Consider the following 57,671-nt stretch of genomic DNA (forward strand, 5'->3'; position numbering starts at 1 on the left):
CTTCGACTTTATACAGTCGGAGTAGCACATTTATGAGCGTAGTCTTGCCGCTGCCTGTGCGGCCTACTATGGCCAGCGTCTCTCCCCGTTTTACCGAGATGTTTATATCGGTCAGTGCCGGAGGTAGATTTGGTTCGTATCTAAACGTTAAGTCTTTGTATTCTATGTCCCCATATATTTCATCTATGTCTGCAGGGTTGTCGTCGTATATCTCCGGACGTTCATTCATTATAACATTTACGCGCTTCATGGATGCGGTACCGCGTTGCGCCATATTTACCACCCAACCTATTGCTATAACCGGCCATATGAGCATGCCCAGATAGGCATTAAACGATACGAATTGCCCCATGGTTATTTCGCCGTTTATCACCATCATGCCGCCATAATACAATACTATTATGAAGCTCAAAGCAGATAAAAACTGCATGAGCGGTTCCATAATGCCCCATACCTTTACCATGCGCATATTCATATCCATATTGTGCTTATTTGCTTTGGCAAATTTCTTAAGCTCGGCTTTTTCCTGTACGAAAGCCTTAATCACGCGTATGCCGGTGAAATTCTCTTCTACGGTGTCGGTCAAATTTGAGAATGCTCGCTGAACCTCTTCAAAACGCTCGCGTATGAAGCGACCGGCTATCAGTACCGAGGCAGCCATAAGCGGGAAGGGGATCAACGCCAGCATGCTCAAACGCCAGTCTATGGTGGCAAATACCACTATGAGGGAGGCTATGATCATGAACAGCGAATCGGTGGCCATCACTATGCCTTGGCCTACGAACATGCGTATGGCATTTATATCATTGCTGGCATGAGCCATGAGATCACCGGTTTTGTGCATATTATAATATCTGGGCGACAGCGTCGTAAGGTGGGCAAAAAACCTGTCCCTGAGCTCCTTTTCGAGCAAACGCGAACCGCCTACTATAAGCAAACGCCATATGTAACGCAGTATCATTATAGCCACAGCTATGATCACTATTATTATGGCATACCAACCAAGCGTGGCATAGGTCATATTATTCTGTTGTAAGCCGTCAGTTATTAATCCCAATAAGCGTGGCATGACCAGTTGCAGTATATCCACGGCTAACAGGCATAAAATACCGCCTATATATCGTCCTTTGTATTTGGAGAAAAACCAGTTGAGTGTTCTAAATTCCCCCATAAAATACCCCTTTGCGATTATTTCATAATGTCGAAAGATATTATATCATGGCTACCGGCAATATACAATGGTGTATAAGGGGTACTTGAATTAATTCTATAAAAAAGCCGGCATGTGCCGGCTTTTTTATAGATATGATGTTACCTATAAGGTATGCATATGCGCTGTCCTATCTGGAGATTATTTGGGTTAACTCCAGGATTAGCTGCTATTATAGAGTCAACGCTTACTCCAAATTGTTTGGACAACTTATAGAAGGTGTCGCCTTGCCGTATAATATATGGGAAACCATTAGGGCATTCGGGTACCGGTTTTATCGGTATGCATATAACCTGCCCTATTTGCAGATTATCAGGATTTATACCGGGATTGGCGGCGATGATAGAATCAACGCTTATGCCGAAACGCTGTGCTAACCTATACAAGGTATCGCCCTGCCGTATAACATACAATATGCCGTTGGGGCATTGCGGTACCGGTGTACCTGCCGGTATGCATATTTGCTGGCCTATCTGCAAATTATCGGGGTTTATACCGGGATTGGCGCGCAATATAGCGTCCATGCTTACGTTAAAACGCAATGACAGACGGTATATAGTATCACCAGGCTGTATAGTGTAAATAAAGCCGCCAGGACATACCTGAGACTCTGCCTCGTAGTTCTCATTTTCATCCATAGGATGACCCCCTTATTTTTAGATATTCTTCGCATATACTGCATTATATGAAGTAGTGTATAAAAGTGTTAACATGCACTAACCCAACGCGGCGATCTTAGAGATGCTATGAATTGAAGATGGAAAATTGTCTTGACAATATTAGGTTTATTAAGATATTATAAAAGCAATGAAATAAAGTAAACGTAGCATTAAAGGCATATTTACAGCGAAAGTAGGAGGGGCTATAATGTTAAACGTCATATTTGGAGAGACAGGGTCTGGGAAAACGAAAAAGATGATCGATATGGCTAACAAGGCTGCAGAAAGTTGCAAGGGAGATATCGTTTTTATCGACGACGGTAAAAGATACATGTATGATTTAATCCATCAAGTTCGGTTCATCGATGCCAGCGAATTCAAACTAGATGATCCGCGAGTATTATATGGCTTTCTATGCGGCATCATAGCACGCGATTTCGATATAGACATGATTTTCATCGACGATTTCCTGAAATTAGTGAATATGGAACTTGACGAATTGGATGAATTTTTTTCGAGTCTGGACCAATTATCCGAAAGAATAGGCGTTCGTATTGTAGCCGATGTAAGCGCTTCTCCTCAAAATATTCCTGCTTTTTTGAACAAATACCTTATAATTGAAGAATAGCGATAGGGCGTTTAATGGCAAAAGCGGCGTATAAAGTTGATGGGGCGGCGACAGAAGTCGCATTGCGGACGAGGATCCGGAGTAAAAGAAGAAAGAATATAATTTTTGTCGCGGCGGCTATTTTTGCGCTCATTTTATTGGTTTTGGCATTTTGGCAGGGCATTATTGTCCGACATTATACCGAAAAGAGTGATAAATTGACGGCGCCTATACGCATGATGGTACTTTCTGATCTTCACAGTACAATTTATGGCAAGGATCAGAAAGATTTAATTGAGATTATTCATAGTCAGGCACCGGATGTGATTTTCCTCGTCGGTGACATTGCCGACGATCGTGTGCCGCATGATGGAACAAAACAGCTTATTGCGCGGATCGGTAAAGAATACCCTTGTTATTATGTTTCTGGTAATCATGAGTACTGGTCGGGAGAGATCGGTACTATTAAAGGCATGATGCGTGCTTCAGGGATTATGGTGCTGGAGGGAGACAGTAAAGTCATTGAAATTAACGGCCAATCTTTACGTATATGCGGTGTGGATGATCCTGATGGGTTTCTGCCACCTTATAAAGAATCCGGGGCTGTAAGACCGGCACATTGGAGCGATCAGTTGGAAGCTTGTGATAAATATACCAAGGATGATATTTATACCATATTATTATCGCACCGGCCAGAGAAAGTTAACGATTACAATAAATGCAGATTTGATCTGATTTTGTGTGGACACGCTCATGGAGGGCAGGTAAGGATACCAGGAATATTGAACGGGTTATACGCGCCGAATCAAGGATTTTTCCCTAAATATGTGGGAGGATATTACAAGCTTGAGAATTCGACTATGATTGTCAGCCGTGGGCTTGTAAAGAATGACATTCCGCGCATCTTTAATCCGCCGGAGATAGTGATTATTGATGTGAAACCTACTCACCCTTTATAATATAATGGAGTATATGTTTGGTTTCTGAGACTTGGTCAAAGAGAGGTGGCAAAATGGATAAAGGCAGAAGAATATGGGCAATTATAGTAAGCATATTTATGATCGCAAATATTTTGATGATGATGTCGATGAAAGGACGGATAAATGACCTGCATAATGAGATTGACAGGATGAATGCCGGATTAACCGATGAGATTAGGCGTACTAATCAGGATGTGAATAATTTAAGAAACGATCTGATAAGTAAAATCGAAAAAAGCGAGAGCCTTTTGGCATCTTTTGAAACAGAAGTAGAATACAAAAACGGCCAGATTTTATATACAATTGACTTTGTGCCGAAAGAGAAACGCAATGATGAAATAATATTTCTATCCATTGAAGATGAAAAGAAAGAGATTGTTTCTACCAATGGCTCGAGTTATACCGCGACTCTCGCGCTTATGAAACATCAGAGCGAGCTTGCTCCTATTATTTCCTTCGAATCGCCGACAGGCATACGGCAAGAAGCCTTACCGAGAGAAAATTTAAATGAATTGTTTTCACTGGGCTATGATAGCAGCTTAGAAAATGAAGGTGGTTCTGCTGAGGAGGATAAGAAAATACTTAAACTGACCGTGTATACTCGAGATGTAAAGGCTAGTTCCTTGTTGAGCGGAACGCCTACAGCTACGGCTGTAATTGAAGACGCTTCTACAAATGCCGAGATAGCCCGTAAGAAAATGCAATTTGAAGAAGCCGGTGCAGCGCTTGAGAAAGAGAAAACCAAAGCCGTTTCTTTTACCGCGGATTTGAGTGAATACGGCGAAAAAGGAGGTCCATATGCTGTGTGGGTAGAAATTGAAACAGAAAATGGTATTTTTTATCGCGAGCAAGTGGCTTCTTTTTATGGTGAATATAATGTGAAAAAAGAGCGTGTGGCCGAGTTTGCAGTAGGAACAGGCGTATTATATCCAGTTTGGTAGCGTTATATTTGCAATATATGTTTATTAAGACAACAAAAAGCCCCTCTTAAGTTAACGCATGTCGGTTGCCGAAACGAGGAGCTCTTTGTTGCAGTTATGTAGCTTTTTAAGAGTCTATCGATATACTTTTATTGCATATTGAACTTGAGGGATAGGCCGCCCCAAAATATCCATGCTATGATGATCAGCCTGAAAGCCTCTCAAAAGGTTATTTCCCTTATAATGAACTACATCGCCAATAAATTGGCTATCGACCATTTGTTTTCGTGATCGCCGCCGCCGAAACCGGCACTATATTGTTTATTGGGAAGTTATATGATGTGAGCTAATTTATATATTCTTTAATAGCGGCGATAAATTCTCGGATATCGCCAAGCTCTGTTGTAATAATATCATAAAGCTCTTCATCACTGATAATGCCATACATATGAACGAGGCGATTCCTATAACCGGCCATTTGTACCAATTTTTCGCTTAATGCTGTATCTACAACGCCTATATCTTCTAAGCCTTTTGCTATTGCTTTATATTCTGCAGCCATATCCATTCTGCCGCTTTTAGCTAGGATATGTCGTCCTATATCGAATATAGCCTCAAGCGATCGGCGCAAAAAACTTTCTGTTGCCGCAGCGTTTCTTTTATCTGACATGAAGGCGTTTTTTGGGAGTGATGCTAAGCTCCTCAGCGCATCGAGATAATTGTCCAATAGCACTAATCTGTCTTTTATCAACGTTTTATTTATCAAATGTTTATCGCCACCTTAATATTTTTCCAACACTTCTTCGTTGTATTTATCGAGAGTGTATTTAAAATCCGCAGCTCGTTGTAAGATTCTTATCTCATAGTCGTCTTTGAACTGTTCTGAAACGCTGTATATACATATTCCCTTTAACGCCTCAACCTGAAAGACAGAGTGATTTTCTTGTAAGAATGACAAATCAAGTTTATAAGGAAAGAAAATATCTTCCAATTCATTATAAATTTGTGCATATAATTTATGCCGCATAGGTATGCGATCAATAGGTGACAAAAATACCACTCCTACGTCTATATCGGCCAGCGGATCATCTATTATCGCTTTTTGTCCTTTGAGCAATTTTAAAGCATTTTCCTGCTGTGAACCGAACAAATATACCAGAGCGATATTATATTTCTTGCATATATCTGTAAACCTTTGCATTTTACCACCTATGTTTTTAATTTGCTTTTATCGCTTTCATTATACTCTTTAACAGCTATTTTTATCAAGATGAATTTTTAAATTATACCAGCTTGAAGTCTATAACAATATCTTATACCAGCTAGATGTACATACAATGAGCCATGATTTGCCAAAAAGTTTTCCGAGAAGTAATAGTTTATGGATCATGCATATACGAACCCTTCCATTATTCATAAAGCTCATATGCGATTCAATAAATGTGCGAATTTTGCAATTTTTCATATTCCATATTGCATAATATGCATATTTATTATAAAATAAAATCATTGTGGTACGGTCCACAAAATAATACGACAAGGGAGTCGATTGTATATATGGAGAAACTTAATCCTTTCGAGATAGCGCAAGAACAACTGGATACTTGTGCTAAGATTCTCAATCTGGATCAGGCTACGCATGAGCTTCTGAGAAGGCCTATGCGCGAGATATGGGTATCATTGCCGGTACGCATGGACGATGGCTCTACGAAGGTGTTTCAGGGCTTCAGGGTTCAGTACAACGATGCAAAAGGCCCAACCAAAGGCGGAATACGATTCCATCCGCAGGAAACGATAGATACTGTCAGAGCGCTTGCTGCCTGGATGACATGGAAATGCTCACTCCTCGATTTACCGCTTGGAGGAGGCAAAGGCGGTGTAATATGCAATCCCAAAGAAATGTCTCAGGGAGAGCTTGAGCGTTTAAGCCGCGCCTACATACGAGCTATTCATCCGTTTATAGGGCCGGACAAAGATATACCCGCTCCAGATGTGTATACCAATCCGCAGATAATGGCATGGATGGCCGATGAATATTCTAAGGCGTGTGGCAAAAATCAGTTTGGTGTAGTGACCGGCAAACCTTTAGCTGTTGGCGGATCGGCTGGCAGAGGTGATGCTACGGCACGGGGCGGATTATATACAGTAAGAGAGGCGGCTAAAGCATTAGGCATAGATTTAAAAGGAGCCAGAGTGGCTATACAGGGCTTCGGTAATGCAGGTTATTATGCTGCGGTGCTGGCGCAATCGATGCTCGGCTGCAAAATTGTAGCTGTAAGCGATAGCAGAGGCGGAATATTCAATGAGCAAGGCATCGATCCGGAGGAGGCCAAGGCTCATAAGGGTAAAACCGGTTCGGTAGTTGAGCTGGCAGGAACAAGCTCCATTACCAATGAAGCGTTATTGGAGCTGGACGTAGATATATTGATTCCGGCGGCTTTGGAAAATGTTATAACCGAAAGAAATGCTGCTAATGTCAAGGCAAAGATTGTTGCCGAGCTGGCTAATGGACCTACTACACCTGAAGCCGACGACATACTCTATAAAAATGGTGTGCATGTTATCCCTGATTTTCTGTGCAATGCAGGTGGGGTGACGGTATCGTATTTTGAAATGGTGCAAAACTTCTACATGTATTATTGGGACGAAGCTGAAGTACATGAGCGCCTGGATAAAAAAATGACCGTTGCATATAAGTCGGTGTTCGATACCTCAAAACAATACGAAATAAACATGCGTCAAGCTGCTTATGTAGTAGCAGTAAAGCGGGTGGCGGAGGCCATGAAACTTCGCGGCTGGGTATAACTGTTCAGTAAAATGCCGTATATGCCATCAAAACATATACGGCATTTTATTATCAAAATTTATATACTATCAATTTTTGCCGCAATTCTGTGGCCAATTTATTGAGATTTCTGGAGGAATCTAATATCTTATTGACCGCTTCCTGCTGTTCTTCAGTATTTGCGGCTACCTCCTGGCTGGCTGCAGCGGCCTGCTCAGTTACCGCCGATATACTCTCCATGGTTGATATCACGTCGTTTTTACTCTGTTCTATAGCCGCGATGGAATGAGTTATATGGTCTATGCGTTCAACTATGGTCTCAATACCTTGGGCTATGGACTTGAACGTGCTGCTGGCATGAATGACTGCGTCGTTTTGAGCTTCCATAACGGACGTCACATCGTTCATCATACGGCTGGCTTTGGCGGTTTCATCGGCTATATCGCTTACCACATCATTGATGCTTTCGGCTGCTTGGCGACTTTCATCCGCCAGCTTTCGCACCTCGTCGGCCACCACTGCAAAACCGCGTCCGGCATCGCCTGCACGAGCGGCCTCTATGGCCGCGTTTAATGCCAATAGATTGGTTTGCTCGGCTATGTCGTTTATAGTATTTACGAAGTCGGTTATATTTTTCATCTTGTCAGTGAAGGATGTTATGATGCCCATTACGTTGGATGATGCCTTATTGCTCTGTCTATTTTTATCCTGCAGTACTTGCATGGCTTCTATACCCTGCTGATTAAGGGACATCATATTGCCGGTATGCTCCGAGATAGTTCGGGAGTTATCATACAAAGTATTTATCTGCTCGGAAAGGCCGTTTATCATCTGCACGCCTCTTTCTGCCTCGGCAGCCTGCTCTGATGCCCCTCTGGCTATCTCATTTACTGTGGCGGTTATCTCATTGACTGATTCTGTTACTCTTTCGGCATTTTTGACCATCATATCGGAAGATTCCACCAAGCGGTGTGACATGTCGCTTAATCCGCTCAGTATGGTCCTTAACTCGGAAATCATCGCTGTAAAGCTGGTCGATATAGATTCCATGCCTCCGAATTCTTCATCAGAAAGCGATTGGGAAAAATCCTTATTTTTGACGCGATTCATAAGGTATGTAATGGTATCTATACGCTTGTCTACGTCACTTTTTAGTGCATATATTGCGATTTCGGATATTAGGGCGGCAAATATCGCGAAGAGCAATGCGTTTACAAAGCTCATACCGAATAACATGAATAGGATGGCCAATATTATAGATGCTGCTATAGGGAACTGCATGATATTTCTGGTGATTATGCCTTTCAATTTGGTTACAAACTGTTCCATTATGTTCCTCCTCATCGATATAAATTCATATAATATTTCGACGAATTCTGCGCATTACTTTAGAAATGAATCGTTGCAGGAATTCGCTAATAACTTGCAGCATGGCGAGCGCGAAGCTATTGCATATATATGCGATGCATAGCTGTATAGCGCTTAAACAAGATGAATATTTCGAATAGAGTTAATAATGCCCAATGAGGCGATTTAGCCTATAATGAATTTTTTTATAAAAAATATGCATATTGCTATTGACATCGCTATATATATTGTATAGAATATATACATATTAAATCGGAAATTGAGGAGGAATATAAATGCCAATAGACAGACCGGGATACAAAAGGGATAAGATATACACGGTAGATACCACCTTAAGGGACGGAGAACAGACAGCGGGTGTGGTGTTTGCCAATACTGAAAAACTGGAAATAGCCAAGATGCTAGACGAACTTGGAGTTGATCAATTGGAGGTCGGCATCCCTACTATGGGCGGCGATGAAGAAGAGGCTATAAGGGCTATTGTAAAGGCTAACCTGAAGGCTAGCATAATGGCATGGAACCGTGCTGTGGTAGCCGATGTGCAGCATTCCATCGATTGCGGTGTGGATGCTGTGGCTATATCCATTTCGACATCGGATATACACATACAGTATAAACTGCAAAAGAGCAGGGAATGGGTGCTGGAGAGCATGGTCAAGGCTGTGGAATTCGCCAAGAAAAACGGCGTTTACGTTTCAGTCAATGCTGAGGATGCCTCGCGCACCGATGACGAGTTTTTGGCCACCTTTGCCAGGACGGCCAAAGAGGCTGGTGCTGATAGATTGCGTTTTTGTGATACCATGGGTATATTGGATCCATTTATGACATATGACAAGATAACCACGCTGCTGAATAATGTGGATATCGATATAGAAATGCATACACATAATGACTTCGGCATGGCCACCGCCAATGCCTTAGCGGGCCTTAAAGCCGGTGCTAATTACGTCGGCGTTACGGTAAATGGATTAGGCGAAAGGGCTGGCAATGCAGCGCTGGAAGAGGTTATTATGGCTATAAAATACGTATGGGGTTACAAGGTCGATGTGGATACTAAAAAATTCAAAGCGCTGTCAGAATATGTAGCTAAAGCATCGGGCCGGGAGCTGCCCATATGGAAGGCTATAGTGGGTTCTAATATGTTTGCCCACGAGGCGGGAATACATGCCGATGGCGTAATCAAAAACCCGCGCACGTATGAGGTTTTTAATCCCGAAGAGGTGGGCCTCGAGCGTCAGATAGTTATAGGCAAGCATTCCGGCACGGCGGCTATAAAGAATAAATTTAAGGAATACGGCATACAACTCGACGAAAAAGATGCAAACGCCTTGCTGGTGAAGGTCAGAGCACTCTCGGTAGAGTTAAAAAGGCCTCTGTTCGATAAAGAGTTGGTTTCGTTGTACGAAGAATATATGAAGGAAAAACAAAGCGCTTAAAGCCGGGTTTAAAACCCCGGTTTTTTTTGATATAATTGATAAAACAAAAGATTTTTGGGAGGAGAATGAATGGGCAAAAATCTGGTACAGAAGATAGTGGCCTCACATTTAGTCAAAGGCGATATGGCAGCAGGACAGGAGATAGCCATACGCATAGATCAGACGCTTACGCAGGATTCCACAGGTACCATGGCATATCTCCAGTTTGAAGCCATGGGTGTTCCTAGGGTTAAAACCAAATTTTCTATAGCATATGTAGATCATAATATGTTACAGACGGGCTTTGAAAATGCTGACGACCATCGTTATATTCAAACGGTGGCGGCCAAACACGGTGTTTACTTCTCGCGACCGGGCAACGGCATATGCCATCAGGTTCATCTCGAGCGTTTCGGCAAGCCCGGATGGACGCTTTTGGGTTCGGACAGCCATACGCCGACCGGCGGCGGCATAGGTATGCTGGCTATAGGTGCAGGCGGTTTGGATGTAGCCGTGGCCATGGCCGGAGGCCCTTATTATTTGACCATGCCTAAGGTATGCCATGTAGTATTAAAAGGCCAATTACAGCCGTGGGTATCGGCTAAAGATATCATATTGGAGCTGTTAAGGCAGTTTACCGTTAAGGGTGGAGTAGGCAAAGTCATGGAGTATGGGGGGGAAGGCGTATCCTCTCTGTCAGTACCAGAGCGCGCTACTATAGCTAATATGGGTGCTGAGCTGGGAGCTACCACCTCTATTTTCCCCAGCGATGAACGTACATTAGAATTCTTAAAGGCACAGGGCAGGCAGGACGATTGGGTAGCTTTGGCAGCCGATAGCGATGCCATATACGACGAAGAAATTATTATAGATTTAGATAAATTAGAGCCCATGATAGCCCGGCCTCATAGTCCGGACAACGTGGTAAAAGTCAAGGACATAGAGGGCATGCCGGTTGATCAGGTAGCCATAGGCAGTTGTACCAATTCATCGTATGCCGACATGATGAAAGTGGCAGCTATACTCAAAGGTAAAACAGTGCATCCTGATGTTAGCCTGGTCATATCTCCGGGTTCAAGACAGGTATATACCATGCTCGCACAAAACGGTGCTTTAGCGGATATGGTGGCAGCCGGCGCACGCATATTGGAATCAGCATGTGGGCCGTGCATAGGCATGGGTCAGTCTCCCGCTACAGATGCTGTGTCGATACGCACGTTTAACCGCAATTTTTACGGCCGCAGCGGTACGCCCAGCGCTAAAGTATACTTGGCCAGTCCTGAGGTGGCGGCGGCAACGGCTATAAACGGCGTATTGACAGATCCGCGTTCTCTTGGGCAACCGGTGACAGTTGATCTGCCAGATCGGTTTTTTATAAACGACAATATGGTACAACCGCCGGCAGAGAATCCTGACGATGCGCAAGTGATAAGAGGGCCTAATATAAAGCCGTTCCCAATAAACAAGCCTATGCCGGATATTATAGAAGGTAAGGTGTTGCTGAAAATGGGCGATAATATCACTACTGATCATATAATGCCATCCAATGCTAAATTATTGCCATATAGATCGAATATACCGTACCTTTCCGATTATTGCCTGACGCCGGTGGATCCAGAGTTTCCTGCTAGGGCTAAGGCGAATGGGGGCGGCATACTTGTGGCCGGCGTAAACTACGGACAAGGCTCCAGCCGCGAACATGCGGCTTTAGTGCCGCTATATCTCGGAATAAAGGCTGTTATAGCGAAATCTTTTGCCCGCATACATGCATCCAATCTCATAAACTCTGGTATATTGCCGCTTGTATTCGTGGAGCAAGCCGATTATGATACCATAGAGCAAGGCGATGAACTGGTTATAGAGAACGCGCCGGCGCAAGTGAGATCAGGCGATATACTGATCGTGGATAACCGTAGTAAAGGCCTGCGATATCGTGTCGCCTTAGCCGTATCGCCGCGATTTAAAGAGATATTGTTGGCAGGTGGATTGCTTAATTATACCAAAAAAGGAGGAGAAGCGAGCGATGTATAATGTGACATTAATACCGGGAGACGGCATAGGACCGGAGGTGGCTTATGCGGCAAGAGATGTTGTGGATGCCACGGGCGTATCAATAAAATGGGATGTAGTGGAGGCCGGTGAGGCTGTTATGAAAGATTACGGGACACCGCTGCCCGATTATGTGCTGGACTCGATACGGCATAACAAGGTAGCGCTGAAAGGCCCCATAACCACACCGGTCGGTACAGGTTTCAGAAGCGTGAATGTTGCTTTGAGGAAAGAATTGGATTTATATGCTAATTTGCGTCCGTGTATTTCATTCAAGGGCGTTAAAACTCATTACGAAGATGTGCCGATAGATCTCGTTATAGTAAGGGAGAATACAGAGGACCTTTATGCCGGTATCGAGCATATGGTGGGCAAGCATGCTGCCGAGAGCATAAAGATCATAACGCGTGAGGCATCGGAGCGTATAGTTCGCTTTGCTTTTGAATATGCTGTAAGAGAAGGTCGTAAAAAGGTTACAGCTGTGCATAAAGCCAATATCATGAAATTGACCGATGGGTTATTCCTGGAATGTGCGCAGAAGGTAGCGCAGGACTATCCGCAGATAGAGTTCGATAATATGATAGTGGATGCCATGAGCATGAAACTCGTTCAATCACCGGAAAACTATGATGTATTGGTTATGCCAAATTTATACGGCGATATATTGTCCGATCTGTGTGCCGGCCTGGTAGGGGGGCTTGGTATAGCACCGGGCGCCAATATAGGTGATGATGCCGCAGTATTCGAGCCTATACATGGAAGCGCTCCGAAACGTGCCGGACTCAATATGGCTAATCCAACAGCTACCATATTGTCGGCTGCTTTGATGCTCAGGCATTTAGGTGAGGATGAGGCTGCTGATAGAGTGGTTAAGGGGGTGGCTGAGGTTATAGCCGAGGGCAAAGAGGTGACCTATGATTTGGGCGGCAACACGGGGACAAAAGAATATGCACAAGCAGTTATAAGACACATGAAGTAAAGTATGAATTTTCTTTGCCTACGTGCAATGGTACTTGAATAGTCACAAAGGGCTACAGAATAAGTATTTTCTGTGGCCTTTTTTGTTGCAGACAAGCATATTCTAATATATAATATATACAACTCATAATATACTTTTAATATTTTGGCAATGATTTAGTAATAATTTTGATTTATAATTAAGCATATGGTTGTAATGTTGAATGATAGAGGTGAAAACATGAATATAAATATAAATTGGAAAAAAGCGTTCTGGCTTGTGCTGGATGTTTTATTTATTAATCTGGGTATAATAGCGGCTTTTTGGGCACGTTTCGGATGGCTGCAAGTAAGCGACGTGTATATAAACACATATATGCGCGTAATGCCGGTGTATACTATCATAATGCTGGCTGTATTTTACGTTTTCGGATTGTATGATAGTCTGTGGAGATATGCCAGTGTGGACGATATGGTATCCATAACTTTAGCTACGGGACTGGGTACGGCGATAAATATGGCTGGTTTATATCTCATAACGATACGTTTTCCGCGCAGCATTTATCTTTTGAGCTGGTTATTTACATTGTTACTGGTAGGCTCAAGCCGTTTGATATTTAGAGGTGTTGCATTTTATAGGCCCATATTATCGAGAGAGCCCAAACAGCAAAACAAGGTGCTCATAGTGGGTGCCGGCGAGGCTGGTGCCATGGTTATAAAAGAGCTAAAAAAGCATCGCGAGTTAGGAATGGTGCCGGTAGCCATAATAGATGATGATGATAATAAACAGCATGGCAGGCTACATGGCGTTCCCGTATTAGGGAGACGCGAGGATATTGCGGAAATAGCAAGAGAGCTTCATATAGATCAGATTATAATAGCTATACCATCAGCTAGTAGAGACGAATTGAGATCCATATTGGATGAATGTAAGAAGACAAGATGCCGTTTAAAAATAATGCCAGGCGTTTATGAGGTTATAAACGGTGATGTTACTATAAATCAAATACGCGATGTGAAAGTAGAGGATTTGCTGGGCAGAGCGCCTGTCGAGCTTGATACGCAGTCTATAGCGGGTTATCTTACCAATGCTGTAGTGTTGATAACCGGAGGCGGGGGTTCTATAGGTTCGGAGCTATGCCGGCAGATAGCTAGGTTTAATCCGAAACAACTGCTGATCTTTGACATATATGAAAATGGGGCTTATGATGTTCAGAATGAGCTTAAAATACATTATCCATCGTTGGATTTAAAAGTTTTGATAGGCTCTATAAGGGACAGGGCCAGATTGGATAGCATATTTGAACAATATAAACCGGATGTGGTATTTCATGCAGCTGCTCACAAGCATGTACCGCTTATGGAAGAAAACCCTACGGAAGCTATCAAAAATAATGTATTCGGCACATTGAATGTAGCTGAGATGGCCGATAAACACGGTGCTAAGCGATTTGTGCTTATATCCACCGATAAAGCTGTCAACCCTACCAACGTTATGGGTGCTACAAAGCGCGTAGCTGAAATGCTGATACAGGCCATGGCCAAGCACAGCAATACAATATTTGCCGCGGTGCGGTTCGGAAATGTATTGGGTAGCAATGGCAGCGTTATACCGTTATTTAAAAGACAGATAGCCGAAGGTGGGCCCGTTACGGTTACGCACCCCGATATAACGCGCTATTTCATGACCATACCGGAGGCCGCGCAGCTCGTTATACAGGCAGGCGCCATGGCTCATGGCGGAGAGATATTTGTACTGGATATGGGTCAACCGGTAAAGATACTGGATTTGGCTCGTGATCTTATAAAGTTATCGGGGCTGGAGCCTGACAAGGATATAAAAATCGAATTCACCGGATTAAGGCCGGGGGAAAAGTTATATGAAGAATTGCTTATGGCAGAAGAGGGTTTACAGGCTACAAAGCATAAAAAAATCTATATAGCTCAGCCGGCTGATTATGATATAAGACTGCTGAAGGAAGAACTGGAAAAACTAAGGTTTATATTGTTGGGCAATGGTGATGAAATAGTGGATTTCCTCGGTAAGCTTGTTCCTACTTATAGAAGAGCGGCTAATAATTAGTTTAATAAGAATAAACGGGGGAAGGTTTAGCATTTTGAAAAAGAAGATTATAATATCGACGATAACTATAGTAATCTTGTTGATAGGAGGCATGGCAGCAGGATTCTATTATGAGATAAAAAATAATCCCCAGAATGTGTTTGAACAGCCATCTAATCAATCGTCCGGTATAGTAAAAGCCCGAAATGAGCAGAACGACGGCACAGTGCAAATGCCAACCGGGAAGATCAATATTGCATTGCTCGGATTGGACAAAAACGCTGGACGAATAGAAGAATATGGTGATTCGTTCCGCACCGATACTATAATGGTATTTGCTATAGATTTCGATGCCAAGAAGATCGATGTGATATCTATTCCCAGGGATAGCTATGTCAAGATAGCGGGTAAGACGTATATGGATAAAATAAACTCAGCCTTTCTGCATGGCGGGGGCTTCGATGGTGACGGGTTCAATACTACGCTCAATACTATAAGCTCCGTGTTGGGTAATGTGCCTGTAAATTATTACGTTGCTATGGACATGGATGTGGTTATATCTCTGGTAGATGCTATAGGAGGGGTCTATTACGATGTGGAAAAAGATGTGAGGGACGGCAATGGTCGTTTGCTGTTAAAAGCCGGATATCAAAAGTTGAATGGAAAGGCTTTTTTATACTATGTGAGAGATCGTCATTCCACGCCGGGCGGCGATATAGATCGCGTTAAGCGCCAGCAAAAGATACTCATGGCATTGTTCGATCAAATGAAATCGCTCAAACAATTGGCTAACTTACCTGATATATACAACAGTTTTAAAGACAAAATGTATACTAATTTGAATATTACTCAAGTAGCAGCATTGGCCATGTTTGCATCCGATTTGGATTTAAATAACGTCAATACCCATTTGATGCCGGGCGATTATTTGGATATGAACGGAATAAGTTACTGGGGCATAGATGAGAACAAAAGAGTGGCCATGTTAAAACAAGTTTTCGGTATAGATGTTGAACCCAATATGCGCTATGACATATATGTTATAAAGAACCAGTACCAAAGTACTATTAAAGAAAATAATGATTCGAATGAAAGTAGTAATGCATCCGATGACTCTGATAAGCCGTCAAAGCCATCGAAACCATCATCGGGTCAAGACGAATCGCCTGGTATGCAGCAGCCGTCCGATGAAGGTCCTGCTAAAGAACCACCTGTCGAGCAGCCACAGTCGAATGACAATGAAGTTGAAGAACCACCTGTTGAGCAACCACAGCCCAATAACAATGGGGTTGAAGAATTGCCTGATGAGCAACCACAGTCGGATGATGCTCAATCTGAGTCCAATTGAAATCCTCACTCTTGCAAATGCTGTACCGCGGTAGTATAATAGCTGCTGTAATGCTTTACTGTTAATAAGCTTGAGGAGATAGAAAATGCCTACAATAAAGGACGTAGCAAAGTTAGCCGGCGTATCGACGGCTACCGTATCGAGGGTGCTTAACGGAGAAAATGTAAAGGAAGAAAACCGCAGGCGAGTGGAAGAAGCCGTCAAACGATTGAATTATTCGACAAATACGTTGGCACGTGCATTAAAAACAAACAAAACGATGACAGTAGGCGTAATTGTACCCGATCTATCCAATGTATTTTTTACTACTATAGCCAAAGGTATAGAGAAAGCCCTGCATCCATATGGTTATAGCATCATGGTGTGTGACAGCGATGAAAGCATTGAGGGCGAAAGGGAGAAAATAGCCTTCCTTAAAGATAAGTTTGTAGATGGCATAATCATAATACCGGTAGGAGATCAACAACTATACCTTAAACGGCTTCAAGACGACGGCACACCAATAGTGTTAGTGGACAGGCTTATCGAAGATATACAGGCGGATGCTATATTGGTGGATAATATAAACGGTGCCTACGATGCTGTTGAACACCTGATAGTGAATGGTCACCGGCGCATAGGGCTTATAAGTGGTCCCCAGCATATATTTGTTGGTAAAGAACGTTTAATAGGGTATGAAAGGGCTTATACCGATTATCAGTTGAGTATTGATCCCAAAATCATTAGATACGGTGATTTGCATATAGAAAGCGGATATAAATTGATGAATGAATTGCTGGATCTACCTTCACCACCTACAGCGATATTTGCAGCCAACTACTATATGTCGATAGGAGCGATAATGGCTGCCAATGAGCGTCACATAAATATACCAGAAGAACTATCGTTTATAGGTTTTGATGATATGGAATTGACAAGAGTTATAAAGCCACCCCTTACAGTTGTAGTTCAGCCTATGGATAAAATGGGTCAAGCTGCAGCGGAGTTGATATATAAGAGAATGATGGGGGACAATAGCGGCCCGTTTCCTACTATATTGCGCTTGAAAACTCAATTGATAAAAAGGGAGTCGGTTAAAAAAATAAACTGATATAGGCAAAAACTATTGGAAAATCAATATGGATAGTGGTATTATATAAGAGATAAATTTAAAAAAGCAAGGGGGATTACAGTTAGTATGAGCCAGGACAAAAAGGTGGGTATAGGCATAATAGGCGCAGGCAATATAGCGCAGAATTGTCACATACCGTCTTACCTGAAACAGGAAGATGTTGAATTGGTGGCGATATGCGATATAAATGAAGCCCGTGCCAAAGAGGCTGCGGAGAGATTTGGCTTTAAGCATTATTACGCCGATTTCAATGATATGCTAAAGCTGAAAGAAATCGACGCTGTTTCAGTGTGTACATGGAATAACGCCCATGCTGCGGCAGCCATAGCGGCAGCTAATGCCGGTAAGGATATATTATGCGAGAAACCCATGGCTATGAATGTAGAGCAGGCCGAGGCGATGATTAAAGCAGCAAGGGAGAACAACGTCATATTTATGATGGGTTTTACCAACCGTTATCGTGCTGACAGCAAGCTGCTGAAAGAGTACATAGATAATGGCCGCTTAGGCGATATCTATTTTGCAAGGGCCGGATGGCTGCGCCGCAGAGGTACGCCGCTGGGTTGGTTTACTGATGTGGAGAAGTCCGGCGGTGGGCCGCTTATAGATATAGGCGTTCATGTGATAGATCTTACATGGTACTTTATGGGCAAACCCAGACCAGTTAGCGTAGTCGCCTCGACATATGCCAAGTTCGGCGATTATAAGACTAAGGGGGTAGGCCGCTGGGTGGCACTGGATCATGATAATCCGGTCTATAATACAGAGGATGCGGCGGCCGGCTTTATAAAATTCGATAATGGTGCCAGCCTGTCATTCGAGGTAAGTTGGGCAATAAACGGCAAGGATACCGGCATATATAGTCAGATATTCGGTACTAAAGCCGGCGCTAACCTAGATCCGTTGACTATATACGGGGAGGAAGACGATTATTTAGTCGATAAATACCCGACATTTAGTAAAGAAAATAATTTTGATAATGAAATAAGGCATTTCCTCGATTGCGTAAAATCGGGAGCGGAGCCGATATCTCCGGCTGAGGACGGCCTGGCGGTGCAAAGAATGTTGAACGGCATTTATGCTTCGGCTCAAACGGGCAAGGAAATACTTCTGTAAACTGTTATATAGTTATATCTATGAGCCTCCCTTTGCCAAAAAGGGAGGTTTGCCTTTATGGGGGTGAAATTATGGCATATCAAATAATAGACATAACGCGGCCTATAGCCGAAGGTATGGTAGTATGGCCCGGGGACCCTGATGTGGCCATCGATGAGCTTTCATCTTTGGCTCGCGGTGACAATAACAATGTATCGGCTATATATATGAGCATGCATACCGGCACTCATGTCGATGTACCGCTGCACTTTATAGCGGGGGGAAAGGATACTGCCGAAGTGGATTTGAACCGCTTTATAGGACGGGCCAAGGTTTTTGACATAGGCATGCATAAGGTCATAAGCGCCGATGTATTGGACGGTCTGTGCATAGGTTCAAACGATATAGTCCTTTTTAAAACGATGAATGGACGACTATGGGATATGCCGGCTTTTGAACCGGATTTTGTGTATTTATCCGAAGACGCGGCGTGGTGGCTGATACGTAAGGGTATCAAAGCGGTGGGGATAGATTACCTATCAGTAGAGGGCTTTCATCATGAAGGGGCGCCGGTGCATCACATATTGCTCAACCATGAAGTGGGCATAATAGAAGGCCTGGATTTAAGAGCAGTGGAAAGCGGAGTGTATTATTTGATATGTCTTCCGTTGAAAATAGTTAAAGGCAACGGCAGCCCGGTTAGAGCTGTGCTGTTGTGCGATACCGAAGGACAGGAGCGTAATATTTAGTGGCATTATATGCGATGGCAGATATACATTTGGCGCTGAGCGTCAATAAGCCTATGGATATATTCGGTAAGCAATGGGAAAATTATATAGACCGTATAGCGGATAACTGGATGGCGACTATAACGGACAACGACTGTATTATAATAGCAGGCGATATATCATGGGCTATCCATATAGAAGAATTGGATAAAGACTTCGAATTTTTAAATCAATTGCCTGGGCAAAAGGTTTTTGTGAAGGGAAATCATGATTATTGGTGGAATTCCATGTCTAAACTAAAGAAATATGTTGAAACACATGGGTTCCGTAATATGGTTTTTTTGCACAATAATGCTTATATGTACAAAGACATTGTCATATGCGGTAGCCGGGGTTGGGCGCTGCCTGGGGATCCCGGATTTACCGCGGAGGATGAAAGGGTGTATCGGCGCGAACTCATGCGTCTCCGGCTTTCGCTTGAGCAAGGAGCTAAGTTGAAAGGCAGCGAGATATTGGTGGCCATGCATTATCCGCCGGCCACCATAATAAACCCTTATTCCGGATTTATAGACATCATGAATGAGTATGGTGTGAAGCGTTGCGTTTATGGACATCTCCACGATTCTGGTAAGCGTATAGCCATAAACGGTAGGCATGAGGGCATAGATATGTACCTTACGGCATCTGAATACCTGCAATTTATACCGTTGAAACTGGAGGATTAAAACATGGAGAATTATATAACCGATATATCGCTGGCACCTAGAGGTCACGATAAAATCAACTGGGTAAAGATGTATATGCCGCTGCTGCGCGATATAGAACAGGAATTTACCGATACAAAACCATTTGAAGGCATAAATATAGCACTGTCCATACACTTGGAAGCAAAGACGGCCTACCTGTGCAAGGTATTGGCCGCTGGAGGCGCCAATATGGGCATAAGCGGCAGCAATCCGTTGTCTACGCAGGACGATGTGGCAGCAGCACTTGTCGAGGACGGCTTGTTTGTAGCGGCTCATCACGGTGCAACTCAGCAACAGTATATGGAGGATTTAAACCATATACTGGATATAGAGCCCGACATAATCATAGATGATGGCGGTGATCTGGTGCATCTGCTACACTCAGAACGCAGCAGCTTGCAAAAACGCGTGATAGGAGGTTGCGAGGAAACCACTACCGGTGTGCTGCGTCTTAAAGCGAGAGAAAAAGAGGGTACGCTGGCCTTCCCGATGATAGCAGTAAACAATGCCTACTGCAAATACCTCTTCGATAACAGGTATGGTACAGGCCAGTCGGTATGGGACGGCATAATGCGCACCACCAACCTTATAGTGGCTGGCAAGAACGTAGTAGTGGCTGGTTACGGCTGGTGCGGTAAAGGCGTGGCCAATAAGGCCAAAGGCTTGGGCGCAAATGTAATAGTATGCGAGGTAGATCCTATAAAGGCCATAGAGGCTGTTATGGACGGCTTCCGCGTGATGACCATGGATGAGGCTGCATCGATAGGTGATATATTTATTACGGTGACTGGGTGCAAGGATGTCATACGCGGCGAGCACTTCCAACTCATGAAGAGCGGCGTGTTGCTGGCCAATGCCGGGCATTTCGATGTCGAGATAAATATACCCGATCTCAAAGCGGTAGCGGTGGAGGAGAAGGAGCTTCGACATAATATAACGGGTTACAGAACGGCTGACGGTCGTTGGATCAATCTCTTGGCGCAGGGCCGTCTGGTCAATCTGGCCTCCGGTGACGGCCACCCAGCCGAGATCATGGATATGAGCTTTGCGCTTCAAGCGCTGTCGGCCCAATATTTGGTAGGGCATAAAGGGCAGATGGATAAGCGCGTATACGATGTGCCTGCTGAGATAGATCAACTGGTTGCCAAAAAGAAATTGGCGTCGCTCGGCATAACCATAGATAGCCTGAGCGATGAACAGCGCGCTTATTTGGAGAGCAGCGAATGAATATGCTTATAAAGAACGTATCGGCGGTTACCATGGATGAGCAGCATCCTGTGATAAAGGATGCTTTTATAGAGATAAGAGGCGATAGGATAGAGCGTATAGGTGAGTCGAATGAGATGCCTGATGACTGTCAGGTTATAGATGGACATGGCCGCATAGCTATGCCGGGGTTGATCAATTGCCATACTCATGTAGGCATGACGCTGTTTCGCGGTTATGCCGATGACATGCCGCTTATGCGGTGGCTAAATGATAAGATATGGCCGCTCGAGGACAAGCTTACGCCCGAGATGGTGTACAATGCTTCGATGCTGGGTATACTGGAGATGATAAAGGCTGGTGTTACAGCCTTCGCCGATATGTACTTCTTTATGGATAAAACGGCTCAGGCAGTGCTGGATAGCGGCGTGCGTGCCGTATTGGCCCGTGGGCTACAGGATGGCGATAAAGGCGATACCCGCCTTGAGGAGAACCGCAGACTTTATATGGATTGGAATGATGCCGGCGCCGGCCGCATAAGTATAATGGTGGGGCCGCATGCGGTATACACATGTAATCCTGAATATCTTGAAAAAGTGGCTGACCTGGCTGCCGAACTTCACACCGGAGTGCATATGCACTTATCCGAGACGCAGCAGGAGGTGGACGACTGTATAGCGGCTTACGGTTGCTCGCCTATAGAGCTCGCCCATAGGGCGGGCCTTACGATGTTTCCTATGATAGCGGCACATTGCGTTTATCCGGTGGGCGATGATATAGCCTTGTTGAAAGCTGATAATATGAACGTTGCCTATAACCCGGTGAGCAATATGAAACTGGGTAGCGGCTTTTGCCCGGTTGACCAGTATATAAATCAGGGAATAAGGGTTGGACTGGGCACCGACAGCGCTGCCAGCAATAATAATCTTAGCATATTTAAGGAAATGCATGCCGCGGCGTTTATAGAAAAGGGGAGGCTGAAAGATCCTGTTGCCATGCCAGTGTGGCAGGTTTTAAAGTCAGCTACTGCAGATGGCGCTGCGGCATTGGGAATAGATAAGGCGGGCGTATTAAAGCCTGGCATGAAGGCCGATGTCATATTGCTCGATGTCGACGGACCGCATGCTCACCCGTTATACGACCCTGTGTCGCACATAGTGTATTCGGCCAAGGATACCGATGTGGATACCGTCATAATAGACGGTCGGGTAGTAATGGAACATAAAGAAGTTAAAACCATTGATGAAGAAAGGCTTTATCATGATGTAGAGAGGCTGGTGAGTGATTTTGAATATTGATGAACTAGTACAATCGTATAAAGATGAAATGATAACCTTACTAAGCGAACTTGTGCGCATAAAAAGCGTATACGATGAGCCGAGGGCTGGCAGGCCGTTTGGGAACGGCGTATATGAGGCCTTGCAGTATATGCTGAATGCAGGGCGGCGTTTGGGCTTTGAAGCAAAAGATGTAGACGGATACGCAGGGCACCTGCAGTACGGTGATGGCGATCATCCATTCGGCATACTGGTACATCTGGATGTAGTGCCCGAAGGCGATGGTTGGACTAAGCCACCATTTGAAGCTACCATGGAGGATGGCGCTATATATGGCCGGGGTACATCTGACGATAAAGGGCCGGCTGTGGCTGCGCTTTTCGCAATGCGCGCCATTAAAGAGGCAGGCGTAAAGCTCGTACGGCCGGTGCGTTTGGTGTTGGGCTGCAATGAAGAAAATGATTGGAAATGTGTAGAATATTATGCCCGCCATGAACACATGCCTGAAGAAGGCTTTGCTCCCGATGCTATGTATCCTGTGGTGAACCGAGAGAAGGGCCTGCTGTCATTGGCACTGAGCGCCGAATTTGCCAGCCTGGCATCGGATGAAATAACGTTGGAAAGTATAACCGGTGGAAGTCGGGTCAATATGGTACCGGGCAGTTGCCGATGTATAATCAAGGCATCGGCTGATAAACAGGGGTTTATAAGAGAGAGCTTGAGCAAATTCCCATATAAGGATGAGTTTTCCATGTCGTTAAGCATTGACCAGCGGGGCGGCGGGTGCATTATAGAATCCCATGGGAGAATGGCACACGGCAGTCATCCGGAAGAGGGCAAAAACGCCATAGCCGCCATGCTCCTGTTTTTGAAACAAGCGGGCATAGCCAACCCTTTTATCGCTTTCATCGGCGATGCTATAGGGATGGATTATAGTGGGAATGGCTTGGGTATAAAGATATCCGATGAATTATCCGGGCCTTTGACTCTGAATCTTGGTCTGATAAACGGTTCGCAAAATAGCGGCCGAGCTGACATAGATATACGCTATCCCATAACAGTCAGGCTCAACGATATATTATCGGCTATAAGGGCTAAAGCTGAACCAGAGGGTATAGGGGTTAAAATATTGAACCATAAGGAACCCCATTACGTACCCGAAGATTTACCTTTGGTGCAAAAGCTGCTTAAGGCCTACAGCGACGTTACGGGCCAGAAGGGGTACACCCTGTCCATGGGCGGCGCCACGTATGCTCGGGCTATGGCTAAAGGTGTGGCATTCGGCGCGGTGTTTCCGGGCGGTCCGGATATGGCGCATCAGGCCGATGAACATATAATGCTCGATGACCTGGTGAAAAATGCTTTGGTGTATGCGCATGCCATATGCGAGATGTGCGCCGGCAGATGATGATCTTGGTACATTAGAAGATTACAAAAAAGGCCCGGCTGGGGAGAACTTAGCCGGGCTTAAAGTTTGAAAGGGGTCCTCAATTTCATTGAGCGATCAGTATTATAACTATTATCGTAAGCACAGCACCTGTTACGCTGAAAAATGCTGTTACCTTCTCTCTTTCCTCAGAAGTTAACCTGTACCTATCTATAGGCTCAAACGGCCGTTTTTTATGAAACACTTTGCGCAGCCCACTAAGCAAGCTCATAAATCGCACTCCAATATTTTCATTATTTCGACAATATTAGTATACCATGAACTTCATAGATTAGAAATAGGTCAAATATACTATTTAATATGATATTATGTGACATTTTGTTACATATATTTTCCTATATCTTTATGTAAATTTCTATGATATAATAAATATATCGGGCATACATATTTACCAAAGGGGGTATGTATGTGAGGTACAAAAAGAATATTTTAGTATTAATCGCAATGATACTGTGTGCAGTGCTTGCGGTCGCGTTTTGCTTTTTCCCCGGCAAAGTTAAAGTGACTTTTTATCCGCTTATTAAAGCGGTGGGCGGCGCAATGGTTTATGATGAGAATGAGGGTTACGGCTCTATAAGATGGAATAATTTTATAATAGAATATCCGAAAGATAAGCGCGATGTTGCGTATATGGTTTTGGATTCGCTGAAAAGCGATAGCCGGCGGGTATACGATTTTTTCTCGTACCGTCCTTCTAAACCGGTAGAAATAGTAATATACGATAATGCTGATGACATGCGCGATGCGCTGCATATATCCAGAAACCGTACGGTGGAGGGAGCTTATTATATGGGTAAGATAACGATATTATCGCCGTATGCATGGCCTGATGCTCCAAAAACGGATATAGAAGGGTATTTTAGGGCTTCCAGTCCTGTGGTGCATGAGATTACTCATATGGTTGTAGATGAGATGACGCGCGGCAATGTACCTGTATGGTTGACCGAGGGTATAGCCACGTATATGGAGTACCGTATAATGGGTTACGATTGGACGGCTGGTATAGCTGTAAAAGAGCCATACAGCATCGAACAGCTTACAAAAAATTTTGATAAACTTGATGAATATCAGGCGTATAGGCAATCATTCCTGATAGTTAAGGATATGGTCGATAGATACGGCGATAAATATATAGTGAGCATATTGGATTTTATGGGCCACGGTAAAGAAATAGGTGCAAAATTGTTATATAAATGATATAATTGCACTGGTTGTTTATTATGCGAATTTCGGGGGTAAACTTTGAGATATGGATAAGTTGCTTATATACGGCAGTAAGCCGTTAAAAGGCGAGGTTTGTGTCAGCGGATGTAAAAATTCAGCGGTGGCTGTAATACCGGCTGCTATTTTGGCTGACAGCCCATCGACGATTGAAAACCTGCCTTATATAGATGATGTTTTAGTATTAAAGGATATATTGACGGCTATGGGAGCGAAAGCCGAGCTTACTGGCCATGGCAGTATGTATATAGATCCAGCGGGCGTTAACACATTCGTTACTCCAATGGAATTAGCTCGCCGTATGCGAGCATCGTATTATCTGCTCGGCGTTTTGTTAGCTAAATTTGGACGAGCAGAGGTGGCGTTTCCAGGCGGCTGCGATATAGGGGTACGCCCTATAGACCAGCATATAAAGGGATTAGAAGCGTTGGGCGCTAAGGTTTCTATAGAACACGGTTTTATAAAGGCGTATACAGAGGGACTTAAAGGTGCGGAGATATATCTTGACGTAGTAAGTGTCGGTGCTACCATAAATATAATGCTGGCTGCGTCGATGGCCGATGGCGTAACTGAGATAGTCAATGCGGCTAAGGAGCCTCATGTAGTGGATACGGCTAATTTTTTGAATGCTATGGGAGCGAATATAAAGGGTGCAGGTACCGATGTGGTGAAGATTAAAGGCGTTAAGGCGCTTAGAGGCTGCCGCCATAATATCGTGCCCGACCAAATAGAAGCCGGAACTTTTATGATAGCCGCTGCCGCGACGTATGGCGATGTAGTTATAAAGAATGTGATACCGGTTCATTTGGAATCGGTGTCGGCAAAGCTGAGCGAGATGGGTATAGAAGTATCGGCGGGAGATGACTTCGTGCATGTCAAAAGCAATGGCAGGCCAAAGCACACTACCGTTAAGACGTTGCCCTATCCTGGATTTCCGACCGATTTGCAACAGCCCATGTCAGCGCTATTGTCTGTAGCCGATGGCACAAGTATTATAACGGAAAATATATGGGAGAGTCGCTACAAACATATAGAGGAGATCAAACGCATGGGTGCTAAGATCAAAATAGAGGATAGGGTGGCTATAATAGATGGCGTCGATAAATTGACGGGTGCTCCTGTTACTGCTACCGATCTTAGAGCTGGTGCGGCTCTGGTTGTTGCAGGGCTTATGGCTGAGGGCGTTACTGAAATAAACAATGTAAAATATATAGACAGGGGTTATGAAAATATAGATAAGAAATTAATAAGCTTGGGAGCGGACATAAAGCGTATATCTATATGATGATATGGCGCTAGTTTGTACATAGACTTGTACTATAAAATGGCATATTTATTGAAAAGAATGATACGCCAGGCATCAATTCCCAGGGTATCATTCTTTCTTACTATCCTATATACACAGGAGAATTGCTGTTATCCATTAATGCGCTTTCGGAGTATACGCTTATATTTTCCAAAGCCTTTCCGGCTCCAAGGACGACACATGATACTGGATCGGATGCTACATAGACCGGTATGCCCGTCTGCTCCTGTATTAGCTTATCCATGCCGGTTAGCAAAGCACCGCCGCCTGTCATTATGATACCTCTTTCGCTTATATCGGCTGACAGCTCAGGCGGTGTCCGTTCAAAAACCGAATGTATGGCCTCTACTATGATATCGGCCGGTTCTCTAAGTGCTTCTACCATTTCATCCGTTGTAACGTTTACCACTTTGGGCAAGCCCGATATAAGGTTGCGGCCGCATACCTCCATCGATTTTTGTTCTTTGGGAGGATATATGGCACCTATGGTTATTTTCAGATCTTCTGCTGTTTTCTCGCCGATCAATATATTGTATTTGCGCCTCATGTAACGTATAATAGCGTCGTCGAATTTGTCCCCGGCCACCTTTATAGAATCGCTTACCACTGCCCCGCCAAGCGATATAACCGCTATATCGGTGGTACCACCGCCTATATCCACTACCATGCTGCCATTTGGCAACGATATGTCGATGCCCGCTCCTATAGCCGCAGCTATGGGTTCTTCCATAAGATAGGTCTTATTGGCACCGGCATCATACGAAGCGTCCAATACGGCTTTTTGTTCCACCTGCGTTATGCCGGTGGGTATGCATATTATTATTCGAGGCCTGCTCAACCGTACATATTTGGATACCTTGCGTATAAAATATTTTAACATTTTTTGCGTGGTGTCATAGTCCGATATAACGCCTTCTCTCAGCGGCCGTGTAGCTACTATATTGCCTGGTGTGCGCCCCAGCATAAGCTTGGCTTCACTGCCTACGGCCAGCACCTGGTTGTTATTCTTATTTATGGCTACTACTGATGGCTCTTTAAGAACTATGCCTTTACCTTTGACATATACGAGTACCGATGAAGTTCCTAAATCAATGGCCATATCATGAATTCCGAACATGGCTACTCTCCTTCTTCTGTGTATTACCCGATTTCTTTATTACATTATATCATATAATATATCATTTTCTTAAAATATTTTCATATTTTTTTGGCTATGTACTTGAGTTTTGTTGCACGTCCTCCGCGTATGTGCCTTTCTGCTTTGTTTTTATCTACGATCTTTTTTACCTGATTGTATAATATGGGGTTTATCTTCGGTAGTCTTTCCGACATATCCTTATGTACTGTGCTTTTGCTTACCTTAAAGACCTTTGCGGCTTCCCTGACAGTGGCCTTGTGTTTTATTATATACTGAGCCGTTGCGACTACCCTTTCTTCGATATACTCCTTCAAAGCTTTTAACCCCCTCTAAGGCAAAACCATTATATTCTTTATAATTAATATGCTGTAAAAAGAAAGGATAGAATAAAAATAGAGGAAATACCGAGAGCATTTCCTCTATTTCATATATTTCTTAGGATCCACCGGCTTATCGTTTGCGATAACCTCGAAATGGAGGTGGGGAGCATCGGCTATTTCAAATGCCGCGGTGTTACCCACGCCGCTGATAGTCTGGCCTGCTTCTACCTTTTGCCCGACTTTAACCATATCGCCCGTAGAGAGATTACCATATCTGGTCTTTATGCCGTTGCCATGATCTATTGTTATTACGATGCCGAGTTTATCGTCCTTGGTTATACTTTCCACTTTGCCAGTGGCAGCAGCCTTAACCTCAGTACCGGTGGCAGCGGTTATATCTATGCCATCGTGTGTACTCCATTGCTCGAGGGTATTTGAGTACACCAGGTGATCTTTGGCATATTCTACGCTTATCTGACCAGGTACCGGTGTTATCAGCTTTATGCTGGCGGTTGCATTGGATGTTGCAGCAGACGCCGCTTTGGCGGTTTTTACTATATTTGCTGTTTTGGCCGGTGCTGCCGGCGATTCCTCTTTTGTTTGTTGGCCTGTTTCCTTGTCATTGACATCCTCTACCTTGAGTTCGACTTTTGCGTCGTCTACTACCGAATCGGTCGGAGCTGAGGGCTGCGCTTCTTTTGCAGGCTCGCTCAGCGACAGTTGTTCGGGATTGGGCAAAAAGTTGTTATCGGATGTTATTATAGCTGTAGCAGCTATAATGGCTATACAGGCGAATAAAACGATGTAAAAGCCCTGTTTATCCAGAAAATGGACTATTTTATCTTTTGCGAATGTATTTTTAAACCATGTGCCTATTCGTTTCATTTTATATTCGGATACCTCCTAATATTGTAATATAAAGCTACATTCGCTATATATTCTCCCATTTTATGCAATGTTTATACACGAATATTGCTCGTATAAAGTTTTATGCGCAGAATGCCGAATAAAAAATCAAGTGTAAGATTTGGAGGAAAACGAGATGCTTCGCGGTTTATATAATGCAACTACTGCTATGCAGGTGGAAACTGCGCGTCTGAATGCCATAGCCAATAATATAGCTAATGCAGAGACGACTGGATATAAAAAGGATAAAATGGTGTCACAAAGCTTCCCCGACGTGCTTGTGGCCAGAATAGGGAATAAAGCCGGCGCTGTAATAAGGCCGTTTGATATCATCGGCTCTATAAATCATGGTGTACATGTGGATCAGGTAAAGACCGACTGGTTCCAAGGGCCTTTGCAGCAGACCGATAATACGACTGATTTGGCGTTAACAGGGAACGGCTTTTTTGTACTCAGGGTAGGCCAGAACGATTATCGGTATACCCGGGATGGTGCTTTTGCTGTAGATGCAGATGGTTATTTGGTTAATCAAAATGGATATCGGGTTCAGGGGTATGATAATCAGAACGAATTTGTGGATATACTTGTAGGCAATGAGCGTTTCAGCGTGGATCCGGCGGGTAATATATATACCGACCAGCGGCAGTATGCGGGTACAATAGCCGTAGAGGATTTTGATAATAGAGATGATGCTTTGGAAAAGGCCGGCGATAATCTCTATGTTGTCTATGACCCTGAACAATATCAATCTCACCCTGTAGGCACCGGTATAAAACAGGGGCATATAGAAGTGTCCAATGTCGATATAAACAAAGAGATAACCGATATGATGGAGGTATACCGCCATTATGAATCAGCTCAGCGTATCGTGTCCATGCTGGATCAGACGCTGGACAAAACAGTAAACGAGGTGGGAAGGGTATGATACAGGCGTTATGGACGGCAGGAGCCGGCCTTATAAGTCAGCAGTATAATGTGGATACTATAGCCAACAATATCGCTAATGTCGATACAACAGCATTCAAGCGAAATACGGCGCATATCGAGGATATGCCCTATGTGTATAAGCTGAATCCAGCCATCCGTCAAGCCGATAATGAGGGCCTGTTGCCGCATATGGGTACGGGTGCCAGGGTAGTATCTTCGCCTAAATATTTTGCGCAGGGACCTATGCAGCAGACCGAGCGCAATCTGGATCTGGGCATAGACGGTACGGCGTTTTTTGCTGTGACCGACGGCCAGGGAAATGTGTTTTATACGAGGGACGGCAATTTTAAGCTTACAGAGACTGAGGGTGAGGATGGACGGATCCACAGCTATATAACCACAGCAAATGGCTATTGGTTGCTGGATACGGAAGGTGCTCGCATAGAGATTCCGGCAGGTACGATAGAGGGCGATATATCCATAGATCCTTCCGGAGCGGTGATGGTCGAGGGAGCGCACATAGCAGATATCGCGTTGGTAGAGTTTACAAACCCGCAGGCGCTGGAAACACGCGGCGATAATCTTTATGCTGTAACAGATAACGTCGGCCCGAATTATTTGACCGACGGGGATTCCAAGGTAAGACAGGGATTTCTTGAAGCATCTAATGTGGATATAGCCGATGAAATGGCGCGCATGATACGCGCACAGCGCGCATATCAGCTAAATGCCAGAGTGTTGCAGACCGCTGATGAGATGATAGGGCTGGCCAACAGCATAAGGCGCTAGAGCTCCATGTAATTGAAAGGCGCTTTGAGTTCATAGAGTGCTTGTATGTCCCTTTGATGGCAGGTTAAAAACAAGACCTGCCTTTTTTGTGCCAGCTGGCTTATATGAGCTAGAATCCTTTTTAACCTTATATCATCGTATTCCGAGAATGCATCGTCTATTATGATGGGTAGCGGCTTGTTATTCGACAACATATCGGCTATAGCCAACCTTACTGCTATATAAAGCTGGTCTATAGTGCCGGCACTCAATTGCTCCATCGGTACCAGCTTACCCGTATCGGGATCAATTACCTTTATATCTAGCTCGGAAGATACTTTTAGTGCTGAATAGCGGCCATCGGTTATATAGCTGGCTAAAGAGGCGGCGGATCGATCCAAATACGGCGCAAAATCGCGTTGTATATCGGCCGATAGCTCTGTTATAACGTCTATGGCCTTTTGAACGGCCTGCTTTTTTAATGACATTGCATCGATATCATTCTGGATACTCTGTATATCCTCATCTATGGCTGCTAAGGGTCTTATACCGGCTAATGAGGCGTCTATAGAAGCCTCCAATGCCGTTAACTCCACTTCTTTATCGTGTATAGCCTGTTGCATCAACCGTTCATATTCGGCATCAAGGCGCTCTATATCGTGTGTCAGGTTATCGAGTTGACGCATCATCGATATAACATGGGATGTATCCGATGCTCCTATTTTCGAAAGGATTTCGTGCTTTTGCTCTTCCAGTATTCCGCAACGGTTAAGCAACTGTCGACGCTGTTGCTCGATTGCCAGGCTGTGCTGCTCAATGGTGCTTTTTAGCCGACGTATCTTGCTGTTGTCGCGTAAAAACAGCCATATTATAGGTATTGCGGCTATTATCAAAGGCGGTAGGGCTACCGAGGCCGCTACGATCGCCGCCATGAGCATTATATAAAGTGTTCGGCGCTTTTTTATATTGTGCAGGTCGTTGTCCGAAACGGCGGGTTGACTGCGGCCGTATTGAGCCAATTCGATCCTCATGTTCTCCAATTGCCTGTCCAACGACATCAGTTGCTCTAATGGGTCGCCGTTGTTTTGCTTTATATATTCGGCGAGTGTATTCATTCGGTTAAGTTCATATTCTAGTTTTGTTCTATTCTGCCTGTTGGATAGTATGGCGGCATTATCGCTCATCCGGCCGCCGCGCATGGCTGCTATTTCTTTTCTGAGGTCATGCGCTTTGGCTATGCTCTCTCGCATATCATCCATGCACTTTTGTGCCATGGTTTTCTCAGCCTCAAGCTGCCGCAGCTTTTGCGCGGCTTTGGCCCATGGGCGTGTCGGCGCGTTATCCGACCCAATATCATCCAATATGTTATTCAAGCATGATAATGCTTTGTTGACAGACACATCCTGTTGGCCAGATTGCATCATATTGATCCATGCGTCGGATACCTCTTTGGCCATTGTTTTGGATGAAAAGGCGTTGCGCTGATCTATGCTTATGGTATTGGTAAAGGCTGTGGCATTTAACCCCCAATGCCGTATTATCGCATCGGGTTCACGCGTACCGGGGAGTATAGCACAGGTAGCGCAGATATCTTCTCCAGTGGTAGCATCGTATATGTTTACTCTATCATTGGCAAAGTCCCGTTCTATACGGTAAACTCTACTGTCGGTTTCATATTCTATAGCGCCTGTGTATGAAGAACCAAGCCATGGCCTATAGCGCTGTCTACTGTCGGTAAAAGAGCGCCTGCGGGCATCGGCTTTTTTAAATCCATACAGCATGCCTTCTATAAAACTGCGTATAGTCGACTTGCCAGCCTCATTGGCACCATATATGACATTAAGACCGGGCTTTAATTCTATAATATTGTCTTTGAATTTGCCGAAGTTTGAAATGTAAAGCTTTCTTATAATCATAACGTCAGCCTATATCATAAAGTGAAATCTTTCCATAAAGCGCCTGCCTTTTATGTAACTGCGCCGGGCAAGGCGATAGAGCTTTTGTGTTTGCTTTTTCCACAATAGCTCTTTCTGCAAGCTATCAGCTATGGAATATAGGTACATATACCGCGACATTATATTGTCCCAATCATATTGGATAGCTGCAGCACGAGCATTTTGAGCCATGCTTTGCATTAATTGCTCATTCTTTATCATTGTTTCTACAGCATCAGCGAAGGCCACGGGGCTCCAATGGTTGCACAGCATGCCTGTAAAACCATTTTGTATGATATCCATACAACCGCTGCCTTTAGCGCCTATAACAGGCAATCCTGCCGACATGGCCTCGAGCGCTACATTGCCGAAGGTTTCTATATACGATGGGAATATGAATATATCGCTGGAGGCGTATGCTATGGAAAGCTGGGGGGTTCTCATATATCCTGTAAAGCATACGTTTTCAGGTGCGTGACGTGCCAGTTTATCCTTTATAGGCCCGTCCCCCACCATTATCAGCCTTATATTTTGCTCATAGCCGCGTGAATTCAATATATTCATCGTATCTATCAATACCGACAGGTTTTTATCTTTGGACATCCTGCCTACGTATAAAAGCGCCATTTTACCGTTAACTCCCATTTTGCTGCGCCAATTATCATCGCGGTAGACGGGATTGAACTGTTGTATATCAACGCCATTTGGAAATACCAGCGCATTATTTATTCCATGTTTGTCCAATTGAGCCTTGGAAGCCGATGAGGGACAGCATACCGTTTTGCATCTGCTGTAGAACCATCTCAGATATTGCCATATCACTGAATCGGCTATAGGTATCTTATAGGATTTTATCTGCTCAGCATAGTTGGTGTTATATGTAGCTACTACCGGTATGGGGTGTTCCATCGCGTATATAAGGCCGCATATGCCCATCGAAAATGGCGTCATTATATGTATTACGTCCGGTTTATATATATCCAGTTGCTTTTTTATTGTGGAGTAATTGGGCAAGGCGAAACGCGACTCTGGATAAAATACGAAGCGAAAACTGGACAGCCTTTGTATATTGTCCTCATCCTTGCAATAGCCCTTATACTCCGGAGCAAAGACCATATAGTCTATATTATTTTGGTTGAAATAATTTATCATTTGGCCTAAAACGGCGCTTACACCGTTTATTTGGGGCAGAAAGCTGTCTGTAAACAGGGCTATTTTCATAAATAAAGCACCTCCGCTCTATTTTCGACTATCTATTCTTCTAATTCATGACAATATATAGCATATCATAAAAAAACCAAAAAATCCAGCTAACTTAAAATAAATCTTCGATTCATAATATAGTAAGTTTAGCACATGCAATGATATAAAGCCTACACCCGCTACAGGCTTAATATATATGCTGAGCGGGCTTTTGAAGCGTAGGACCACAGCAATCTGTGATTGCGTAGTGGTCCAGCTTCACAGCCGTAGCGAGGCATATATATTAAGCCGTGTCTACACTTCGCTAAGTTTCACCGGATATCCTCCACAAAATCGCCTTGAGTCTAATCGTTACCGTCGCCTATACATAATGGTACCTGAACAGTCACTTGATTTTGTAACATTAATGGTCTTGTAATAGCACCTGTAACCCCATGTATAAGGCCTGGCGCAATACTTGCTGTTGCTCGCCTTCAGCGGCATTCAGCTTATCTTCCATGTGCTCTATGAATTGCCCTATTATATCATCCCTATGCTGCTCTTTTATATACTCGAGGTCGTAATCAGGAACGGTCTGATCTACCACAGATATGCTGAAATATTGTTCCCTCAAATCTTCTATTATATCAGCTATGCTTTGTTTGAGCTGTGGATCTAATCTGCCAGTGAGAGTGAACGTATATAGATTGAAAGAGCGGTTTTGCGGGCTGTCCGAGTCCAGTATGCGTTTTGCCACGTCCTCACTGGTTTGAGCGCCATCCAATGATATCGTCACGTTTATATAACGCCTTTTAGCTATCGGTATCAGCTCTATACAGGCAGCGTTTTTATTAAGATGGCCGGATATAATGCCATGGTATCCAATCTCACTGCTGTCCAATGGCTCTATACTGCCTGCGTATGCCGCTAAGATATCGGTAGTAGAGCTGGCGGCATCCAAAGGCTGTATACGGCCGCTTGCATGGAAGGCATACGGCCTGTGTATATGCCCCAAGGCTACGTAATCCATACGCCATCCTATCATTTGTTGCATGGCTATGGGCAAATACGGCGATGAGGAGGACTGCATCAAAGCGTCGCCATGTATAACGGCTACATTGATCCTCGATGTATCTACCCCGCCAACGTCGATGTAATTGCCGTATATCTCGGGCCTGTCCCACCCGAATCCATATACCGATATAGGTATGTCGGGCAGGTCTATGCGCTCGATATACGGGGTTGTGAATATATGTACGTTGGAAGGCCACAGCCAATTTATATAAAAGGACTTGCTGTGCACATAATCGTGATTGCCCGGCGATATAAATATGTGTGTCTCGGCGGTGCTGGCAAATGAACGGCTTATATCGGTTATTATCGGCCGGGTGATATACTCATTTTCAAAAAGATCGCCTGTTATAAATAATAGCGGTATATGCCGATCTTTCGCCATTTTCAATACGGCCTTAAGTGCATCTATGATATCCTGGCGTCGTTGACGGGCGATGAACGAAGGCAAACCCTTAAACGGCGTGGCTATGTGCAGGTCGCCTATTTGCATAAACGGTATTTGCATCAAGCCACCTCCCGGTACAAAGGCAAATAGAAGGCAAAGGTAGTGCTTTGATTCGGCTGGCTTTTTACAGTTATATCAGAGCCATGGGCGGTCAATATGCCGCGCGCGATGGTTAATCCTAAGCCGGTACCCTTTCGGTTGTGTTCTCCTTTATAGAACTTATCGAATATATGTGGCAGATCGTCTGGCGATATGCCGCGGCCAGTGTCGCTTACCTGTATAAAGGCCTTACCATCGTGTTTTTCAGCCGATACGATGATGCGGCCATGCGTCGGCGTATGGTTTATGGCGTTTTGTATGAGATTATAGAGTACCTGTTCTATGCGGCCTTCATCGGCATGTACGATTATATTATCATCAGCAGAGGCTGTCAGCTCTATCTGATTTTTAGCTGCCGCAGCTTCAAATCGCCGGCAGATCTCATGTATGCATCGACTTATGCTAAAAGGATGAGGATTTATGGACAGCGACCCTGATTCCAACTGCGACAGATCCAACAGGTCGCTGACCAATTTTTGCAGTCTGGCGGTCTCATCGAGGATGATATCCACATACTGCTTTTGTTGCTCCGTATCTTTGACCACGCCATCCTTTAAGGCCTCGCTATATCCGCGGATCAATGATAAGGGCGTGCGCAGCTCGTGCGATACATTGGCGATGAGATCGCGGCGCATTTGATCCAACTTAGCCAGTTCCGATGACATATAGTTTATGGCCGAGGCTAACTGTCCCAGTTCATCCTCGCCTTTTATATTTACTTTTTTGCTGAAATGGCCGGCGGCTATATCCAAAGTTGCGTTTCTCATTGCGGTGAGAGGACGCGATATATAGTTGGAAAGCCATAATGCAAATAGCATAGCTATGAGCATGAGTATCACGGCCAGCCAAAGCGTACGCATGTTTATAACCGATACGACGCTGAGCAGGGTTTCGGCCGGTACGTGCATGACCACTGCGCCCGCGATCTGTTGTTCTATCAATATCGGCGTAGCGGCCACTATATTTTCGGTATAGCGCATAGGCATATTGCTCTTGTATACGACGGTATTTCCGGATAATAATTGTGAATAATCTCGACGCGACAACATGGCGGGGTTATGCCCCCGTCCGTTCATCATGCCCACCATGCTGCCTGATTGGCCTTGTACAAGATCGTCGCGGCTCAATATGGTTATGCCAGCGTTTAAAAAACGCGAGATCATGCTCACCTGTTGCTCGACCTCATCGGAGTTTTGGGCTGATTCTATCATCGATGCCAATTGTTGGGCGTTTGCGGCCATTTGTTGAGCCTGCTGATCGAAATAAAAGCCTTGCATTAGCTGCCACTGAAATACCATGAATACGGCAAAGACCAATATTATAAGCAGTGATATAGCGCTCCATAACCTCATATAAAGCGTTTTAAACCGAATCATCGAATTTGTATCCCACTCCCCATACGGTAACTATATAACGGCCATAATTGCCTAGCTTGCTGCGCAGGTTTTTGACATGCGCGTCTACTGTACGCGAATCACCATAAAAATCATATCCCCATACATGATGTAGCAATTGTTCGCGTGAGAACACTTGTCCGGGATGGGAGGCTAGGAAAAAGAGAAGATCGAATTCTTTTGGCGTAAGAATGATGTCTTCGTCGTTTATGGTTACCCGACGCGATAATGGTTCTATTGATAAACTTTCATATTTGATCACGCGGTCCTGCGCATTTGCGTTGCCGCGGCTGCGTTTTAGCAGAGCTTTTACACGGGCCACTAGTTCTTTGGGGCTGAATGGCTTTACCACATAGTCGTCCACACCAAGATCGAAGCCGAAGAGTTTATCGTTTTCTTCGCCGCGGGCTGTAAGCATTATAATGGGTACTTGAGAGCCTTGCCTTATCTGGCGACATACCGTCCATCCGTCTACATTAGGCAGCATTACGTCGAGTATCACAAGGTCCATCGGATACTTCTCAAAGAGATCAAGGGCTTGTTGCCCATCATAAGCATCTACCACCTCAAATCCTTCGTTTTGCATATAAAGGTGCAACAATTGCCGCATCCTTTCTTCATCCTCTACCACCATTATTCTAAAACCGGCCATATCAGACTCCTCACTAGTTTGATCGTAATTATTATAGCATAGCCTATATAAAATAGGTAGCACCAAATGCGTATTTTTTACGTTTTATTCACAATTCCATAAAACTTTCTTCATGCATATACGTTAATATATAATTGAAAACAGAAACGGGAGGTGAAAGTGATGAACAAAAAGATATTTATGATAGTAGCCGTAATAGCAGTGCTCATAGTGGCGGCGGCCACTGCGTTGGCAGCCGATGAACAGCCGGAAGTGCAGCAACCTGCGCAAAGTGCTGATGCTCAGCTTACGCCGCAGCAACAGCAGGAGATAGATGCGCTATATGAGCAGATGCAAGATATACGCAACAAGATTATTGACAAATACGCTGAATACGGCACTATAACCGATGCTCAGGCTGAACAGGCCAAGGCCAACAGCGAGATTATGATAGAGCGCATGAAAGAGCGAGCGGCTGAAGGCTTTGCAGGTTGTGGCGCAGGCTACGGAATGAGGGCTGGTAGAGGCCGCGGTGCCGGTTTTGGCAACAATGCGAGTGCGGTACAATAACAAAATAGCCGGGCATTTACCCGGCTATTTTGCTGTCATCTTGATGGCGATAGCATCATCGGGCTTTTGTTCTCCCGGCAATAGGGCAGCTATAATACCGGTATAACTTACGCCGTGGCGCATATGAAAGGCTATAGCCGATGCTATCTGGCGCGGTATATATGCTATATCAGAGCCATAATCGGTATATATATGCACTGCATTGGGGTCATGAATGTTATTAGGCTCGGCTTCGAATACGACAGGTTGACCGACGTCAAGGTATTTCATTGCACTGAAACGCCCGTCGTGGCTCAAGCCGGCTGGATGAATATAGAATTCACATCCTGATGTTCCATAGATACGTTTAGGGTCCTGTTCAGGCAAACCTAAAAAGTCAGCGGTCAGAAATGACAAGTCCCTGTGTTTATACCAATTACCGTAGTCGGCCTCGGCGAGCATATTTAGGCGCATGTCATCGGTCAATACCCTCTGTAACAAGTGGCTTTCGGATAGCGAAAGACTATCGCCGTCGATGATATCCAGAGCCAGCCATATGGCACCACACCATATATATGGGAAAGCAGTGCCGATGCCGTGCACACGCTGTTTCCACAAGGCGTGTTTATCTCTGCTGTTTGCCTGGCCTACGTATTCCAAGATATAAAAGCCCTTGGCTGATGGATTGTATATGCTTTCCTCTGCTTGCCCCACCTCGTCGCTCAGCAACTTTTTATAATATGCCATGTCGATTGTACCATCCTTTTGTCTTTCTTCCAAATTGATGATCTGAAACCCTTCGTCGCTTATAGGCCGCAACACCACTGTCCATACGGTGGCGCTGTCGTTCAACAAGTCGGAACCGCCCAGCCATAGTTTGTAATCGTTGTTCATGATAATGCCTCCGTTTCTTTTATACTTATATATTAGCACGCAGCGTTGCTATAACGGTTGCATATCGTATAAAAGTTTGCATTCCGCTTCTTTTTATGGCGTAATATTACGTATCTATATATTTGTATTATGTAGGAGAAGAAAGTATGGGGGAATTATCTCAGATATGCCAACAAATCTATCGCCTCAGCCAAATGCGTTGGGAGCTGATAGAGCGCGTTATGACACCGGGCAACTTGCTCACAGCGTCTTTCTATGAGAGGCTTACCAAATGTAGTAACCCAAACTGCAAATGTGCCTCAGGACAACTCCACCGGCAAAGAAGCCGTATTGCTTACCAGCCTGCCCGCTAAAGAGGATACCGCCACAATTGCAGGGGGATACCGTCAGAGAAGCTTGATCGAGAATAACGGATTCAGAGAACTAAAACAAGCGACATATCTTAAATATCTGCTTAGAGGTAAAGGAGACAGAGCCGAAAATGCCGCATATATACACACATCATGCTATGTGTATTTGCAAACACGCTGTTTTATGCCTTTTTAGAACACGCGGCGGGAATCCTCTCCAATTTATTGGAGAGATGAAAGCCGCTTTTTAATTATATCGGCTACTATATGAGTATGATAAGATGTATCTGCGATTCGTAATATATGACTGAAACGGGCGACATAAAGCGATGCAAATGATATAAAGCCGGAGAACGCCTTGAAATATTGCGTAGGCGTACTCAATGAGTGCAGCGTAGAGCAAACGTAGGCCGGGCATGGACGCCCGACCAGCTGGCACTGAGCATGGACGCGAATTGCCGGCGTTAGCTTGCTCAAGCGAAGCGAATTGTAAGTACGCAATCATTACGCGGTATAAGGCTTGACATATATGCTGAGCGGGCTTTTGAAGCGTAGGACCACAGCAATCTTTGATTGCGTAGTGGTCCAGCTTCACAGCCGTAGCGAGGTATATATGTCAAGCCTGTAGCGGGCGTAGGATTTATATCATTGCATGCGCTGAATTTATTATATTACGAATCGCAGTAAGACATATGAGAATACTTGCACATATCTAATACCTATAGTATACTATGTATATGGATAAAAATAACTTAATTCATGCCAGAACATGCGTATATAATGTTAATTATCATATTGTATGGCCGGTTAAATGGAGGTGAAACAGTGAGGCTAAAGAAAAACGATCCCAACGCAAGGCAACGGATTATACAATTTGAGCTAAATTCCAATAGAAAACAATGCATTATATTAAGCGCTCTGACATATGCCTCATCAAAGCTTTGGAATGTAGCCAACTATGAACGATATGAATGGCAAAAAGAAAGCGGTTTACCCTACCCGGACTGGTATGAACAAAAGGCGAAACTAAAAGAAAACTTCTGGTACAAAAACCTGCCATCACAAACAGCCCAAGAGGTATTCAAACAACTAGACGAAGCATGGAGTTCATTCTATAAGCTGAAAAAGACTGGTGGCATAGAGAATCCAAGGCCGCCCAAATATAAGCATAGCAACTTCAATATACGGTACCTGAACAAAGGCTTTGTTATATCAGACGGAGTCATCAGGCTTACAGTACCAAAACAGCAGAAGTTGTATATGAAACAAAAATATGCTCTGGACACAGACTTTCTGTACATACAAATACCTGATAGATATAAAAACTTTGCTGGCAAAGCAAAAGTCATCGAGATAATACCCATACCCAAAAGCAGCAGGTATAAGGTTAATATTATCGTCGACTTGCCGGCAGCACAATATAAGCAGGATAACGGTATATACATGGCCATTGATCTAGGGATCAACAACCTTATGACATGCTATATATCTACTGGTAAGACTTATATAATATCTGGCAGGCAATTATTAAGCATCAATAGGTATTTCGATAAAGAAATAAGCCACTATCAATCTATAGCGTATGCACAACAATCTAAAGCTGGTGTTAAACATAATAGCACAAAGAGAATACAAAAGCTATATCAAAAGCGCAGCAGACAAGTAGAACACTTATTGCATGCTGCCACTAAAAATGTCATAGATATAGCGATATCCGAACACGTGTCAGCCATTGTTATAGGGGATTTATCGCATATCAGAGATAATAAGGATATGGGTCATGTAAATAATCAAAAGTTTCATAAATGGCCTTTTAAGAAGGTGCTTGACCTTATCAGTTATAAAGCACAAGACAATGAGATAGTTATTGAGCCACCGCAGGATGAAAGTTATACCAGTCAATGCAGTCCGTATGCCAAAGAAGTGTCAGAAGCGACAGCCCAGGGAAACAACCGTAAATACAGGGGCTTGTATATAGCGGAGGTTGAAGCTTATAATGCTGATTGTGTTGGAGCATATAACATACTGAAAAAGTATCTGTGTAGGATTGGCAAAGCCAATCCAGCAGTAGTGGCGTTGGACACGCCGGAGATGTACCGATGGAATAGATATCGTTTCATCGGGAATCCGAAGCTCGCCAATTTATTGGCGATGTAGTTCACAACTTATCGCTATTATGCTATACTAATCCAATGTGAAAGAAGTAATGGAAGATGGACAAAAGAAATGTTTGCTTACAAATAATCGGATGGCTGATACTGGTAATCGGAATGTCTGTATTTTTGTTTGTTAGGGAAACAACATTTTGTGTTAGGTTGATCGCCATAATTAGTTGCATTTTATCTTTTTTGTTGTTTACAGTTTCTAAGAAGTAATAAGAAGAGCAAAACATGGTTGATGTGAAAGCGCGGAAAGACTGGGCCTTTATCGAGATCCACAGACAAGCTACCCAAACATTGCTCGTTCAAGTGCTTTCTTGTTTTTCCATTTATGCGTCCGCATAGGAATGAAGGCAATATCATGCTATGTCCATGTTGCGATCAGCCTCAAGGCGATTTTGTGAAGGATATCTGGTGAAACTTAGCGAAGTGTAGACACGGCTTAATATATATGCCTCGCTACGGTTGTGAAGCTGGACCACTACGCAATCACAGATTGCTGTGGTCCTACGCTTCAAAAGCCCACTCAGCATATATATTAAGCCTTCTCTAAACAAGTGGTTGGGAATTCCCGAAACGAGATTTAGTTTCACCGATATCCGAAACACATGAGCCGGAGACTAATCATTACCAAGCTTTTGGGATGGCTGAATAGACACATGACAATATCACAGAATAATAACATGCGCACAGAAAGTGCTTGACAAGAAAGTAACGATCTATTATAATTAATCTAACAACCGAATAACGTGTTTCGGATGAAAGCCATGGGAGAGCGATGAAAATCCGCCGAAGGGGTAAAAACTCTCAGGCGCCCATATAATGGGCAAAGACCATGGCCGGACGAACCCCTGGAGAGTCTCGAAAGAGCGCCGAAGGTGAATTAATCTCTCAGGCAAAAGGACAGGGTTGAAATTAGTCGTATTTAAGTGGCTGTATAGGCTGCTAAAGGCCATGTATAGCTGCAGGGCTATTTTCAACATCCGCTTCAGGGGTCAAATCGAACGGTTTGACTCTTTTATTATGCTTATTTTTAGGAAGGATGTTGTAAATGGATAAGTTAATAGACTTACGTAGCGATACCGTAACGGTACCTACTGAAAAAATGCGCAAGGCCATGTATAAAGCGGAAGTGGGCGATGATGTCTACCGCGATGACCCTACCATGCTTAGGCTTGAAAGGCTGGCGGCCCAGACCATGGGCAAAGAGGACGCACTGTTTATTCCGTCGGGTACAATGGGTAATCAATTGGCTATTATGACGCATACCCAGCGCGGAGAGGAGATAATAACCGAAGCAGAAGCCCATATATTCTATTACGAAGTAGGTGCTCTGGGATTTTTGGCAGGTGTACAAGCAAAGCAGCTCAAAGGTCATATGGGTGCACTTAATCCGGACGAGGTAGAAGCTGCCATACGCATGGAGGATTTGCACTTCCCGCGCACAGCATTGATATGCGAAGAGAATACGCATAATCGCGCCGGCGGCACGGTCGTGCCACTAGATACTATGGAAGCAGTATATAGGGTGGCGCATGAGCATGATATACCGGTTCATCTCGACGGTGCCCGTATATTCAATGCCGCCACAGCTCTGGGCGTAGAGGCGAAGGATGTGGCTCAATGGGCCGACAGCGTCATGTTTTGCGTGTCGAAAGGGCTATGCGCGCCGGTGGGTTCGCTTTTAACAGGAAGTAAAGCGTTTATAGATAAAGCCAGAAAGATACGCAAGATGTTGGGCGGCGGTATGCGTCAGTCGGGCGTGCTTGCGGCTGCGGCTATAGTGGCCATTACCGATATGCCTCAGAGATTATATGAGGATCATGAGAACGCTAGAATATTAGCCCAGGGGTTAGCTGAGATAAAAGGCATAAACGTTGATTTGGACACAGTGCAGACCAATATGATAAACTTCGATATAACCGATACAGGATTAAACGGCAATCAACTGGCCGAAATTATAAGACCGTATGGTATAAAGATAGCCGGTTCGCCTAATGGTAAGATGCGCTTTGTGACGCATTACTATGTGACGCGCGATGATGTTTACAGGGTACTGGCCGTAATGAAAGAGCTTATAGAAGAGCCTGTATTTGCTATGAGCAGAAACGCGTAATCTAAACGGCGTTATGTCTGCCACGCACGGCTGATGTTACAGCGCATAATATATCCAGCGCCATTCCTGTCATGTATGCTATTCGTAGGGCGTACATGAAGGCAGTATTTTGAAGGGCGGTGCCAGTGAGGTTAAGCTGGGTCATGAAATATTGGCTCAGATTTGAGAATACGGCACCGCCTATGGCTATACCCATTACCATACCGACATTGCGCATGGTGGCGAGAAATGAAGAAGCTATACCCAAGCGGTCGCGCGGGACACTGCCCATTACAGAGCTGTTATTAGGCGATTGGAATAAGCCGTTGCCTATGCCGAATACAGCTAGGTTGAGTGCTATACGCCATATAGGGCTATCCAGCGTTAGCGTGGACATCAGGAATATACCGCCTGCGCTTATAGCGGCCCCCAGCGTGCTGAGCCCTCTGGCTCCCAAACGGTCGGATAGTGCGCCGCTCACAGGCGACATTACCAGCATGACTGCAGGGAAGGCTGTCATCACAGCGCCGGCAGTGCTGGGCGACAGACCCTTCTGCGCCAGGTAAAACGGTGTTAAAAACGTCATTATATATTGTGCGCTGAAATTTAGAAGCGTGCTGACTGTGCCGGCAGTAAATAGCCGTATCTTGAACAGCGATAGATCAAGCATCGGCTCGGATTGACGATTTTCCAGCAGGATGAATGCTATAAATGAGATAACCGCTATGCCCAATGTTATAACGCCGGTCAAGGATATCCAACCCCATTGGCTGCCACGGTTTATGTACAAAAGCAAAGAAAATAGCAGGGAAAACGCCAGCATGGCGCCGATAGCATCAAAGCGTTCATTGCGTCGCACAGAATTTCTAGGTAAAACCAATTGCGCCCATATGAAGGCTGCCATACCGATGGGTACGTTTATAAAAAAGATATATTCCCAACCTAACGTTGATACAAGAAATCCCCCCAGACTTGGCCCTATAGCTAGGCCTACAGCCACAGACATTGCGTTCATGCCCAGCGCTTTGCCACGATCGCTTGGAGGGAAAACGGCGGTCAATATAGCCGGAGCCATGGATAGCAGCATGCCGCCTCCTATGGCTTGTGCTACTCGGCCGGCTATAAGTGCCGATATGTTGGACGCAAAACCGCATATAGCCGATGATGCGGTAAATATAAAAAGGCCGGTTTGATATATGCGCCTATACCCCATGATATCACCCAGTCGGCCAAATGCGAGAAGCGTGCTGCTGACTACCAAAAGATATGCCATTGATACCCAGCTCACAGTCTCGAGTGGAGCGTGGAAAACTTCTCTTAATGTGGGCATGGCGATATTCATTATGCTGCCATCTATAGGGGCCATTATGCTACCCAGCATTACGGCTATAAGTATAGACCATCTGCGTTCATATATTTTTTTCGTATCTATCTGAGCCTCGTCCATATATAACCTCTTTCATTATGTCGCATCTGTCCGCGCGAGTTTTATATACACATGCATATCGTGAGTTACCATAAGCAAGATTATATGCCTCGATGTATGCCATGTCAATTATTGATACAAGTTCTTGATACCCCATTTTCATATAAACTGTGGTATAATGATTAATATGTTGAGACAAAAGGAGAATACATATGTGGGATAATATCGTAGACGCTGTTGGTCAAAAGCTGAGCGGTATAGACTATACGCAACTTGTGTCTAAAGGTATAGGCGTGCTGCTCACGCTTATAATAGCGGCTATTGTCATACGAAGCGGCAATTTTATAATACAGCGCGTTATGGAAGCTCAAAGTAAACGCAAGTTCCCTATGGACGAGAAGCGTATAAATACATTGATCAGTATTTTAAAGAGTATATTGCGCTACGCAGTATACTTTATAGCAATAGTCACTATACTGGACACGTTGGGTGTGCCGGTATCGTCTCTTATAGCGGCAGCCGGCATAGGAGGCTTGGCTATAGGCTTTGGAGCACAAAATCTGGTTAAAGATGTGATCACGGGTTTCTTTATATTATTCGAGGATCAATTTGCCGTGGGTGATTATGTCAGCATAGACGGCATAAATGGCACCGTTCAGGACATAGGCCTGCGCGTTACTAAGATACAGGGCTTTGCCGGAGACGTAAACATTATACCCAACGGAAGCATAGCTAAGGTGGCCAACTTTACAAGGGGCAACAACACTGCTATAGTAGATGTTACTGTGTCATATGAAACGAATCTGGACAAAACGATTGTGATATTAGAAGAAGTAGGCCGAGCAATGCGCGAAGAACATCCGGAGGTACAGGATACGCCCAAGGTGTTGGGTGTCGTTAATTTGGGCGATAATGGTGTAACGTTGCGCATAATAGCCAAGACATTGCCCATGAACCAATGGGCTGTAGAGAGAGAACTGCGCAAGCGCATAAAAGAGGCTTTCGAGAAAGAAGGTATAGAGATACCCTATCCTAAGACGGTCATCATTCCCCAAGTTAAAAAGGCATAGATTATCTGTTAACAGATATTTTACATTTTTTCATTTAATCTTAATAGAAAAATAGACGATATCGTTGTATAATATGGAGAGGATACTGCAGGAGGAATAAAAAAATTGAATATACCGCTTTTGGATTTGAAAGAGCAATACTATGCTATAAAGGATGAAGTAGATGCGGCTATAGAAGGCGTTTTGGAGAACGGCCAGTTTATACTTGGGCCTCAAGTAAGGGCGCTTGAGCATGATATAGCGTCTTATGTGGGAGTGCCTTATGCCATAGGTGTAGGTAATGGCACCGATGCCCTGGTTATAGCTTTGCGTGCCTGCGGCATAGGTCCGGGGGATGAGGTGATAACCTCGCCCTTCACCTTTTTCGCTAGTGCTGAGAGCATATCGGCTGTGGGTGCTAAACCGGTATTTGTCGATATAGATCCGGATACGTTCAATATAGATGCCTCTAAAATAGAACAAACTATAACGTCGAGAACGCGCGCTATAATACCGGTACATCTTTTTGGACAAAGCGCTGATATGGATGCTATTATGGATATAGCCAGGAAGCATGATCTCATGGTTATAGAGGATGCCTGTCAAGCCATGGGTGCTGAGTATAAAGGAAGAAAGGCTGGTTCATTCGGCCATGCGGCGTGTTTCTCATTCTTTCCTACTAAAAACCTGGGCACATACGGTGACGGAGGCATGATAGTTACCGGTGACGCTGATATAGATAAAAAAGCCCGCATGCTCAGGGCCCATGGCAGCACTCGGAAGTATTATCATGAAATGATAGGCTATAACAGCCGTCTCGACGAATTACATGCAGCCATATTAAATGTCAAATTTAAGTATCTGGATCAATGGAATGATATGCGCCGGCACAATGCCAAAGTGTACGATGCATTGCTGAAAGACACTGGCATTACGGTACCGTATGCGGCACCGTATGCAAAACATATATACCATCAGTATGTGGTGCAATGTGATGATAGGGATGGACTGGCAGCTGCGCTCAAAGCCAAAGGGGTAGCTACCGGTGTATATTATCCGCTGCCGCTGCATCTACAGGATGCCTATAAGGACCTCGGTTATAAAAGGGGCGATATGCCGTGTGCCGAGGCAGCCTGCGATAGGGTATTGGCTATGCCAATGTATCCGGAATTAGAACGACATCAGATAGAATATGTAGCCGATGCCGTCAGAGAACTTATAAGGAAGGGATAGGATATATGGAGTTAAGCGATTTGGCAAAAGCACTAAAGCAGAAAATAGAAAATAAAACAGCCCAAATAGGTGTTGTAGGCCTGGGGTATGTAGGTTTACCGCTAGCTGTAGAGAAGGCTAAGGCCGGTTATACCGTTGTGGGTTTTGATGTGCAGCAAAAGAAGGTCGATATGGTCAATGCCGGCATCAATTATATAGGAGACGTGGTAGATCAGGAATTGGCTGACCTTGTGGCTTCCGGCCGTTTGTCAGCCACCGCCGACTACGGCAGGATTAAAGAACTGGATGCGGTTACTATATGTGTGCCCACACCGCTGGATAAATACCAACAACCGGATGTATCGTATGTGGTCAATTCAGTTACGTCGGTGGCGCAAAATCTGCATCCCGGCATGTTGGTTATACTGGAGAGCACAACATATCCCGGGACTACTGAAGAGGTAGTAAAGCCCATACTTGAGGATACCGGGTTAAAATGTGGCAAGGATTTCTTTCTGGCATTTTCACCAGAACGCGTTGATCCCGGCAATAAAGAGTATCATACAAAGAACACGCCTAAAGTAGTGGGAGGCGTGACCCCAGAATGTACCGAAGTAGCAGCATCGCTTTATCGTCACGTGCTCGAAGGCGAGGTTTTCACAGTATCCAGCCCTGCGGTGGCTGAGATGGAGAAAATACTGGAAAACACATTCCGCAATATAAATATAGCTTTGGCCAATGAGATGTCCGTATTATGCCGACGCATGGGCATAGATGTATGGGAAGTTATAGACGCTGCTAAGACCAAGCCATATGGATTTATGGCGTTTTATCCCGGTCCTGGCCTCGGAGGACACTGCATACCCATAGACCCGTTTTACCTTACATGGAAGGCTAGAGGCTATGACTACCATACACGGCTGATAGAAACAGCAGGCGAGATTAACAACTATATGCCGGAATTTGTGGTGGAAAGCATAAGTGAGGTACTCAACAGGGATAAAAAGCCGCTTAATGGCTCAAAAGTACTGCTTTTGGGAGCGGCCTATAAAAAGGATATAGACGACCTTAGAGAATCTCCTGTGCTCAAAATAATAGAACATCTGGAGAAAGCGCAGGCCGATGTCATATACAATGACCCATATATACCTCAGTTCGATCATAATGGCAAACATTATGAATCAGCCGAGCTTACCGATGAATTGCTGGAAAATATAGATATAGCGGTTATAACAACGGATCATAGCTGCTATGATTATCAAAAGATAGTCGATAAAGCCCGAGCGGTATTCGATACGAGGAATGCTACTAAGGGTGTGAAGTTGCATAAAGAGAACGTATATAAACTATAAATAAAAAGGTGGGTTATATAAATGCTGAATTTTGGGATTATAGGCTGCGGGCGTATATCGCCCAACCATGTGAAAGCCATTGCTGACAACCGGCAGCAAGCCAGGTTGGTAGCGGTATGCGATTTGGAGGATGCCAAGATGGACGCTGCCATAGCGTGCTACGATAAGCTCATGGACTCTGATACAAATACTGTGAAGAAATATGATGACTATATGCGCCTGCTGGCCGATCCGGATATAGATGTAGTGACGATAGCCACCTACAGCGGCTTACATGCAGAGATGGCCATAGACGCTATGCAGGCCGGTAAGCACGTAATAGTGGAAAAACCCATGGCGTTGTCCGTAGCGGATGCCGACCGCATGATAAAGGTGGCTGAGCAGGTGGGAGTGAAAATGACGGTATCGTTTCAAAACCGGTTCAATAAATCCGTCCAAAAATTGCGCTCTGCTTTGGATGCTCAGCGTTTCGGGAAGCTGATACACGGTGTCGCCAGCATGCGCTGGCGCAGGGATGCTGGTTATTACAGCTCGGCGGACTGGCGCGGTACCTGGGCTATGGACGGTGGCGCGCTTATGAATCAGAGCATACACAATATAGATTTGCTGCAGTGGATGATGGGTGATGTCGATACAGCCTATGGGCTTGCCGATACGTTTTTAAACAATATAGAAGCTGAGGACGCAGCGGTGGCTGTATTGCGTTTTAAAAGCGGCGCTTTAGGTATTATAGAGGCCTCTAACTGCATATATCCGTCTAACATGGAAGAAACGCTGAGCGTATTCGGTGAAAAAGGTACCGTGCAGATAGGCGGCATGGCTACTAACTACTTAACCCATTGGGAATTTAGCGATGGTTTAGACGATGAGGGAGAAGTATTGGCCAACTATGGCGAAAATCCGGCAAATGTATACGGCTTCGGTCATACACCGCTGTTTGCCGATTTCATATATGCCGTGCAAAATGACAGGCAGCCATATATAACGCCTGCTGAGGGCAAGAAAGCCATGGAAGTAGTGTTGGGCATATATAAGTCTGTTAAGACTGGTCAGCCGGTCAAATTCCCTATAGGCGATTTCTCAACGCTGGATATGAGGTAAACATGGAAAGGCATATATCCTCGTCGGCGCATATGGGCGAAAATGTCAGTATAGGTTATAATGCCGTTATAGCGGAGAATGTTATCATAGGCGACGACTGCACAATAGGTCACAATGTCGTGATATACGATGGTAGCCGTATAGGCAGGGGCGTGCGCATAGACGATAATGCCGTCATAGGTAAGCAACCGATGCGTGCTGCCAACAGTATATTCAAAACCGGCGATGTGCTGCCTCCGGCTAGCATAGGTGATTATTGCATAGTGGGCACATCGGCTGTGGTGTACGCGGGAGCGAACATAGGAGAAGGGGTGCTAATAGCCGATCTGGCTACAGTTAGGGAGAATGTAAGTATAGACGAGCATGCCATCATAGGCAGAGGCGTTGCGGTGGAGAATTACTGCACCATAGGTGCTTATTGTAAGATAGAGACTAACGCCTATATAACGGCTTATTCAAATATAGAGGACAGGGCATTCGTAGGACCTGGGGTTGTTACCACCAATGATAATTTTGTGGGCCGCACTGAGGAGCGCTTTAAGCACTTCAAAGGCGTGACGGTCAAGCGCGGTGGCAGGATAGCCGCACATGCTACCATATTGCCCGGTAAGGTGATAAATGAAGATGGCCTGGTAGCAGCCGGCAGCGTAGTTACCAAAGATGTGCCGGCCAAAAAAATAGTGATGGGTACACCAGCCAGGAAGGCAGGTGATGTACCTGAGGAACAATTGCTGGAAAAGCAAAAATAAAATAGGAAAGAAGGGCAGGACCTGGGATAGATCAATGCTTTATATAGATGAAGAAAAAAAAGATGTATCGAAGCTTTTGCTTTTATTGACCGTGTTTACGGCTTTTTTCGGAAGTACGCTTTCTATAAAGGGTATTGAAAGCCTTTTTGCGTATAGAATATTTTTGGCATTAAGCGTGTTGTTTTTTTGTTTAAGCGTTTTATTTGCGCACAAGCTCTCTATAAGTCGCATGCTGTATAGATATTACTTTTTTTTAATGACATGGGCAGTATGGGCTATTGTTTCATTCATTTGGGCACAGAGTAAGCCGGATGTTATAAGAGGGGTTTTCCTGCTTATATGCAATATATTTGTTATATTTTTTACTTCTTATTATCTGAACAGTGAAGAAGATCAGCGTCAGCTTTGGAGGGTGTTTTATGCAGCTTTTGCTATAAATGTGGCTGTAGCATTGTGGGAAGTATTTACGACCAATCACCTGCCTATTTCGAGGATGAATGAGTATGTGCCCCCGAGGTCTATACCTACGGCATTTTACAGGAATCCTAATGATTTTGCGGCGTATATAGTGATGTACTTGCCGTTGGTATATGCTGCCTTTAAGTATGAGGACCGGCATGCGATTGCGAGATATATACTCTGCATTGCGAGCGTATTTGTCCTTTTGTATACCAACTCGCGCTCTAGCTATATGGCGTTTTTGTTCACGATAGCGTTTGCATGCGTATTAGCTATAATAGATATGGTGAGGGGCTCTAAGTATTTTGATAAAAAGGCTAAAGTAAAAGCATCTATAATGCTCATAAGCGTCGTAATGATACTGATATTGGATTCTGTAGGATTTGGAGGGCTTAAGAATACGCCAGGCAATCCATCGATAATGGATCAGATAGGCGATATTGAAGAAATAAGAGAGGATGGTTCTACCCAGGTTCGCATAAATTTGATAAAAAATGGGTTTAAAATATTGAATGAAAATCCATGGCAATATATAGTGGGTATAGGTGCAGGTAATACTGAAATAAGGATGCTGCCTTATGCCGATACAACCAATGGCATAGTGAACATGCATAATTGGTGGATGGAAATGTTATTGGAGTATGGCTTTATAATATCAGCATTGTTTATATGGTTTTATCTGAGCCTTATGTGGAATTTACTAAAGATATATGTTAGTTCGCCATCGCATTTTTACAAACTGTTTGCTGAAGGTTTATTGCTATCGCTTGTGGCGTTTTTCATGGCTTCTATAAGCCCTAGTTCCATACGTGGTATGGCTAGCCTGTGGATTATATTCGGCGCAAGCATGGCTTTAATAAGGCTGTATAAGGAAAATGTTAAGGAGAAGTATTTTTATGAGGATATTGATACTGTCGCATATGTATCCAAGCCCTACAAATCACATAAGCGGAACGTTTGTCCATCAACAAGCCAAAGCGCTGACGGCTCTCGGACATGACGTAAAAGTAGTATCGCCGCTTCCATGGATGCCGCGTTGGAGTGCATTATTGGCAAAACGGGCTAAAAAATATGTTGAGGTTCCTATGCGGTATTCTCTGGATGGTATTGAAGTTTATTTTCCGAGATATATTATTTTTCCAAAGCATATGTTTTTTGAATACAGTGGTGATTGGTATTATAATGCTATAAAAAGTATGATTGCTCAATTATACAGTACATGGCCGTTTGATATAATACATGCGCATGTAGCATTGCCTGACGGTTATGCTGGGGTAAAGCTCAAAAACATCTATAATAAGCCGTTGATTATAACTGTTCATGGCCAAGATGTAAATTATACCATACACCGCAATGCAGCTTCAAAAGCCAAAGTCACACAAGCACTGACAGCGGCGGATGCCGTGGTAGCCGTCAGCAGTATGCTTAAACAGTCATTGACTGCATTCGTGGATGAGAGGAAAATAGAAATTATACACAACGGTATAGATATAAGTATTGTTGAGCAGCCAAAGGCTATTAAAGAAAAATATATAGATAAGAAGATCATAGTGTCGGTAGGCAATCTTTTAAAAAGCAAAGGTCAGCATATAGTTATAAAAGCACTTAAGGAAATACTGGATGGACATAAAGATGTAGTTTATATTATAGTGGGCAAAGGGCCGTATAGGGAAGAATTAGAACGTTTAGTAAATCGATTGGAATTACATCCATATGTTGAATTTACTGGTCAATTGCAGCATGATAAGGCTATGGAATATGTGCAAGCATGTGATATATTTGCATTACCGAGTTATCCTGAAGGCTTTGGTATAGCGTTTGTGGAAGCAATGGCTTATGGGAAAGCAGTTATAGCATGTAAAGGTACAGGAATAGAGGATGTCATAAGGAATGGGGAGAATGGACTCTTGGTAGAACCGGATAATGTGGAAGCCGTGGCTCAATCGATATGCCGCCTTTTGGATGATGAGGCATATGCTCAAACTATTGGTCGACATGCTATGTTATCCATAGATAAATTGACATGGGAAAATAATGCGCAGCAGTTAGACCAACTATATGAAAGGGTAGTGCAGCGATGAGGCATAAAGCTTTTATAGCGTCAGCAGTCCATAAATGGGACGATCCTAGAATATTTTATAAAGAGGCAATGTCTCTAGCCAAGAAGTACGATGTCGAAATAATGGCTATAGCAGATTTTGATTATAAAGAAATAAACGGGATAAAGGTATATGGGTTACCTAAAAGAAAACGTTATGCCAGATTGTTAAACTGGTGGAAATTATTAATAATGGCTATACGGATTCAGGGAGATGTGTATCATTTTCATGACCCAGAACTTATACCATTCGGCCTTATATTAAAATTGCTGGGCAAAAAGGTTGTGTATGATATACATGAGGATTATCCTAAAGCTATTATGTCTAAAACATGGATACCCAAAAAAGTAAGGCATTTAGTGTCCAGTGTATTCAATTTCTTGGAGAAAGATGCTGCCAAGTGGTTTGACTATAATATAACAGTAACCGATGACATAGCTAAAAATTTCAAAAAGTCTAGAATAACTGTTATAAAAAATTATCCTCTATACGAGCAGCGTGATATAAATAGCAAAAAACCAAAAGATGAAATATGGGCCGTGTATGTAGGTGGATTGGCTTCTATAAGGGGAGTACAAGAAATGGTTGAGGCAGTGGCTTATGCGGATCCGAAATATAATATTAAACTGAAACTCGCGGGAAGATTTATGCCACCCCAACTTGAAGAATATATAAGAAATATAGCCGGATCCAATGTAGATATAATCGGTTTTCTGGACTATAATAAAGTATATGAACTTTTAATGCAGTGCGACATAGGATTGGTATGTTTGCATCCCATGCCAAATTATGTGACCTCTTTACCTCTCAAAATGTTTGAATATATGTCGTGTGCTTTGCCCATTATAGCATCTAACTTTCCTTTATGGAAGCAAATCATTGATAATGATCGATGCGGTATTACAGTTAATCCACAACAGCCTAGGGATATAGCTAAGGCTATAAATTACCTTGCAGCTAATCCTGATGTAAGGTACGAGATGGGCATGAATGGCTATAAGGCTTATAAAGATAAGTACAACTGGGCTGCGGAGGAGCGCAAACTTCTCGATGTGTATGAACGTATATTGAATAGGTGAATGTTATGCGTATAGTTACTATAATAGGTGCGCGACCGCAATTTATAAAAGCAGCGCCGGTGTCGCGCGCTATAAGGCGGTGCAATGAAGAGATACTAGTCCATACCGGCCAACATTATGATGAGAATATGTCGGAGATATTTTTCCACGAGCTGGATATACCCTTGCCGGATTACAACCTGGCCATAGGATCGGGCAGCCATGGGTGGCAAACCGGACATATGCTCATAGCGATAGAAGATATATTGCTAAAATCTAAGCCTGATGCGGTGCTGGTATATGGCGATACTAATTCCACGCTGGCTGGAGCGTTGGCAGCCAGCAAGCTGCTCATACCGCTTGTGCATGTAGAGGCAGGTTTGCGCAGCTTCAACAAAGCCATGCCGGAGGAGCAAAACCGTATATTGACCGATCATGTGTCCGATATGCTCTTGTGCCCTACTCAGACAGCAGTGGCTAACCTTGCTAAAGAAGGAATAAGGCAAGGCGTGTATAATACAGGCGATGTTATGTATGATGCTGTTTTATACAACAAGGATATAGCGCGCACTAAGTCGGATGTACTAGCCAGGTTGAATTTGCAGTCCGGCGGTTATATCCTGGCTACTGTGCACCGCGCTGAGAATACCGATAATAAAGAAAGGCTTTCTGCCATAATAGAGGCTTTTAATCGGTGTGGGGAGAGGATTGTATTTCCGGTGCATCCGAGGACGCTTAAGTATATAAGCGAGTATGGCCTGGCCTTGAGCGGCAATATAATGGTTATAGAGCCGGTGGGCTATTTGGATATGCTTATGTTGGAGAGCAATGCTGCTAAGATAGTTACAGACAGCGGCGGTGTACAGAAAGAAGCCTATTTTCTGGGTATACCGTGCATAACCCTCAGGAGACAGACCGAATGGGTGGAGACTGTGAGCGCTGGATGGAATATAATCGCCGACAGCGATGAGAGAATCATCTTGAATGCTATTAGGGATTTTAATCCGAGCAGTGATAGGCCGCCTTATTTCGGTGACGGGCATGCGGCGCAAAAGATAGCTGAGATTTTGGATGGTGTAGCCGTATGACAAAGAAGGTGTGGATATTCAACCATTATGCTGTAACGCCGGATATGGGCGATGGCACGCGCCATTACGACTTAGCTGAGCAGATGACAAAGAACGGCTGCGAGGTGATCATATTTGCCTCTAGTTTTAACCATAAAAAACGCAGCGATATTTTGAAGAAATGGGAATTAAAAAAGAGCACTAGTATAAACGGTGTAAACTTTATCTGGCTTAAAACCGTTCATTATAAGGATAATGGTATTGCTAGGGCTTTGAATATGCTAAGCTATGCTATAATGGCTTTTTTTGTAGGGCTTTTTAGGTCATCGCCGGATACCATAATCGCTTCTTCAGTACATCCCCTAGCTTGGTTGACTGGCTATGCTCTGTCCAGGATAAAGCGCGCGCGCTTTATAGCTGAGGTGCGCGACCTGTGGCCGCAGACACTCATAGATATGGGTGCTATGAGCGAAAATGGCATGCCAGCAAGGGTGCTGCGCGGTATCGAGCGATTCGTATATAAAAAGGCCGATAATATAATCACATTGTTGCCTGGTGCCTATTCGTATATAGAAGGCATGGGCGTGGATGCGTCAAAAATCGTTTATATTCCCAATGGCGTGAACATAGAACGATATGACAAGGCTTATGCATCGGGCGACGTGGCTGAAGAGGTCAGGCATATATTAGATGAACACAAAGGCCGATTTAAGGCCATATACCTTGGAGCACATGGCGAAGCCAATGGCTTGGAAGTGGTAATAGATGCCGCTAGAATATTATTGGATGAAGGGTATAAGGATATAGACGTGCTCCTGGTGGGCGATGGGCCGGAGAAGCGAATGCTTATCGAGTATGCCCGTAAGGTGGGGGCTAATAACGTTTATTTTTATCCGCCTATAAGCAAAGGACAGGTTCCGTACCTTTTAAAGGGGATTGATCTATGCCTTTTTAACCTAAAAGATAACGATGTATTCAAGTATGGTATAAGCCCGAATAAGATGTTTGATTATTTATGCGCTGCCAAACCTATAGTATTTGCATGCAGGGCTTTTAACGATATAGTGGCGCAAGCACAGGCTGGTATATCGGTTCCGCCGGAACAACCCGAGCTGCTTGCACAGGCGATAATTAAGTTATATAATATACCAGAACAACAACGCCGCGAGATGGGCGTTAACGGCAGACGTTATGCTGAGGAATACCACAACATAGCCAAGCTTGCCGACCGGCTGATGGCAATGGTTCATTAACCACTATCATGTCATGCAAGGTATAATGTTATCAAAACATCTGTACATCTGCATAGATAACGAGGCTGTATTTACGGGTGACATCCTTAGGAGGTGGATACATAGAAATCTGATGAATAAAAATAAATTAGTCATCATTGGTGCAGGCGGGCATGGTAGAGTAGTTGCTGATATAGCTTATAAGATGAATAAGTGGCAACAAATTATTTTTATGGACGATGATGAAACCATTAAATCTTCTATGGGAATAAAAGTTGTAGGTAAAACGAACGACGCTTCCATGTACATTGATGATTGCGACATTTTTGTAGCAATTGGAGATAACATCAAGCGGGAAAAAATACTGTGCTGGCTGGAAAGAGAAGGTGCTAGTATACCTACACTGATTCATCCAAAAGCGATTATTGGAGAAGAAGTTGAGATCGGTATGGGAACAGTTATAATGCCAGGGGTTATTATAAACTGTTGTACTAAAATAGGCAAGGGTTGTATTATTAATACTGGGGCGACAATAGATCACGATAATATAATTGAGGATTATGTTCATATATCGCCCGGCGTGCATTTAGCTGGTGCGGTAAGCGTAGGCAAGAGCACATGGCTAGGTATTGGGAGCATAGTGATCAATAATATAGTCATTATAAGTCACTGTAAGATTGGTGCAGGTGCTGTCGTAGTCAGGAATATAAACAAAGAAGGAACATATATAGGAATTCCGGCGACGAGATCTGAACAGTGCTAGAAATAAAAATAATGAAAAGAGATGGGATTAAAGATGAAAGTACCTTTATCAGGGCCTGATATAACACAAAAAGAAATCGATGCAGTCATGGATGTGATGCACTCAGGCATATTGAGCATAGGCCCTAAATTGGAAGAATTTGAACATAAAATAGCTGAATATATAGGCGTAAAGCATGCTGTCGGTGTAAACAGCGGTACCAGCGGTTTGCATTTGCTGGTACGCTCCATGGGCATAAGCGATGATGATGAGGTTATAACGACGCCGTTCAGCTTTATATCATCCAGCAATTGCATACTGTTTGAACGGGCTAAGCCGGTGTTTGTGGATATTGACCCGCTTACGCTCAATATGGATATAGATCGCATAGAGGATAAAATAAGCGAAAGAACCAAAGCTATATTGGCAGTGGATGTATTCGGTCAGCCAATGGATATAGCGAAGGTAAGAGCGATAACCGATAAACATGGCCTTAAATTGATAGAAGATTCATGCGAGGCACTGGGTTCAGAATATAACGGTGTAAAGGCTGGCAGTCGAGCCGATGCCGCTGTATTTGCTTTTTATCCCAATAAGCAGATGACTACCGCGGAAGGCGGTATGATAGTGACCGATGATGATGATATAGCTGCTTTGTGCCGCAGTATGCGCAGCCAGGGCAGGCCCATCACCGGCCTTTGGCTGGAGCATGAGCGATTGGGGTATAATTATAGGCTCAGCGAACTTCATGCGGCGCTGGGTT

The 57,671-nt window shown here is 44.1% G+C and carries 53 protein-coding genes, 1 pseudogene and 1 riboswitch (2 of these 55 running past the window's edge); of the genes and pseudogenes, 38 read left to right on the forward strand and 16 right to left on the reverse strand.

The features are described from left to right. Together MAHAU_RS01535 and MAHAU_RS01540 are read right to left on the reverse strand one after the other, a co-directional pair. Nucleotides 1–1,171, reverse strand: partial view of an ABC transporter ATP-binding protein gene (locus tag MAHAU_RS01535; protein WP_013779958.1) — the 5' portion only. Its footprint begins 578 nt before the window's first position; only the first 1,171 of its 1,749 coding nucleotides appear in the window; its start codon is at nt 1,169–1,171; the stop codon falls past the left edge of the window. A 140-nt stretch (nt 1,172–1,311) separates the two neighbouring features. After that, nucleotides 1,312–1,848, reverse strand: a complete 537-nt coding sequence (locus MAHAU_RS01540) for a LysM peptidoglycan-binding domain-containing protein (RefSeq protein ID WP_013779959.1) — start codon at nt 1,846–1,848, stop codon at nt 1,312–1,314. A gap of 229 nt (nt 1,849–2,077) precedes the next feature. Here MAHAU_RS01540 and MAHAU_RS01545 point away from each other — a divergent pair, with 229 nt between their 5' ends. From MAHAU_RS01545 to MAHAU_RS01555, 3 genes are read left to right on the forward strand one after another with little or no spacing between them, the layout of a single operon-like run. After that, on the forward strand, nt 2,078–2,497 hold the full coding sequence (locus MAHAU_RS01545) for a hypothetical protein (protein WP_013779960.1): 420 nt from the start codon (nt 2,078–2,080) through the stop codon (nt 2,495–2,497). Nucleotides 2,498–2,511: 14 nt separating this feature from the next. After that, nucleotides 2,512–3,435, forward strand: a complete 924-nt coding sequence (locus MAHAU_RS01550) for a metallophosphoesterase (RefSeq protein WP_013779961.1) — start codon at nt 2,512–2,514, stop codon at nt 3,433–3,435. Nucleotides 3,436–3,488: 53 nt separating this feature from the next. After that, nucleotides 3,489–4,397 carry a hypothetical protein gene (locus MAHAU_RS01555; RefSeq protein ID WP_013779962.1) on the forward strand — a complete coding sequence of 303 codons (909 nt, stop codon included), beginning with the start codon at nt 3,489–3,491 and terminating at the stop codon, nt 4,395–4,397. 325 nt (nt 4,398–4,722) lie between these two features. On the opposite strand, the gene hepT is transcribed toward MAHAU_RS01555, so the two are convergent. Further along, nucleotides 4,723–5,142, reverse strand: a complete 420-nt coding sequence (gene hepT / locus MAHAU_RS01560) for a type VII toxin-antitoxin system HepT family RNase toxin (RefSeq protein ID WP_013779963.1) — start codon at nt 5,140–5,142, stop codon at nt 4,723–4,725. Nucleotides 5,143–5,157: 15 nt separating this feature from the next. Next, entirely contained in the window at nt 5,158–5,577 is a 420-nt protein-coding gene (locus MAHAU_RS01565) for a nucleotidyltransferase domain-containing protein (RefSeq protein ID WP_013779964.1), read from the reverse strand. 356 nt (nt 5,578–5,933) lie between these two features. Between MAHAU_RS01565 and MAHAU_RS01570 the strand changes: the two genes are divergently transcribed. Next, nucleotides 5,934–7,181 carry a Glu/Leu/Phe/Val family dehydrogenase gene (locus MAHAU_RS01570; RefSeq protein ID WP_013779965.1) on the forward strand — a complete coding sequence of 416 codons (1,248 nt, stop codon included), beginning with the start codon at nt 5,934–5,936 and terminating at the stop codon, nt 7,179–7,181. A gap of 52 nt (nt 7,182–7,233) precedes the next feature. On the opposite strand, the gene MAHAU_RS01575 is transcribed toward MAHAU_RS01570, so the two are convergent. Continuing rightward, nucleotides 7,234–8,490: a methyl-accepting chemotaxis protein gene (locus MAHAU_RS01575; protein WP_013779966.1), complete on the reverse strand. Its 1,257-nt coding sequence runs from the start codon at nt 8,488–8,490 to the stop codon at nt 7,234–7,236. Nucleotides 8,491–8,804: 314 nt separating this feature from the next. Here MAHAU_RS01575 and nifV point away from each other — a divergent pair, with 314 nt between their 5' ends. The 12 genes from nifV (at nt 8,805) to pepV (ending at nt 23,931) form a co-directional block, all read left to right on the forward strand. After that, complete coding sequence (gene nifV, locus MAHAU_RS01580) at nt 8,805–9,965, forward strand: homocitrate synthase (protein ID WP_013779967.1); 1,161 nt, start codon at nt 8,805–8,807, stop codon at nt 9,963–9,965. 69 nt (nt 9,966–10,034) lie between these two features. Beyond that, nucleotides 10,035–11,975: an aconitate hydratase gene (locus MAHAU_RS01585; RefSeq protein WP_013779968.1), complete on the forward strand. Its 1,941-nt coding sequence runs from the start codon at nt 10,035–10,037 to the stop codon at nt 11,973–11,975. Continuing rightward, the gene (locus MAHAU_RS01590) at nt 11,968–12,972 is read left to right on the forward strand and encodes an isocitrate/isopropylmalate dehydrogenase family protein (RefSeq protein WP_013779969.1); all 1,005 of its coding nucleotides are present in this window, start codon (nt 11,968–11,970) and stop codon (nt 12,970–12,972) included. Before MAHAU_RS01585 ends, MAHAU_RS01590 begins: the two co-directional genes overlap by 8 nt. A 219-nt stretch (nt 12,973–13,191) precedes the next feature. Then, nucleotides 13,192–15,033, forward strand: a complete 1,842-nt coding sequence (locus MAHAU_RS01595) for a polysaccharide biosynthesis protein (RefSeq protein ID WP_013779970.1) — start codon at nt 13,192–13,194, stop codon at nt 15,031–15,033. A 34-nt stretch (nt 15,034–15,067) separates the two neighbouring features. Next, entirely contained in the window at nt 15,068–16,360 is a 1,293-nt protein-coding gene (locus MAHAU_RS14810; RefSeq protein WP_013779971.1) for an LCP family protein, read from the forward strand. Nucleotides 16,361–16,445: 85 nt separating this feature from the next. Continuing rightward, nucleotides 16,446–17,450 (forward strand): LacI family DNA-binding transcriptional regulator, encoded by a 1,005-nt coding sequence (locus MAHAU_RS01605; RefSeq protein ID WP_013779972.1) that lies wholly within the window; start codon nt 16,446–16,448, stop codon nt 17,448–17,450. 87 nt (nt 17,451–17,537) lie between these two features. Continuing rightward, nucleotides 17,538–18,587 (forward strand): Gfo/Idh/MocA family protein, encoded by a 1,050-nt coding sequence (locus MAHAU_RS01610; protein ID WP_013779973.1) that lies wholly within the window; start codon nt 17,538–17,540, stop codon nt 18,585–18,587. 71 nt (nt 18,588–18,658) lie between these two features. Then, nucleotides 18,659–19,315: a cyclase family protein gene (locus tag MAHAU_RS01615; protein WP_013779974.1), complete on the forward strand. Its 657-nt coding sequence runs from the start codon at nt 18,659–18,661 to the stop codon at nt 19,313–19,315. After that, nucleotides 19,315–20,019 carry a metallophosphoesterase gene (locus MAHAU_RS01620; RefSeq protein WP_013779975.1) on the forward strand — a complete coding sequence of 235 codons (705 nt, stop codon included), beginning with the start codon at nt 19,315–19,317 and terminating at the stop codon, nt 20,017–20,019. The genes MAHAU_RS01615 and MAHAU_RS01620 overlap by 1 nt, the downstream gene beginning before the upstream one ends. 3 nt (nt 20,020–20,022) lie before the next feature. Further along, on the forward strand, nt 20,023–21,267 hold the full coding sequence (locus MAHAU_RS01625) for an adenosylhomocysteinase (protein ID WP_013779976.1): 1,245 nt from the start codon (nt 20,023–20,025) through the stop codon (nt 21,265–21,267). Next, nucleotides 21,264–22,544 (forward strand): amidohydrolase, encoded by a 1,281-nt coding sequence (locus MAHAU_RS01630; RefSeq protein ID WP_013779977.1) that lies wholly within the window; start codon nt 21,264–21,266, stop codon nt 22,542–22,544. Before MAHAU_RS01625 ends, MAHAU_RS01630 begins: the two co-directional genes overlap by 4 nt. Next, nucleotides 22,528–23,931 (forward strand): dipeptidase PepV, encoded by a 1,404-nt coding sequence (gene pepV, locus MAHAU_RS01635; protein ID WP_013779978.1) that lies wholly within the window; start codon nt 22,528–22,530, stop codon nt 23,929–23,931. The genes MAHAU_RS01630 and pepV overlap by 17 nt, the downstream gene beginning before the upstream one ends. An 85-nt stretch (nt 23,932–24,016) precedes the next feature. On the opposite strand, the gene MAHAU_RS15665 is transcribed toward pepV, so the two are convergent. Beyond that, on the reverse strand, nt 24,017–24,181 hold the full coding sequence (locus MAHAU_RS15665) for a hypothetical protein (protein WP_013779979.1): 165 nt from the start codon (nt 24,179–24,181) through the stop codon (nt 24,017–24,019). A gap of 197 nt (nt 24,182–24,378) precedes the next feature. Between MAHAU_RS15665 and MAHAU_RS01640 the strand changes: the two genes are divergently transcribed. Both MAHAU_RS01640 and MAHAU_RS01645 read left to right on the forward strand, forming a co-directional pair. After that, a complete protein-coding gene (locus tag MAHAU_RS01640) occupies nt 24,379–25,167 on the forward strand; it encodes a peptidase MA family metallohydrolase (protein ID WP_013779980.1) in 789 nt (262 codons plus the stop codon). A 52-nt stretch (nt 25,168–25,219) separates the two neighbouring features. Continuing rightward, complete coding sequence (locus MAHAU_RS01645; RefSeq protein WP_013779981.1) at nt 25,220–26,476, forward strand: UDP-N-acetylglucosamine 1-carboxyvinyltransferase; 1,257 nt, start codon at nt 25,220–25,222, stop codon at nt 26,474–26,476. A gap of 103 nt (nt 26,477–26,579) precedes the next feature. On the opposite strand, the gene mreB is transcribed toward MAHAU_RS01645, so the two are convergent. The 3 genes from mreB to MAHAU_RS01660 all read right to left on the reverse strand — a co-directional run bounded on the left by mreB (nt 26,580) and on the right by MAHAU_RS01660 (nt 28,840). After that, the gene (gene mreB, locus MAHAU_RS01650) at nt 26,580–27,614 is read right to left on the reverse strand and encodes a rod shape-determining protein (protein WP_013779982.1); all 1,035 of its coding nucleotides are present in this window, start codon (nt 27,612–27,614) and stop codon (nt 26,580–26,582) included. Between the two features lie 80 nt (nt 27,615–27,694). Next, complete coding sequence (gene spoIIID / locus MAHAU_RS01655; protein WP_013779983.1) at nt 27,695–27,949, reverse strand: sporulation transcriptional regulator SpoIIID; 255 nt, start codon at nt 27,947–27,949, stop codon at nt 27,695–27,697. A 105-nt stretch (nt 27,950–28,054) separates the two neighbouring features. Continuing rightward, the gene (locus MAHAU_RS01660) at nt 28,055–28,840 is read right to left on the reverse strand and encodes a M23 family metallopeptidase (protein WP_013779984.1); all 786 of its coding nucleotides are present in this window, start codon (nt 28,838–28,840) and stop codon (nt 28,055–28,057) included. Nucleotides 28,841–28,997: 157 nt separating this feature from the next. Between MAHAU_RS01660 and MAHAU_RS01665 the strand changes: the two genes are divergently transcribed. Both MAHAU_RS01665 and MAHAU_RS01670 read left to right on the forward strand, forming a co-directional pair. Continuing rightward, nucleotides 28,998–29,786 carry a flagellar hook-basal body protein gene (locus tag MAHAU_RS01665; RefSeq protein WP_013779985.1) on the forward strand — a complete coding sequence of 263 codons (789 nt, stop codon included), beginning with the start codon at nt 28,998–29,000 and terminating at the stop codon, nt 29,784–29,786. Then, nucleotides 29,783–30,577, forward strand: a complete 795-nt coding sequence (locus MAHAU_RS01670; RefSeq protein WP_013779986.1) for a flagellar hook-basal body protein — start codon at nt 29,783–29,785, stop codon at nt 30,575–30,577. Before MAHAU_RS01665 ends, MAHAU_RS01670 begins: the two co-directional genes overlap by 4 nt. On the opposite strand, the gene MAHAU_RS01675 is transcribed toward MAHAU_RS01670, so the two are convergent. The 5 genes from MAHAU_RS01675 to MAHAU_RS01695 all read right to left on the reverse strand — a co-directional run bounded on the left by MAHAU_RS01675 (nt 30,574) and on the right by MAHAU_RS01695 (nt 37,336). Continuing rightward, on the reverse strand, nt 30,574–32,472 hold the full coding sequence (locus MAHAU_RS01675; protein WP_013779987.1) for an ATP-binding protein: 1,899 nt from the start codon (nt 32,470–32,472) through the stop codon (nt 30,574–30,576). The genes MAHAU_RS01670 and MAHAU_RS01675 overlap by 4 nt on opposite strands. Before the next feature lie 9 nt (nt 32,473–32,481). Next, nucleotides 32,482–33,711, reverse strand: a complete 1,230-nt coding sequence (locus MAHAU_RS01680) for a glycosyltransferase family 4 protein (RefSeq protein ID WP_013779988.1) — start codon at nt 33,709–33,711, stop codon at nt 32,482–32,484. Nucleotides 33,712–34,096: 385 nt separating this feature from the next. Next, on the reverse strand, nt 34,097–35,251 hold the full coding sequence (locus MAHAU_RS01685; protein ID WP_013779989.1) for a metallophosphoesterase family protein: 1,155 nt from the start codon (nt 35,249–35,251) through the stop codon (nt 34,097–34,099). Continuing rightward, nucleotides 35,251–36,666 carry a sensor histidine kinase gene (locus MAHAU_RS01690; RefSeq protein ID WP_013779990.1) on the reverse strand — a complete coding sequence of 472 codons (1,416 nt, stop codon included), beginning with the start codon at nt 36,664–36,666 and terminating at the stop codon, nt 35,251–35,253. The genes MAHAU_RS01685 and MAHAU_RS01690 overlap by 1 nt, the downstream gene beginning before the upstream one ends. Next, the gene (locus MAHAU_RS01695; RefSeq protein ID WP_013779991.1) at nt 36,653–37,336 is read right to left on the reverse strand and encodes a response regulator transcription factor; all 684 of its coding nucleotides are present in this window, start codon (nt 37,334–37,336) and stop codon (nt 36,653–36,655) included. The genes MAHAU_RS01690 and MAHAU_RS01695 overlap by 14 nt, the downstream gene beginning before the upstream one ends. A 162-nt stretch (nt 37,337–37,498) precedes the next feature. Here MAHAU_RS01695 and MAHAU_RS01700 point away from each other — a divergent pair, with 162 nt between their 5' ends. Beyond that, nucleotides 37,499–37,885, forward strand: coding sequence for a YckD family protein (locus tag MAHAU_RS01700; protein WP_013779992.1), 387 nt, complete (start codon nt 37,499–37,501; stop codon nt 37,883–37,885). A gap of 24 nt (nt 37,886–37,909) precedes the next feature. On the opposite strand, the gene MAHAU_RS01705 is transcribed toward MAHAU_RS01700, so the two are convergent. Next, nucleotides 37,910–38,758, reverse strand: a complete 849-nt coding sequence (locus tag MAHAU_RS01705) for an HIRAN domain-containing protein (protein WP_013779993.1) — start codon at nt 38,756–38,758, stop codon at nt 37,910–37,912. A gap of 146 nt (nt 38,759–38,904) precedes the next feature. Here MAHAU_RS01705 and MAHAU_RS16210 point away from each other — a divergent pair, with 146 nt between their 5' ends. From MAHAU_RS16210 to ltaE, 5 genes and pseudogenes are all read left to right on the forward strand, one after another. Then, entirely contained in the window at nt 38,905–39,111 is a 207-nt protein-coding gene (locus MAHAU_RS16210; RefSeq protein WP_483466647.1) for a DUF6788 family protein, read from the forward strand. Further along, nucleotides 39,014–39,304: a hypothetical protein gene (locus tag MAHAU_RS01710; protein ID WP_013779994.1), complete on the forward strand. Its 291-nt coding sequence runs from the start codon at nt 39,014–39,016 to the stop codon at nt 39,302–39,304. Before MAHAU_RS16210 ends, MAHAU_RS01710 begins: the two co-directional genes overlap by 98 nt. Nucleotides 39,305–39,845: 541 nt before the next feature. After that, nucleotides 39,846–39,926 (forward strand): annotated as a pseudogene (locus tag MAHAU_RS16215) (IS200/IS605 family transposase); the annotation flags it as partial. A gap of 7 nt (nt 39,927–39,933) precedes the next feature. Next, nucleotides 39,934–41,265, forward strand: coding sequence for an RNA-guided endonuclease InsQ/TnpB family protein (locus tag MAHAU_RS01715; RefSeq protein ID WP_013779995.1), 1,332 nt, complete (start codon nt 39,934–39,936; stop codon nt 41,263–41,265). Between the two features lie 843 nt (nt 41,266–42,108). After that, a riboswitch (glycine riboswitch) is annotated at nt 42,109–42,184 on the forward strand. Nucleotides 42,185–42,318: 134 nt separating this feature from the next. After that, nucleotides 42,319–43,383 (forward strand): low-specificity L-threonine aldolase, encoded by a 1,065-nt coding sequence (ltaE, locus tag MAHAU_RS01720; protein WP_013779997.1) that lies wholly within the window; start codon nt 42,319–42,321, stop codon nt 43,381–43,383. 1 nt (nt 43,384) lies between these two features. On the opposite strand, the gene MAHAU_RS01725 is transcribed toward ltaE, so the two are convergent. Next, nucleotides 43,385–44,809: an MFS transporter gene (locus tag MAHAU_RS01725; protein WP_013779998.1), complete on the reverse strand. Its 1,425-nt coding sequence runs from the start codon at nt 44,807–44,809 to the stop codon at nt 43,385–43,387. A 191-nt stretch (nt 44,810–45,000) separates the two neighbouring features. Between MAHAU_RS01725 and MAHAU_RS01730 the strand changes: the two genes are divergently transcribed. From MAHAU_RS01730 to MAHAU_RS01785, 12 genes are all read left to right on the forward strand, one after another. After that, a complete protein-coding gene (locus tag MAHAU_RS01730; RefSeq protein WP_013779999.1) occupies nt 45,001–45,858 on the forward strand; it encodes a mechanosensitive ion channel family protein in 858 nt (285 codons plus the stop codon). A 105-nt stretch (nt 45,859–45,963) separates the two neighbouring features. After that, nucleotides 45,964–47,070, forward strand: coding sequence for a DegT/DnrJ/EryC1/StrS family aminotransferase (locus MAHAU_RS01735; protein WP_013780000.1), 1,107 nt, complete (start codon nt 45,964–45,966; stop codon nt 47,068–47,070). A 5-nt stretch (nt 47,071–47,075) separates the two neighbouring features. Beyond that, nucleotides 47,076–48,401 carry a nucleotide sugar dehydrogenase gene (locus MAHAU_RS01740; protein WP_013780001.1) on the forward strand — a complete coding sequence of 442 codons (1,326 nt, stop codon included), beginning with the start codon at nt 47,076–47,078 and terminating at the stop codon, nt 48,399–48,401. Nucleotides 48,402–48,422: 21 nt separating this feature from the next. Then, nucleotides 48,423–49,502 carry a Gfo/Idh/MocA family protein gene (locus tag MAHAU_RS01745; RefSeq protein WP_013780002.1) on the forward strand — a complete coding sequence of 360 codons (1,080 nt, stop codon included), beginning with the start codon at nt 48,423–48,425 and terminating at the stop codon, nt 49,500–49,502. A gap of 2 nt (nt 49,503–49,504) precedes the next feature. Then, nucleotides 49,505–50,251 carry an N-acetyltransferase gene (locus tag MAHAU_RS01750; protein ID WP_013780003.1) on the forward strand — a complete coding sequence of 249 codons (747 nt, stop codon included), beginning with the start codon at nt 49,505–49,507 and terminating at the stop codon, nt 50,249–50,251. Between the two features lie 34 nt (nt 50,252–50,285). Further along, complete coding sequence (locus MAHAU_RS01755; protein ID WP_013780004.1) at nt 50,286–51,710, forward strand: O-antigen ligase family protein; 1,425 nt, start codon at nt 50,286–50,288, stop codon at nt 51,708–51,710. Further along, entirely contained in the window at nt 51,607–52,791 is a 1,185-nt protein-coding gene (locus MAHAU_RS01760; protein WP_013780005.1) for a glycosyltransferase family 4 protein, read from the forward strand. Before MAHAU_RS01755 ends, MAHAU_RS01760 begins: the two co-directional genes overlap by 104 nt. Next, the gene (locus tag MAHAU_RS01765; protein ID WP_013780006.1) at nt 52,788–53,888 is read left to right on the forward strand and encodes a glycosyltransferase family 4 protein; all 1,101 of its coding nucleotides are present in this window, start codon (nt 52,788–52,790) and stop codon (nt 53,886–53,888) included. Before MAHAU_RS01760 ends, MAHAU_RS01765 begins: the two co-directional genes overlap by 4 nt. Nucleotides 53,889–53,893: 5 nt before the next feature. After that, on the forward strand, nt 53,894–54,955 hold the full coding sequence (gene wecB / locus MAHAU_RS01770) for a non-hydrolyzing UDP-N-acetylglucosamine 2-epimerase (protein ID WP_013780007.1): 1,062 nt from the start codon (nt 53,894–53,896) through the stop codon (nt 54,953–54,955). Continuing rightward, nucleotides 54,952–56,187 (forward strand): glycosyltransferase family 4 protein, encoded by a 1,236-nt coding sequence (locus MAHAU_RS01775; protein ID WP_013780008.1) that lies wholly within the window; start codon nt 54,952–54,954, stop codon nt 56,185–56,187. The genes wecB and MAHAU_RS01775 overlap by 4 nt, the downstream gene beginning before the upstream one ends. Nucleotides 56,188–56,299: 112 nt before the next feature. After that, nucleotides 56,300–56,929 carry an acetyltransferase gene (locus tag MAHAU_RS01780; RefSeq protein ID WP_013780009.1) on the forward strand — a complete coding sequence of 210 codons (630 nt, stop codon included), beginning with the start codon at nt 56,300–56,302 and terminating at the stop codon, nt 56,927–56,929. A 33-nt stretch (nt 56,930–56,962) separates the two neighbouring features. Beyond that, nucleotides 56,963–57,671, forward strand: partial view of a DegT/DnrJ/EryC1/StrS family aminotransferase gene (locus tag MAHAU_RS01785; protein ID WP_013780010.1) — the 5' portion only. The gene runs 410 nt beyond the window's last position; the window shows 709 of its 1,119 coding nt (coding positions 1–709); its start codon is at nt 56,963–56,965; the stop codon falls past the right edge of the window.

Origin of the sequence: Mahella australiensis 50-1 BON, assembly GCF_000213255.1 — a bacterium.
Classification (GTDB): domain Bacteria; phylum Bacillota; class Clostridia; order Mahellales; family Mahellaceae; genus Mahella; species Mahella australiensis.

What these genes read in the sequence shown, in the direction of transcription:
- MAHAU_RS01630 (WP_013779977.1), top strand. Translation starts at nt 21,264, where the DNA reads ATGAATATGCTTATAAAGAACGTATCGGCGGTTACCATGGATGAGCAG.
- MAHAU_RS01545 (WP_013779960.1), top strand. Translation starts at nt 2,078, where the DNA reads ATGTTAAACGTCATATTTGGAGAGACAGGGTCTGGGAAAACGAAAAAG.
- ltaE (WP_013779997.1), top strand. Translation starts at nt 42,319, where the DNA reads ATGGATAAGTTAATAGACTTACGTAGCGATACCGTAACGGTACCTACT.
- mreB (WP_013779982.1), bottom strand. Translation starts at nt 27,614, where the DNA reads ATGTTCGGAATTCATGATATGGCCATTGATTTAGGAACTTCATCGGTA.
- MAHAU_RS01705 (WP_013779993.1), bottom strand. Translation starts at nt 38,758, where the DNA reads ATGAACAACGATTACAAACTATGGCTGGGCGGTTCCGACTTGTTGAAC.
- MAHAU_RS01570 (WP_013779965.1), top strand. Translation starts at nt 5,934, where the DNA reads ATGGAGAAACTTAATCCTTTCGAGATAGCGCAAGAACAACTGGATACT.
- MAHAU_RS01595 (WP_013779970.1), top strand. Translation starts at nt 13,192, where the DNA reads ATGAATATAAATATAAATTGGAAAAAAGCGTTCTGGCTTGTGCTGGAT.
- MAHAU_RS15665 (WP_013779979.1), bottom strand. Translation starts at nt 24,181, where the DNA reads ATGAGCTTGCTTAGTGGGCTGCGCAAAGTGTTTCATAAAAAACGGCCG.
- MAHAU_RS01780 (WP_013780009.1), top strand. Translation starts at nt 56,300, where the DNA reads ATGAATAAAAATAAATTAGTCATCATTGGTGCAGGCGGGCATGGTAGA.
- MAHAU_RS01730 (WP_013779999.1), top strand. Translation starts at nt 45,001, where the DNA reads ATGTGGGATAATATCGTAGACGCTGTTGGTCAAAAGCTGAGCGGTATA.
- MAHAU_RS01690 (WP_013779990.1), bottom strand. Translation starts at nt 36,666, where the DNA reads ATGATTCGGTTTAAAACGCTTTATATGAGGTTATGGAGCGCTATATCA.
- MAHAU_RS01615 (WP_013779974.1), top strand. Translation starts at nt 18,659, where the DNA reads ATGGCATATCAAATAATAGACATAACGCGGCCTATAGCCGAAGGTATG.
- MAHAU_RS01670 (WP_013779986.1), top strand. Translation starts at nt 29,783, where the DNA reads ATGATACAGGCGTTATGGACGGCAGGAGCCGGCCTTATAAGTCAGCAG.
- MAHAU_RS01675 (WP_013779987.1), bottom strand. Translation starts at nt 32,472, where the DNA reads ATGATTATAAGAAAGCTTTACATTTCAAACTTCGGCAAATTCAAAGAC.
- MAHAU_RS01765 (WP_013780006.1), top strand. Translation starts at nt 52,788, where the DNA reads ATGAGGCATAAAGCTTTTATAGCGTCAGCAGTCCATAAATGGGACGAT.
- MAHAU_RS01605 (WP_013779972.1), top strand. Translation starts at nt 16,446, where the DNA reads ATGCCTACAATAAAGGACGTAGCAAAGTTAGCCGGCGTATCGACGGCT.
- MAHAU_RS01750 (WP_013780003.1), top strand. Translation starts at nt 49,505, where the DNA reads ATGGAAAGGCATATATCCTCGTCGGCGCATATGGGCGAAAATGTCAGT.
- MAHAU_RS01695 (WP_013779991.1), bottom strand. Translation starts at nt 37,336, where the DNA reads ATGGCCGGTTTTAGAATAATGGTGGTAGAGGATGAAGAAAGGATGCGG.
- MAHAU_RS01660 (WP_013779984.1), bottom strand. Translation starts at nt 28,840, where the DNA reads ATGAAACGAATAGGCACATGGTTTAAAAATACATTCGCAAAAGATAAA.
- MAHAU_RS01745 (WP_013780002.1), top strand. Translation starts at nt 48,423, where the DNA reads ATGCTGAATTTTGGGATTATAGGCTGCGGGCGTATATCGCCCAACCAT.
- MAHAU_RS16210 (WP_483466647.1), top strand. Translation starts at nt 38,905, where the DNA reads ATGGGGGAATTATCTCAGATATGCCAACAAATCTATCGCCTCAGCCAA.
- wecB (WP_013780007.1), top strand. Translation starts at nt 53,894, where the DNA reads ATGCGTATAGTTACTATAATAGGTGCGCGACCGCAATTTATAAAAGCA.
- MAHAU_RS01775 (WP_013780008.1), top strand. Translation starts at nt 54,952, where the DNA reads ATGACAAAGAAGGTGTGGATATTCAACCATTATGCTGTAACGCCGGAT.
- MAHAU_RS01685 (WP_013779989.1), bottom strand. Translation starts at nt 35,251, where the DNA reads ATGCAAATACCGTTTATGCAAATAGGCGACCTGCACATAGCCACGCCG.
- MAHAU_RS01645 (WP_013779981.1), top strand. Translation starts at nt 25,220, where the DNA reads ATGGATAAGTTGCTTATATACGGCAGTAAGCCGTTAAAAGGCGAGGTT.
- MAHAU_RS01585 (WP_013779968.1), top strand. Translation starts at nt 10,035, where the DNA reads ATGGGCAAAAATCTGGTACAGAAGATAGTGGCCTCACATTTAGTCAAA.
- MAHAU_RS01665 (WP_013779985.1), top strand. Translation starts at nt 28,998, where the DNA reads ATGCTTCGCGGTTTATATAATGCAACTACTGCTATGCAGGTGGAAACT.
- MAHAU_RS01590 (WP_013779969.1), top strand. Translation starts at nt 11,968, where the DNA reads ATGTATAATGTGACATTAATACCGGGAGACGGCATAGGACCGGAGGTG.
- MAHAU_RS01610 (WP_013779973.1), top strand. Translation starts at nt 17,538, where the DNA reads ATGAGCCAGGACAAAAAGGTGGGTATAGGCATAATAGGCGCAGGCAAT.
- MAHAU_RS01575 (WP_013779966.1), bottom strand. Translation starts at nt 8,490, where the DNA reads ATGGAACAGTTTGTAACCAAATTGAAAGGCATAATCACCAGAAATATC.
- MAHAU_RS01540 (WP_013779959.1), bottom strand. Translation starts at nt 1,848, where the DNA reads ATGGATGAAAATGAGAACTACGAGGCAGAGTCTCAGGTATGTCCTGGC.
- MAHAU_RS01740 (WP_013780001.1), top strand. Translation starts at nt 47,076, where the DNA reads ATGGAGTTAAGCGATTTGGCAAAAGCACTAAAGCAGAAAATAGAAAAT.
- MAHAU_RS01710 (WP_013779994.1), top strand. Translation starts at nt 39,014, where the DNA reads ATGAGAGGCTTACCAAATGTAGTAACCCAAACTGCAAATGTGCCTCAG.
- MAHAU_RS01680 (WP_013779988.1), bottom strand. Translation starts at nt 33,711, where the DNA reads ATGAAAATAGCCCTGTTTACAGACAGCTTTCTGCCCCAAATAAACGGT.
- MAHAU_RS01550 (WP_013779961.1), top strand. Translation starts at nt 2,512, where the DNA reads ATGGCAAAAGCGGCGTATAAAGTTGATGGGGCGGCGACAGAAGTCGCA.
- MAHAU_RS01625 (WP_013779976.1), top strand. Translation starts at nt 20,023, where the DNA reads ATGGAGAATTATATAACCGATATATCGCTGGCACCTAGAGGTCACGAT.
- MAHAU_RS01565 (WP_013779964.1), bottom strand. Translation starts at nt 5,577, where the DNA reads ATGCAAAGGTTTACAGATATATGCAAGAAATATAATATCGCTCTGGTA.
- MAHAU_RS01755 (WP_013780004.1), top strand. Translation starts at nt 50,286, where the DNA reads ATGCTTTATATAGATGAAGAAAAAAAAGATGTATCGAAGCTTTTGCTT.
- MAHAU_RS01700 (WP_013779992.1), top strand. Translation starts at nt 37,499, where the DNA reads ATGAACAAAAAGATATTTATGATAGTAGCCGTAATAGCAGTGCTCATA.
- nifV (WP_013779967.1), top strand. Translation starts at nt 8,805, where the DNA reads ATGCCAATAGACAGACCGGGATACAAAAGGGATAAGATATACACGGTA.
- MAHAU_RS01725 (WP_013779998.1), bottom strand. Translation starts at nt 44,809, where the DNA reads ATGGACGAGGCTCAGATAGATACGAAAAAAATATATGAACGCAGATGG.
- MAHAU_RS01555 (WP_013779962.1), top strand. Translation starts at nt 3,489, where the DNA reads ATGGATAAAGGCAGAAGAATATGGGCAATTATAGTAAGCATATTTATG.
- MAHAU_RS01760 (WP_013780005.1), top strand. Translation starts at nt 51,607, where the DNA reads ATGAGGATATTGATACTGTCGCATATGTATCCAAGCCCTACAAATCAC.